The sequence below is a fragment of the Caenimonas soli genome (assembly GCF_013155545.1).
In the GTDB taxonomy this organism is placed as follows: domain Bacteria; phylum Pseudomonadota; class Gammaproteobacteria; order Burkholderiales; family Burkholderiaceae_C; genus Ramlibacter; species Ramlibacter soli.
Map to the genome: position 1 here is coordinate 503,654 of NZ_JABJVV010000001.1, position 54,635 is coordinate 558,288.

General features: G+C 66.3%; 55 protein-coding genes and 2 tRNA genes (2 of these 57 running past the window's edge). 16 read left to right on the forward strand and 41 right to left on the reverse strand.

Going from position 1 to position 54,635, the window contains the following annotated elements:
• The 15 genes from rnhB to rpsB form a co-directional block, all read right to left on the reverse strand.
• A protein-coding gene (gene rnhB / locus HNE04_RS02445; RefSeq protein ID WP_172216400.1) for a ribonuclease HII crosses the window boundary here: on the reverse strand, positions 1-316 show its beginning. It extends 344 nt beyond the left edge of the window; only the first 316 of its 660 coding nucleotides appear in the window; the start codon lies at positions 314-316; the stop codon falls past the left edge of the window.
• On the reverse strand, positions 288-1,427 hold the full coding sequence (lpxB, locus tag HNE04_RS02450; protein WP_235964712.1) for a lipid-A-disaccharide synthase: 1,140 nt from the start codon (positions 1,425-1,427) through the stop codon (positions 288-290). Before lpxB ends, rnhB begins: the two co-directional genes overlap by 29 nt.
• A 3-nt stretch (positions 1,428-1,430) precedes the next feature.
• Positions 1,431-2,225 (reverse strand): acyl-ACP--UDP-N-acetylglucosamine O-acyltransferase, encoded by a 795-nt coding sequence (gene lpxA / locus HNE04_RS02455; protein WP_172216402.1) that lies wholly within the window; start codon positions 2,223-2,225, stop codon positions 1,431-1,433.
• A gap of 12 nt (positions 2,226-2,237) precedes the next feature.
• On the reverse strand, positions 2,238-2,678 hold the full coding sequence (gene fabZ, locus HNE04_RS02460) for a 3-hydroxyacyl-ACP dehydratase FabZ (RefSeq protein ID WP_172216404.1): 441 nt from the start codon (positions 2,676-2,678) through the stop codon (positions 2,238-2,240).
• Positions 2,675-3,652, reverse strand: coding sequence for a UDP-3-O-(3-hydroxymyristoyl)glucosamine N-acyltransferase (gene lpxD / locus HNE04_RS02465; protein ID WP_172216406.1), 978 nt, complete (start codon positions 3,650-3,652; stop codon positions 2,675-2,677). Before lpxD ends, fabZ begins: the two co-directional genes overlap by 4 nt.
• Before the next feature lie 12 nt (positions 3,653-3,664).
• Entirely contained in the window at positions 3,665-4,174 is a 510-nt protein-coding gene (locus tag HNE04_RS02470) for an OmpH family outer membrane protein (RefSeq protein ID WP_172216408.1), read from the reverse strand.
• A complete protein-coding gene (gene bamA / locus HNE04_RS02475) occupies positions 4,174-6,468 on the reverse strand; it encodes an outer membrane protein assembly factor BamA (RefSeq protein ID WP_172216410.1) in 2,295 nt (764 codons plus the stop codon). Before bamA ends, HNE04_RS02470 begins: the two co-directional genes overlap by 1 nt.
• Positions 6,469-6,515: 47 nt before the next feature.
• On the reverse strand, positions 6,516-7,874 hold the full coding sequence (gene rseP, locus HNE04_RS02480; RefSeq protein ID WP_172216412.1) for an RIP metalloprotease RseP: 1,359 nt from the start codon (positions 7,872-7,874) through the stop codon (positions 6,516-6,518).
• A 22-nt stretch (positions 7,875-7,896) separates the two neighbouring features.
• On the reverse strand, positions 7,897-9,087 hold the full coding sequence (locus tag HNE04_RS02485) for a 1-deoxy-D-xylulose-5-phosphate reductoisomerase (RefSeq protein WP_172216414.1): 1,191 nt from the start codon (positions 9,085-9,087) through the stop codon (positions 7,897-7,899).
• Between the two features lie 85 nt (positions 9,088-9,172).
• A complete protein-coding gene (locus HNE04_RS02490; RefSeq protein ID WP_172216416.1) occupies positions 9,173-10,024 on the reverse strand; it encodes a phosphatidate cytidylyltransferase in 852 nt (283 codons plus the stop codon).
• 16 nt (positions 10,025-10,040) lie between these two features.
• Complete coding sequence (uppS, locus tag HNE04_RS02495) at positions 10,041-10,766, reverse strand: polyprenyl diphosphate synthase (RefSeq protein WP_172216418.1); 726 nt, start codon at positions 10,764-10,766, stop codon at positions 10,041-10,043.
• A 16-nt stretch (positions 10,767-10,782) separates the two neighbouring features.
• The gene (frr, locus tag HNE04_RS02500) at positions 10,783-11,346 is read right to left on the reverse strand and encodes a ribosome recycling factor (protein WP_172216420.1); all 564 of its coding nucleotides are present in this window, start codon (positions 11,344-11,346) and stop codon (positions 10,783-10,785) included.
• Positions 11,347-11,357: 11 nt separating this feature from the next.
• On the reverse strand, positions 11,358-12,080 hold the full coding sequence (pyrH, locus tag HNE04_RS02505; protein ID WP_172216422.1) for a UMP kinase: 723 nt from the start codon (positions 12,078-12,080) through the stop codon (positions 11,358-11,360).
• 47 nt (positions 12,081-12,127) lie between these two features.
• Positions 12,128-13,051 carry a translation elongation factor Ts gene (tsf, locus tag HNE04_RS02510; RefSeq protein ID WP_172216424.1) on the reverse strand — a complete coding sequence of 308 codons (924 nt, stop codon included), beginning with the start codon at positions 13,049-13,051 and terminating at the stop codon, positions 12,128-12,130.
• A gap of 80 nt (positions 13,052-13,131) precedes the next feature.
• Entirely contained in the window at positions 13,132-13,884 is a 753-nt protein-coding gene (gene rpsB, locus HNE04_RS02515) for a 30S ribosomal protein S2 (protein ID WP_172216426.1), read from the reverse strand.
• Positions 13,885-14,091: 207 nt separating this feature from the next.
• Between rpsB and HNE04_RS02520 the strand changes: the two genes are divergently transcribed.
• The 3 genes from HNE04_RS02520 to HNE04_RS02530 are packed head-to-tail and all read left to right on the forward strand — an operon-like array spanning position 14,092 to position 18,180.
• Positions 14,092-15,417 carry an amidase gene (locus tag HNE04_RS02520; RefSeq protein ID WP_172216428.1) on the forward strand — a complete coding sequence of 442 codons (1,326 nt, stop codon included), beginning with the start codon at positions 14,092-14,094 and terminating at the stop codon, positions 15,415-15,417.
• A gap of 48 nt (positions 15,418-15,465) precedes the next feature.
• Positions 15,466-16,740 carry a D-amino acid dehydrogenase gene (locus tag HNE04_RS02525; protein ID WP_172216430.1) on the forward strand — a complete coding sequence of 425 codons (1,275 nt, stop codon included), beginning with the start codon at positions 15,466-15,468 and terminating at the stop codon, positions 16,738-16,740.
• Between the two features lie 9 nt (positions 16,741-16,749).
• A complete protein-coding gene (locus HNE04_RS02530) occupies positions 16,750-18,180 on the forward strand; it encodes an NAD(P)H-hydrate dehydratase (RefSeq protein WP_172216432.1) in 1,431 nt (476 codons plus the stop codon).
• A 652-nt stretch (positions 18,181-18,832) separates the two neighbouring features.
• Here the strand turns inward: HNE04_RS02530 and HNE04_RS02535 are convergent.
• Positions 18,833-19,597: an SDR family oxidoreductase gene (locus HNE04_RS02535; protein ID WP_172216434.1), complete on the reverse strand. Its 765-nt coding sequence runs from the start codon at positions 19,595-19,597 to the stop codon at positions 18,833-18,835.
• Positions 19,598-19,612: 15 nt separating this feature from the next.
• The gene (gene rnr, locus HNE04_RS02540) at positions 19,613-21,841 is read right to left on the reverse strand and encodes a ribonuclease R (RefSeq protein WP_407926583.1); all 2,229 of its coding nucleotides are present in this window, start codon (positions 21,839-21,841) and stop codon (positions 19,613-19,615) included.
• 67 nt (positions 21,842-21,908) lie between these two features.
• Between rnr and HNE04_RS02545 the strand changes: the two genes are divergently transcribed.
• A tRNA-Leu gene (locus HNE04_RS02545) sits at positions 21,909-21,993 on the forward strand.
• Between the two features lie 40 nt (positions 21,994-22,033).
• Here HNE04_RS02545 and rimO read toward each other — a convergent pair.
• The 5 genes from rimO to HNE04_RS02570 all read right to left on the reverse strand — a co-directional run bounded on the left by rimO (position 22,034) and on the right by HNE04_RS02570 (position 27,368).
• Positions 22,034-23,416, reverse strand: coding sequence for a 30S ribosomal protein S12 methylthiotransferase RimO (rimO, locus tag HNE04_RS02550; protein WP_172216436.1), 1,383 nt, complete (start codon positions 23,414-23,416; stop codon positions 22,034-22,036).
• A 59-nt stretch (positions 23,417-23,475) separates the two neighbouring features.
• Positions 23,476-24,045: a polyhydroxyalkanoate synthesis repressor PhaR gene (gene phaR, locus HNE04_RS02555; protein WP_172216438.1), complete on the reverse strand. Its 570-nt coding sequence runs from the start codon at positions 24,043-24,045 to the stop codon at positions 23,476-23,478.
• An 85-nt stretch (positions 24,046-24,130) separates the two neighbouring features.
• A tRNA-Val gene (locus tag HNE04_RS02560) sits at positions 24,131-24,207 on the reverse strand.
• A gap of 49 nt (positions 24,208-24,256) precedes the next feature.
• Positions 24,257-26,461: a RelA/SpoT family protein gene (locus tag HNE04_RS02565; RefSeq protein WP_172216440.1), complete on the reverse strand. Its 2,205-nt coding sequence runs from the start codon at positions 26,459-26,461 to the stop codon at positions 24,257-24,259.
• On the reverse strand, positions 26,433-27,368 hold the full coding sequence (locus tag HNE04_RS02570; RefSeq protein WP_172216442.1) for an alpha/beta fold hydrolase: 936 nt from the start codon (positions 27,366-27,368) through the stop codon (positions 26,433-26,435). The genes HNE04_RS02565 and HNE04_RS02570 overlap by 29 nt, the downstream gene beginning before the upstream one ends.
• A 77-nt stretch (positions 27,369-27,445) precedes the next feature.
• Between HNE04_RS02570 and HNE04_RS02575 the strand changes: the two genes are divergently transcribed.
• Positions 27,446-28,216, forward strand: coding sequence for a 3-hydroxybutyrate dehydrogenase (locus HNE04_RS02575; RefSeq protein ID WP_172216444.1), 771 nt, complete (start codon positions 27,446-27,448; stop codon positions 28,214-28,216).
• Between the two features lies 1 nt (position 28,217).
• Here the strand turns inward: HNE04_RS02575 and HNE04_RS02580 are convergent, their stop codons facing one another.
• From HNE04_RS02580 to HNE04_RS02595, 4 genes are all read right to left on the reverse strand, one after another.
• The gene (locus tag HNE04_RS02580) at positions 28,218-29,033 is read right to left on the reverse strand and encodes a metallophosphoesterase family protein (RefSeq protein ID WP_172216446.1); all 816 of its coding nucleotides are present in this window, start codon (positions 29,031-29,033) and stop codon (positions 28,218-28,220) included.
• Complete coding sequence (locus HNE04_RS02585) at positions 29,030-29,983, reverse strand: diacylglycerol/lipid kinase family protein (RefSeq protein WP_328700247.1); 954 nt, start codon at positions 29,981-29,983, stop codon at positions 29,030-29,032. The genes HNE04_RS02580 and HNE04_RS02585 overlap by 4 nt, the downstream gene beginning before the upstream one ends.
• A 77-nt stretch (positions 29,984-30,060) precedes the next feature.
• On the reverse strand, positions 30,061-30,783 hold the full coding sequence (locus HNE04_RS02590; protein ID WP_172216450.1) for an SIMPL domain-containing protein: 723 nt from the start codon (positions 30,781-30,783) through the stop codon (positions 30,061-30,063).
• 8 nt (positions 30,784-30,791) lie between these two features.
• Positions 30,792-31,019 carry a hypothetical protein gene (locus HNE04_RS02595; RefSeq protein ID WP_172216452.1) on the reverse strand — a complete coding sequence of 76 codons (228 nt, stop codon included), beginning with the start codon at positions 31,017-31,019 and terminating at the stop codon, positions 30,792-30,794.
• Positions 31,020-31,187: 168 nt separating this feature from the next.
• Between HNE04_RS02595 and ompR the strand changes: the two genes are divergently transcribed.
• Positions 31,188-31,919 (forward strand): osmolarity response regulator transcription factor OmpR, encoded by a 732-nt coding sequence (gene ompR / locus HNE04_RS02600; protein WP_172216463.1) that lies wholly within the window; start codon positions 31,188-31,190, stop codon positions 31,917-31,919.
• Between the two features lie 140 nt (positions 31,920-32,059).
• Entirely contained in the window at positions 32,060-33,439 is a 1,380-nt protein-coding gene (locus HNE04_RS02605; protein ID WP_235964750.1) for a sensor histidine kinase, read from the forward strand.
• Here the strand turns inward: HNE04_RS02605 and ispF are convergent.
• Both ispF and ispD read right to left on the reverse strand, forming a co-directional pair.
• Entirely contained in the window at positions 33,436-33,927 is a 492-nt protein-coding gene (ispF, locus tag HNE04_RS02610) for a 2-C-methyl-D-erythritol 2,4-cyclodiphosphate synthase (RefSeq protein ID WP_172216465.1), read from the reverse strand. The two genes, HNE04_RS02605 and ispF, sit on opposite strands and share 4 nt — an antisense overlap.
• A complete protein-coding gene (gene ispD, locus HNE04_RS02615) occupies positions 33,924-34,625 on the reverse strand; it encodes a 2-C-methyl-D-erythritol 4-phosphate cytidylyltransferase (RefSeq protein ID WP_172216467.1) in 702 nt (233 codons plus the stop codon). Before ispD ends, ispF begins: the two co-directional genes overlap by 4 nt.
• Before the next feature lie 67 nt (positions 34,626-34,692).
• On the opposite strand from ispD, the gene mfd reads away from it, so the two are divergent.
• Positions 34,693-38,157: a transcription-repair coupling factor gene (gene mfd / locus HNE04_RS02620; RefSeq protein WP_172216469.1), complete on the forward strand. Its 3,465-nt coding sequence runs from the start codon at positions 34,693-34,695 to the stop codon at positions 38,155-38,157.
• Positions 38,158-38,173: 16 nt separating this feature from the next.
• Positions 38,174-38,899 carry a phosphoserine phosphatase SerB gene (serB, locus tag HNE04_RS02625; protein WP_172216471.1) on the forward strand — a complete coding sequence of 242 codons (726 nt, stop codon included), beginning with the start codon at positions 38,174-38,176 and terminating at the stop codon, positions 38,897-38,899.
• Positions 38,900-39,467: 568 nt separating this feature from the next.
• Here serB and HNE04_RS02630 read toward each other — a convergent pair.
• Both HNE04_RS02630 and HNE04_RS02635 read right to left on the reverse strand, forming a co-directional pair.
• The gene (locus HNE04_RS02630; protein ID WP_172216473.1) at positions 39,468-41,048 is read right to left on the reverse strand and encodes an alkaline phosphatase D family protein; all 1,581 of its coding nucleotides are present in this window, start codon (positions 41,046-41,048) and stop codon (positions 39,468-39,470) included.
• Between the two features lie 15 nt (positions 41,049-41,063).
• The gene (locus HNE04_RS02635; protein WP_172216475.1) at positions 41,064-42,008 is read right to left on the reverse strand and encodes a LysR substrate-binding domain-containing protein; all 945 of its coding nucleotides are present in this window, start codon (positions 42,006-42,008) and stop codon (positions 41,064-41,066) included.
• A gap of 83 nt (positions 42,009-42,091) precedes the next feature.
• Between HNE04_RS02635 and HNE04_RS02640 the strand changes: the two genes are divergently transcribed.
• Positions 42,092-42,394 (forward strand): DUF2917 domain-containing protein, encoded by a 303-nt coding sequence (locus HNE04_RS02640; protein ID WP_172216477.1) that lies wholly within the window; start codon positions 42,092-42,094, stop codon positions 42,392-42,394.
• On the opposite strand, the gene HNE04_RS02645 is transcribed toward HNE04_RS02640, so the two are convergent.
• Complete coding sequence (locus tag HNE04_RS02645) at positions 42,283-43,527, reverse strand: MFS transporter (protein WP_172216479.1); 1,245 nt, start codon at positions 43,525-43,527, stop codon at positions 42,283-42,285. The two genes, HNE04_RS02640 and HNE04_RS02645, sit on opposite strands and share 112 nt — an antisense overlap.
• A gap of 122 nt (positions 43,528-43,649) precedes the next feature.
• Between HNE04_RS02645 and HNE04_RS02650 the strand changes: the two genes are divergently transcribed.
• Positions 43,650-44,780, forward strand: coding sequence for an ABC transporter substrate-binding protein (locus tag HNE04_RS02650; protein ID WP_172216481.1), 1,131 nt, complete (start codon positions 43,650-43,652; stop codon positions 44,778-44,780).
• Positions 44,781-44,787: 7 nt separating this feature from the next.
• Here the strand turns inward: HNE04_RS02650 and HNE04_RS02655 are convergent, their stop codons facing one another.
• Positions 44,788-45,117: a hypothetical protein gene (locus HNE04_RS02655; RefSeq protein WP_172216483.1), complete on the reverse strand. Its 330-nt coding sequence runs from the start codon at positions 45,115-45,117 to the stop codon at positions 44,788-44,790.
• A 12-nt stretch (positions 45,118-45,129) separates the two neighbouring features.
• On the reverse strand, positions 45,130-45,561 hold the full coding sequence (locus HNE04_RS02660) for a signal peptide prediction (protein ID WP_172216485.1): 432 nt from the start codon (positions 45,559-45,561) through the stop codon (positions 45,130-45,132).
• A gap of 132 nt (positions 45,562-45,693) precedes the next feature.
• Between HNE04_RS02660 and HNE04_RS02665 the strand changes: the two genes are divergently transcribed.
• The 3 genes from HNE04_RS02665 to thpR are packed head-to-tail and all read left to right on the forward strand — an operon-like array spanning position 45,694 to position 47,670.
• Positions 45,694-46,320: a CDP-alcohol phosphatidyltransferase family protein gene (locus tag HNE04_RS02665; RefSeq protein WP_235964713.1), complete on the forward strand. Its 627-nt coding sequence runs from the start codon at positions 45,694-45,696 to the stop codon at positions 46,318-46,320.
• Between the two features lie 19 nt (positions 46,321-46,339).
• Positions 46,340-47,101 (forward strand): alpha/beta fold hydrolase, encoded by a 762-nt coding sequence (locus tag HNE04_RS02670; protein ID WP_172216487.1) that lies wholly within the window; start codon positions 46,340-46,342, stop codon positions 47,099-47,101.
• 35 nt (positions 47,102-47,136) lie between these two features.
• Positions 47,137-47,670, forward strand: a complete 534-nt coding sequence (gene thpR / locus HNE04_RS02675) for an RNA 2',3'-cyclic phosphodiesterase (RefSeq protein WP_172216488.1) — start codon at positions 47,137-47,139, stop codon at positions 47,668-47,670.
• On the opposite strand, the gene trxC is transcribed toward thpR, so the two are convergent.
• The 5 genes from trxC to HNE04_RS02700 are packed head-to-tail and all read right to left on the reverse strand — an operon-like array spanning position 47,667 to position 50,934.
• On the reverse strand, positions 47,667-48,107 hold the full coding sequence (gene trxC, locus HNE04_RS02680) for a thioredoxin TrxC (protein ID WP_172216489.1): 441 nt from the start codon (positions 48,105-48,107) through the stop codon (positions 47,667-47,669). The genes thpR and trxC overlap by 4 nt on opposite strands.
• Positions 48,108-48,118: 11 nt before the next feature.
• On the reverse strand, positions 48,119-48,679 hold the full coding sequence (locus HNE04_RS02685) for a hypothetical protein (protein WP_172216490.1): 561 nt from the start codon (positions 48,677-48,679) through the stop codon (positions 48,119-48,121).
• A gap of 24 nt (positions 48,680-48,703) precedes the next feature.
• Positions 48,704-49,330, reverse strand: coding sequence for an FHA domain-containing protein (locus HNE04_RS02690; protein WP_172216491.1), 627 nt, complete (start codon positions 49,328-49,330; stop codon positions 48,704-48,706).
• Positions 49,331-49,381: 51 nt separating this feature from the next.
• Complete coding sequence (locus HNE04_RS02695; protein ID WP_235964714.1) at positions 49,382-49,912, reverse strand: M23 family metallopeptidase; 531 nt, start codon at positions 49,910-49,912, stop codon at positions 49,382-49,384.
• 11 nt (positions 49,913-49,923) lie between these two features.
• Positions 49,924-50,934 (reverse strand): L,D-transpeptidase family protein, encoded by a 1,011-nt coding sequence (locus HNE04_RS02700; protein ID WP_172216493.1) that lies wholly within the window; start codon positions 50,932-50,934, stop codon positions 49,924-49,926.
• 125 nt (positions 50,935-51,059) lie between these two features.
• Here HNE04_RS02700 and msrA point away from each other — a divergent pair, with 125 nt between their 5' ends.
• Positions 51,060-51,767, forward strand: a complete 708-nt coding sequence (gene msrA, locus HNE04_RS02705; protein ID WP_172216494.1) for a peptide-methionine (S)-S-oxide reductase MsrA — start codon at positions 51,060-51,062, stop codon at positions 51,765-51,767.
• 6 nt (positions 51,768-51,773) lie between these two features.
• On the opposite strand, the gene HNE04_RS02710 is transcribed toward msrA, so the two are convergent.
• Together HNE04_RS02710 and HNE04_RS02715 are read right to left on the reverse strand one after the other, a co-directional pair.
• Positions 51,774-52,181, reverse strand: coding sequence for a nuclear transport factor 2 family protein (locus HNE04_RS02710; RefSeq protein ID WP_172216495.1), 408 nt, complete (start codon positions 52,179-52,181; stop codon positions 51,774-51,776).
• Positions 52,182-52,228: 47 nt separating this feature from the next.
• Positions 52,229-53,413, reverse strand: a complete 1,185-nt coding sequence (locus HNE04_RS02715) for an MFS transporter (RefSeq protein ID WP_235964715.1) — start codon at positions 53,411-53,413, stop codon at positions 52,229-52,231.
• Between the two features lie 41 nt (positions 53,414-53,454).
• On the opposite strand from HNE04_RS02715, the gene HNE04_RS02720 reads away from it, so the two are divergent.
• A complete protein-coding gene (locus HNE04_RS02720; RefSeq protein WP_172216498.1) occupies positions 53,455-54,444 on the forward strand; it encodes an LLM class flavin-dependent oxidoreductase in 990 nt (329 codons plus the stop codon).
• 33 nt (positions 54,445-54,477) lie between these two features.
• On the opposite strand, the gene HNE04_RS02725 is transcribed toward HNE04_RS02720, so the two are convergent.
• On the reverse strand, positions 54,478-54,635 hold the 3' portion of the coding sequence (locus tag HNE04_RS02725) for a hypothetical protein (RefSeq protein ID WP_172216500.1). Its footprint extends 145 nt past the window's final position; the window shows 158 of its 303 coding nt (coding positions 146-303); the start codon falls outside the window, past its right edge; the stop codon is at positions 54,478-54,480.

Here is a 54,635-nt window from a genome sequence, read left to right on the forward strand (position 1 = left end):
CTACCGCGCGCTTCATCGCCAGCATGGTCGCGTGCAGGATGTTGAGCGTGTCGATCTCCTCCACGCTGGCCTGGGCCACCGAGCAGCACAGCGCTTTCTCGCAGATCAGGTCGTACAGCCGGTCGCGCTGCAAGGGCGTCAGCACCTTGGAATCGGCCAGGCCTCGGATGCGTTTGGTATCGTCCAGGATCACCGCGGCGGCCACCACAGGCCCGGCCAACGGGCCACGGCCGGCCTCGTCCACGCCCGCCATCAGCCCGATCGGGTCCCAGTTCAGGCGACCCTGCTCAGCTTTCAATAACTTTTTCGATGGCATTGGTGGCCAGTGTTGCGGTGTCGCGCTTCAGCTGTATGTGCAGCGCTTTGAATTTCTCTTGTACGGCCGTCATTCTGGCAGGAGCTTGCAGCCATTCCAACACTGCCGCAGCAAGCGACTCGGGATTGGCCTCGTCTTGCACCAGCTCGGGCACCACGAATTCGCCGCAAAGAATGTTGGGCAGGCCTATCCAGGGCTGGAGCTGCTTGCGCCGCATGATCCGGTAGGTGAGCCAGTTCATGTTGTAGGCAATCACCATCGGGCGCTTGAACAATGCCGCTTCCAGGGTGGCAGTGCCGCTGGCAATCAGCGTCAGGTCGCAGGCCGCCAGCACGGTGTGCGACTGGCCGGCGACGATCTTGAGCCCCCTGCCCAGCCCGGCTGCGCGAGCGGCCTCCTCCACCACCGCCAGCAGCGCCGGGATCGCCGGCACGACCAGCTTGATGCCGGGCCTGGCCTTTTGCACGAGCGCCGCGGCCTTGAAGAAAGCCGGGGCCAGGTACTTGACCTCGGAGGCACGGCTGCCCGGCAGGATGGCGAGGACTTCGTCGTTTTCGCGCAGCCCGAGCGCGCGGCGGGCCGCTGCCTTGTCCGCAACCATGGGAATCACGCTCGCCAGTGGATGCCCTACGTAGGTCGATGCGATGCCATGTTGGGCGAGCAGTTCGGGCTCGAAGGGGAAGATGCACAGCACATGGTCGGCGGCGCGCCTGATCTTGTCCACGCGGTCGGCGCGCCAGGCCCAGATGGAGGGGCACACGAAGTGGACGGTCTTGATACCCCGCGCCTTGAGGGCTGTCTCGAGGTCCAGGTTGAAATCGGGCGCGTCCACCCCGATGAAAGCTTGGGGCGGGTTCTCTAGCAGGCGCTTCTTGAGTTGGCTTCGGATGCCGACGATCTCGCGGTAATGCCGCAGGACCTCGACATAGCCGCGAACCGCGAGCTTCTCGTGCGGCCACCAGGCCTGGAAGCCTTGAGCAGCCATTCGCGGGCCGCCGATGCCGTCCGCCGTCAACGCAGGCCAGCGCGACCTCATGCCTTGCAGCAGCAGCCCGGCCAGCAAGTCGCCGGACGCCTCGCCTGCGACCATGGCAAACCGGGGGGAGTCCATGGGTTATCGGACGATGCCGCGTTGCGGCGAGACCCGTTCCAGGAAGGCCAGCATCATCTGGACATCCGGCGCCGCTTCCGGCGTCTTGCCGGGCAGCTCGGCGATGCGGCTCTTCGCCTGCTCGAGCGTGAGCTCGTCGCGGTACAGCGCCTTGTGCATGGCCTTCACGGCCGCGATGCGCTCGGGAGAAAATCCGCGCCGGCGCAGGCCTTCGAAATTCATCGACCGGGCCTGGGCCGGCTGGCCCTGGCTCATCACGTAAGGAGGCTGGTCGGCGAACAGCAGGGAGCACATCGCCGTCATGCCATGGGCGCCGATCCGCACGAACTGGTGCACCACGGTGAAGCCGCCGAGGATCACCCAGTCGCCCACTTCCACGTGGCCCGCCAGCTGGGAGTTGTTGGCGAAGATGGTGTTGTCGCCGACGATGCAGTCATGGGCCAGGTGCACGTAGGCCATCAGCCAGTTGTCGTTGCCCACCCGGGTCACGCCGCCGCCGCCGGGCGAGCCGATGTTGAAGGTGCAGAACTCGCGGATGGTGTTGCGGTCGCCAATCACCAGCTCGCAGGGCTCGCCTGCGTATTTCTTGTCCTGCGGGACCCCGCCGAGCGAGGTGAACTGGAAAATGCGGTTGTCGCGGCCGATCGTCGTGTGGCCCTCGATCACGGAGTGCGGCCCCACGGTCGTGCCGGCGCCGATCTTCACGTTGGGACCGATGACCGTGTACGGGCCCACGGTCACGGAGCCATCGATCTCGGCCTTCGGGTCGACAACCGCCGTTGAATGGATTTGCGCCACCGCCAGCGACCTCTAAGCGACAGTGCGCATGGTGCACATCAGCTCGGCCTCGCAGGCCAGCTCCTCGCCGACGCGGGCAATGCCGTGGAACTTGAAGATCCCCGACTTCATGCGTCCCAGCGTCACGTCCATCACCAGCTGGTCACCGGGTTCCACCGGGCGCTTGAAGCGCGCAGCGTCGATGCCGGCGAAGTAGTACACGGTCTTGTCATCGGGCGTGACGCCCATGGTGGCGAACGACAGCAGCGCTGCGGTCTGGGCCATCGCTTCCAGCATCAGCACGCCCGGCATCACCGGCCGGTGCGGAAAGTGGCCAACGAAAAACGGCTCGTTGATCGTCACGTTCTTGAGCGCCTTGATGCTCTTGCCCTTTTCGAGCTCGAGCACTCGGTCCACCAGCAGGATGGGGTAGCGGTGCGGCAGCTGCTTGAGGATTTGGTGGATGTCCATCATGATTCGGTCTTTTTCTCGAGGGCCTTGAGCCGTTCGCGCAGCTTGTGCAGCTGTTTGAGCGAGGCCGCGTTCTTTTCCCAGACCGCATTGTCGTCGATGGGAAATATGCCGGTGTAATGGCCCGGCTTGAGGATGGATCGCGTCACCAGCGATGTCGCGGAAATATGGACGTGGTCGGCGATGGTCAGGTGCCCCAGGATGCCGGCGCGCCCGCCGATCGTGCAGTAAGCCCCTATCGTGGCGGTGCCGGCGACGGCGGCGCAGCCCGCCATCGCGGTGTGCTTGCCGATGTGGACGTTGTGGCCGATCTGGATCAGGTTATCGAGCTTGACGCCGTCCTCGATCACCGTGTCCTGCAGCGCGCCGCGATCGATGCAGGTGTTGGCACCGATCTCGACGTCGTTGCCGATGCGCACCGCCCCCAGTTGCTCGATCTTTTCCCAGGCGCCATCGGTGTCGGGCGCGAAGCCGAAGCCATCGGCCCCGATGACCACGCCGGGATGGACGATGCAGCGGTCGCCGATCACGCAGTTCTCGCCCACGCTCACGCGCTGCTTGAGCACCGTGCCGGCGCCGATGCGGGCGCCCCGCTCTATCACGCAGAGCGGACCGATGCGGGCGGTGGGATCGATCACCGCGTCCGGGTCGATGACGGCGCTGGGATGAATCGCCGGACCCGAGACCGGCGCCAGCTGCTTCTTCCATAGCTGGGTCGCACGGGCAAAGTACAGGTAGGGCTGGTCGGAGACGATGCAGTCGCCGCGGGCCAGCGCCGCCTGGCGCATGGCAGGCGCGACGATCACGCAGGCGGCTCGGGAGGTGGCCAGCTGCTGCCCGTATTTGGGATTGCTCAGGAAGCTCAGCTGGGACGGCGTGGCCGCTTCCAACGATGCCAGGCCGGTAATGGCCCGCTCGGGATCGCCGCAAAGCTCGCCGCCGAGGGCCTCAACGATCGAGCCTAGGCGCAGTTGCACACCGAAACGCGGCTAGCGCGCTGCGTTAAGCGCCTTGATCACCTTGTCGGTGATGTCGTGCTTGGGGTTGATGTACACGGCTTCTTGCAGCACCACGTCGTACTTCTCGGCTTCGGCAACCTGCTTGACGACGCGGTTGGCACGCTCGAGCACTTGCTGCAGTTCCTCGTTCTTGCGCGCGTTCAGGTCTTCCTGAAATTCGCGGCGCTTGCGCTGGAAGTCGCGGTCCTGGTCCAGCAGCTGCTTCTGGCGCTGCACGCGCTGGCTTTCGGACAAGGTGGGCGCCTCGCGCTCGAACTTGTCGGACAGGCCCTTGAGGGCATTGCCCTGGTCGGTGAGCTCTTTTTCGCGACGGGAGAATTCCTGCTCCAGCTTGGCCTGGGCGGCCTTGGCGGTGTTCGCCTCACGGAAGATGCGGTCGGTGTTGACGAAGCCGACCCGGAACTCCTGCGCCTGCACTTGCAGGGCGAGCGCCAGCGCGCCGAAAACGAACACGAGGCATTGACGGGACAGGTACTTCATCAGAAAGAGGTTCCGATCTGGAATTGCAATCTCTGGATTCTATCGCCAGCGAACTTGCGGATGGGATGGGCAGCGGCCAGCCGGAGCGGGCCCACGGGGGAAATCCAGGAAAGGCCAACGCCGACCGACGCGCGCAGGTCTCCAAATTGCAATCTCTCGTTCTCGCCGAATACGTTGCCCGCGTCGACGAAACCGAACATTCGCAGCGTCCGGTCGTTGCCGGCGCCCGGGAACGGCGCAATGATCTCCGCATTCATCGTGATCTTGCGCGGCCCGCCGATCGTGGCGCCCGTCACGTCCCTGGGGCCCAGCGTACCCTGGTCGAAACCACGGACGGAACCCAGGCCACCCGAGTAGAAATTCTTGAAGACCGGGAACGGCCGGTCGCCCAGGCCCTTGCCCCAACCCAATTCGCCGTTGAACGCGAGCGTGAACTGCTTGTTCAGCGGCACGTATTGCTGGAACTGGTAGTTGCTGCGGACATAGCGGGCATCGCCCGCCACGCCGACTTCGGCGCCCAGGCGCTGCATGCGCCCACTGCTGGGGGCAATGGTGCTGTCGCGATCGTCACGCGACCAGCCGATGGTGAGTGGCAGAGCGGTACTGGTGTAGCCGAAGCGATTGGCATAGGCCAGGTAGGCAGCCGGGATGTTGGTGCCGGGTTTGATCTGGGTGCGTTCGACGCTGCCGCCGAAATAGACCGTATCCAGCTCGCTGAACGGAATGCCGAAGCGCAGGCCCGCACCCGTGGTGGCCAGTTCGTAGTTGCCGCCCTGATCCTCGTACGGCTTCGATGCGCGGTGGTACAGGTCGATCGTGCGGGAGATGCCGTCGGGCGTGAAGTACGGATTGACCGAGTTGAAGACGATGGTGCGGTTGTACTTGCTGGTATTGACGTCGACGCCCAGGTAGTTGCCGGAACCGAAGACGTTTTCCTGCTTGATCGAGAACGACAGGGCCAGCTTTTCGGCGCTGGAAAAGCCGGCGCCCAACTGCAGGCTGCCGGTGGGCTTTTCCACCACGTTGATGTTCAGGTCGACCTGGTCGGGCGCGCCTGCCACGTCGCTGGTCTCGACGGTGACTTCCTTGAAGTAGCCCAGGCGGTCGATCCGGTCGCGCGAGAGCTTGATCTTGTCGCCGTCGTACCAGGACGATTCGAACTGGCGAAACTCGCGGCGCAGCACCTCGTCGCGGGTGCGGTTGTTGCCCGAAATGTTGATGCGGCGGACATAGGCGCGGCGCGAAGGCTCGGCCAGGAGCACGAAGGACACGCGATTGTTGACGCGGTCGATTTCGGGGCGGGCCTCGACGTTGGCGAAGGCGTAGCCGAAATTGCCGAAGTAATCCGTGAAGGCCTTGGTCGTCTGGGCCACGTGGTCGGCGTTGTAGGGCTCGCCCGGGCGAATGGTCACCAGCGACTTGAATTCGTCGTCCTTGCCCAGGTAGTTGCCTTCGAGCTTGACGCTGGAAACCACATACCGCTCGCCTTCCGTCACGTTCACCGTGATGGAGATGTCCTGTTTGTTGGGCGAGATGGCCACCTGGGTGGAGTCGACGCGAAATTCAAGGAAGCCGCGGCTCAAGTAGTAGGAGCGCAGCGCTTCCAGGTCGGCATTGAGCTTGGCGCGCGAGTAGCGGTCGGACTTGGTGTACCAGCTCAGCATGCCGCCGGTATCCAGGTCGAACAGGCCCCTGAGCGTCGATTCGCTGAATGCCTTGTTGCCGACGATCCGGATTTCCTTGATGCGCGCCGGCTCGCCCTCGGTCACGGTGAAGGTCAGGTTGACCCGGTTGCGCTCGATCGGCGTCACCGTGGTCACGACCTCGGCGCCGTACAGGCTCTTGTTGATGTACTGGCGCTTGAGTTCCTGCTCGGCGCGGTCGGCCAGGCCCTGGTCATAAGGGCGGCCTTCGGTCAGGCCGATCTCGCGCAGGGCCTTTTTCAGCGCGTCCTTGTCGAACTCCTTGGCGCCCACGAAATCGACGTCGGCCACGGTCGGGCGTTCCTCGACGATCACGACCAGCACGTCCCCGCTTACCTCGAGCCGGACGTCCTTGAACAGGCCCAGGCCGAACAGCGCGCGGATGGCGGCCGAGCCCTTTTCATCGTTATAGAGGTCGCCGATGCGAAAGGGCAGCGACGCGAATATCGTGCCGGGCTCCACGCGCTGCAGGCCTTCCACCCGGATGTCGCGCACCGTGAAGGGATCCACCGCCCATGCATTGGCCACGAAGGCCATGGCGACCATGGCCGAAACGGTACGCACGCGAAAGCGCTTTATTTGTTTTTTCATGAATCAGGTGGGTCCGCATCGCCATTTCGGCGGCGCGGCAAACAAGGTTAACCAAAGAGACGGGTGACGTCGTTGAACAGCGCGATCGACATCATGACCAGCAGCACCGCTACCCCGCCGCGCTGCAAGCGCTCCATCCAGGCGTCCGAAACGCTCTTGCCCGTGATGGCCTCCCAAAGATAATACATCAGGTGCCCACCGTCCAAGACCGGCAGCGGCAGCAGGTTCAGCACCCCCAGGCTCACGCTGATCAAGGCGAGGAAGACCAGGTACTGCGTCAATCCCAGGCTGGCCGACTTGCCGGCGTAGTCGGCGATCGTCAGCGGGCCACTGAGGTTCCTGAGCGAAGCCTCGCCGATCACCATCCTGCCCATCATGCGCAGGGTGAGCACCGATACCTCCGAGGTACGCACCGCGCCCTTCCACAAACCTTCGAGCGGGCCGTAGCGCACGGTGATGAATTCGGGCGGCGCGCCGACGTAAGCGCCGATACGGCCCACAGCGGTGCTCCCGTCCTGCACGACGTCCGCCTGGACCGGCAGTTCCACCACCTGTCCTTCGCGGCGCACGCGCCAGGTTTCACGCACAGTCTCCCCGGATTTGACGCCTCCGCGGATCAGTTCACGCAACTGCTGGCCATCCACCACCTGCGTCTGCCCCACGGCCACCACCACATCGCCCTTGCGCAGGCCCGCGCGCTCAGCAGCGCCGCCGCCTTTCACCTCGCCGATGACGGGTGGGGTCCAAGGCCCCAGGATGCCGACCTTGCGGAACAGCTGGGCATCGGCGTCCGCCGACTGGATCGTGCTCAGGGGCAGCACGGCTTCCCGTCCGCCCGCGAGCTGCAACCGGACATCGTAGCCATCGAGGGCGCCGCGGGTCAGCAGCCAGCGCAGTTCTTCGAACGAGCGCACCGGCTGCGCCGTGTCGCCCTGGATACCGGCCTTCTCCACCACCTCGCCGCCGCGCAGGCCCGCCCGTTCCGCCACGGAGCCGGGCACCGGGCTGGCGAGAATGGGCTTGGGCTCCTCCACGCCGTACCAGTTCACGGCGGAATACAACAGGACCGCGAGCAGCAGATTGGCGATCGGGCCCGCGGCCACGATGGCGGTACGCGACTTCAGCGGCTGGGTATTGAACGCCAGGTGGCGTTCCTCGGGCGCAACCGGCCCTTCGCGCTCGTCGAGCATCTTCACGTAGCCGCCCAGGGGAAAGGCCCCGATCACGAATTCGGTGGTCTGTCCGTTCTTCTGCTTCCTGGGCTGCCAGCGATAGAGCGTCTTGCCGAAGCCCACCGAAAAACGCAGGACCTTCACCCCGCAAGCCACGGCCACCCGATAGTGGCCGTATTCGTGCACGGCGATCAGCAAACCCAGGGCGACGATGAAAGCAACGATGGTCAACATGGGCGCGCAACTCCGATCGAGGTCAGTTACCCAGCCGGCCTATGACTCGGCCCGCTGCTTCGCGGGAACGGGCGTCCAGGCCCAGCAAATCATCCAGCGATTCGGGCTTGGAGGCTGTAACCGCTTCCAAAGTTGCAACATTCACCTGGTGGATCTGGTCGAAGCGGATGCGCCGGTCCAGAAAGGCGGCAACACCGACCTCGTTGGCGGCATTCAGGATGGCCGTGGTGCCGGGGGGCGCGCGCAGGCAGTCCCACGCCAGCGACAGCCCGGGGAAGCGCTCGCGGTGGCCCCGGCTGTCCAGCGACTCGAAACTCATGTCCGCCAGGGCATGGAAGTCCAGCGCCTGGGCGCCCGAGGCCACACGGTCGGGCCAGGCCAGGCCGTAGGCGATGGGAACGCGCATGTCGGGCGTGCCCAGCTGCGCCACCACCGAGGTGTCGCGGTACTGGACCATGGAATGGATGACGCTTTGGGGATGAATCACCACTTCCAGGCGCTCCGGGGCCAGCCCGAAGAGGTAGCGCGCCTCGATCACCTCGAGCGCCTTGTTCATCATGGTGGCCGAATCCACCGAAATCTTGCGGCCCATCACCCAGTTGGGGTGGGCGCAAGCCTCTTCCGGGGTGACGTGGCGCAAGGTCGCCGGCTCGCGCGTGCGAAACGGCCCGCCCGACGCGGTGAGGATGATCTTTTCGACTCGCGCCTCCCAGGTTGCCGGATCTTCGGGCAAGGACTGGAAAATGGCCGAATGCTCGCTGTCGATGGGCAGCAGCTTGGCGCCACCCTGCCTCATGGCGGCCAGGAACAGGTCGCCGCCGACCACCAGGGCCTCCTTGTTGGCCAACAGCAGCCGCTTGCCCGCGCGAGCCGCCGCCAGGCACGAGGCCAGGCCCGCAGCACCAACGATAGCCGCCATCACGGCATCGACCGACTCGTGGGAGGCCACTTCTTCCAGCGCGCCTTGCCCCCAGAGGACTTTGACCGGGAGGCCGGCGCCCTCGACTTTTCGCGCCAGCTCGCGCCCCGGCCCTTCGCCGGCCATGACGGCGAACCGCGGCCGGAACTGCGCGCACTGCTGCAGCATGAGGTCGACCTGCGTCGCCGCGCTCAGCGCGAACACCTCGAAGCGGTCCGGATGCCGCGCGATCACGTCCAGCGTGTTGGCACCCACCGAGCCGGTAGAGCCCAATACCGCGATACGTTGTTTCATCACTCGAGCGACGCCGGGCCGCCCCAAGGCGCGAGGGCCCCCTCGGGGGGCAGCGCAGTCCACGAAGTGGCAAGCGTGGGGGTCGTCATGTCATCAGCGTGGCCAGCATCATGGCCAGAGGCAAGGTAGGGAGGAGCGCATCCACCCGGTCGAGCACGCCGCCATGGCCCGGCAGCAGGCGGCTGGAATCCTTGACGCCGGCCGCGCGCTTGATCAGCGATTCGACCAGGTCGCCCAGCACGCTCATGCTTGCCAGAAACACCGCGGCGATCACCAGCAGCCACCAGCCGCCCGCGGCCAGGCGCGTGTAGAGGCTGGGGACGCTGGCCTGCAAGGCCCGGTCGGCCAAGGTCCAGGCCACCGCCAGCACCAGCACGCCGGCCATGCCGCCCCAGACCCCTTCCCAGCTCTTGCCGGGGCTGATCGTGGGAGCCAGTTTGCTCTTGGTGAACTTGAGGCCGAAGGCGCGGCCCGCGGCGTAGGCGGCGATGTCCGCCACCCAGACCAGCACCAGCACAGACAACAGGAAGTTGATGCCGAACACCCTCGCCTGGGCCACCGCGAGCCAAGCCAGCCAAAGGGCCAGCACGCCGGCCACCAGCCGCACCGCGCGCGGGATATTCGGCCAGCCCGCCACGCCGACGCGCAGCAACCAGGCGCCGACCAGAACCCACACGGCCCCTGCCACCGACCACAGCAACGGCATGGGCCGCTCCAGCAGGCCCGCCGACCAGGACGCCGCGCACAGGACCAGGCAAGCCAGCGCCGCCGCGACCGAGCCGGCCTGGCCCAAACCGTTCAGGCGGCCCCACTCCCAAGCGCCCGCGGCAAGCAGCAACAGCGTAACCACGGCAAAGGGGACTGGCGACGGCCAGAACAACGCCGGCAGCAGGATGGCCAGCAGGACGACAGCGGTGATGATGCGTTGCTTGAGCATGCTCAGAACGCCGGGATCATGCCACCCGCTTGGCGGCGGGAGGAGTCACTTGCTCGGAGGTCTTGCCGAAACGCCGCTCGCGGGCCGCGTAATCGGCCAGGGCATCGTCTAGCGCGGCGGCGTCGAATTCGGGCCACAGCTTGTCGCTGAAATAGAGCTCGGCATAGGCCGCCTGCCATAGCAGGAAGTTGCTCAGCCGCCGCTCGCCGCCCGTGCGGATCACGAGATCGGGATCGGGCACATGGGCCAGGGCCATGGCGCGGTCCAGGCTTTGTTCGGTGATCGCTTCGCCCCGCGCCGCCAGCTTTGCAGCCGCCTGGGCAATGTCCCAACGCCCGCCGTAGTTGAAGCAGATGTTGAACACGAGGCGCTGGTTGCCGGCGGTGGCCGCCTCGGCCTGCGCCAGGCCGGCGCGCACCTTTTCCGACAACTGTGCGCGGTCGCCGACGAAGTGGATTCGCACGCCCTCGACGTTCAGTTGCGGCACTTCGCGCGCCAGCGCTGCCGCCAGCAGTTCCATCAGGCTGGAAACTTCCTCGGGCGGACGGTTCCAGTTTTCCGAAGAGAAGGCGAACACCGTCAGCACCTTGACGCCGCGCTCACCGCAGTGCTTCACGCAGGCCCGCAGCGCATCCATGCCCTTCTTGTGGCCCGCCACGCGCGGCAGGAAGCGCCGCGTCGCCCAGCGGCCATTACCGTCCATGACGATTGCGACATGATGGGGAATGCGGGCCAGGGTCATGCTGCTCGGATCAGGCCTAGACGGCCATGATCTCGTGCTCCTTGCTCGTGACCAGTTGGTCGATCTCGGCGATGTGGCGGTCGGTCAGCTTCTGGATCTCGGCTTCGGAGCGCTTTTGCTCGTCTTCCGACGCCAGCTTGTCCTTCACCAGCTTCTTGACGTGCTCGTTGGCATCGCGGCGCAGGTTGCGCACAGCGATCTTGGCCGTCTCGCCCTCGTGCCTTACCAGCTTGGTCATTTCCTTGCGGCGCTCTTCGCTCATCGGCGGCATGGGGACGCGGATCAGGTCGCCCATCGAGGCCGGGTTCAGGCCCAGGTCGCTGTCGCGGATGGCTTTCTCGATCTTGGGGCCCATGCCCTTTTCCCAGGGCTGGACGCTGATCGTGCGCGCGTCCAGCAGCGCCACGTTGGCGACCTGGCTGATCGGCAGGATCGAGCCGTAATAGTCCACGTGCACCGTATCGAGCAGCGCCGGGTTGGCACGGCCGGTACGGATCTTGGTCAGGTTGTTCTTGAAGGCGGCGATGGACTGGTCCATCTTGCCTTCCATGGTCTTCTTGATCTCGGCGGTCGTTGTCATCTTTTTTCTCCTCAAGCGTAGACGAGCGTACCTTCGTCCTCTCCCAGAACCACGCGCTTCAGGGCGCCGTGCTTGAAAATGGAGAAGACCTTGATCGGCAGCTTCTGGTCGCGGCACAGGGCAAAGGCCGTGGCATCCATGATGCCCAGATTTTGCGCCATGGCTTCGTCGAACGAGAGCTTGGTGTAACGGGTGGCGGACGGATCCTTTTTCGGGTCCGCCGTATACACGCCGTCCACCTTGGTGGCCTTGAGCACGAGTTCGGCGCCGATTTCGGCGCCCCGCAGCGCCGCGGCAGTGTCGGTAGTGAAGAAAGGGTTGCCGGTGCCCGCGGCGAAGATCACGACCTTGCCCTCCTCGAGGTACTGCAAGGCCTTGGGCCGCACGTAGGGCTCGACCACCTGCTCGATGGCGATGGCCGACATCACCCGCGCGATGAGGCCCTGCTTGTTCATGGCGTCGGCCAAAGCCAGCGCGTTCATCACCGTGGCCAGCATGCCCATGTAGTCGGCGGTGGCGCGGTCCATGCCCACGGACCCGCCGGCCACGCCGCGGAAGATGTTCCCGCCGCCGATGACGATGGCAACTTCCACGCCCATGTGCACCACCTCGGCCACCTCTTCAACCATGCGCACGATGGTGGCGCGGTTGATGCCGAATGCGTCGTCACCCATCAGCGCCTCGCCGGACAGCTTCAGCAAGATGCGCTTGTGGGCTGGACGGGCATCGGACATGGACGGGCTCCTTGGATTTGCGGTGAGTGTAATGACCTTAGGGGTTCTCAGGCGCCGGCTTTCGCCGCTGCGACCTGGGCAGCCACTTCGGCGGCGAAGTCGTCCACCTTCTTCTCGATGCCCTCGCCCACCACGAACAGCGTGAATGACTTGATGCTGGTGTTGGCGGCCTTGACCATCTGCTCGACGGTCTGCTTGTCGTTCTTGACGAACGGCTGGTTGAAGAGGGAGACCTCCTTGAGGTACTTCTGCACGCCGCCCTCGATGCGCTTGGCAACGATTTCGGGCGTCTGCACCGGCTTGCCGGCGGCCTCGGCGACCTTGCGGTCCTCGTCGGCCTTGGCGGTCGCGACCGAGCGCTCCTTCTGGATCAGCTCGGCGGGCACGTCGGCGCTGGTCAGCGCCACGGGCTTCATCGCGGCGACGTGCATCGCCACGTCCTTGGCAGCGGTTTCGTCGCCTTCAAATTCCACGACCACGCCGATGCGGGTGCCGTGCAGGTAGGCGGCCAGCTTGTTGGAGCCCGAGAAGCGCTTGAAGCGGCGGAAGCTCATGTTCTCGCCGATCTTGCCGATCAGGCCCTTGCGCACGTCTTCCAGCGTGGGGCCGAAGTTGTCCTGGCTGTAGGGCAGCGCGCCCAGGGCGGCAACGTCGGCCGGATTGTTCTTGGCGATCAGCTCGGCAGCAGCCTGGGCCAGGGCCAGGAAACTGTCGTTCTTGGTGACGAAGTCGGTTTCGCAGTTGGTTTCCAGCAGGGCGCCGGTCGTGCCGTTGATGAACGCGGTCACCACGCCTTCGGCGGTGATACGGGCCGCGGCCTTGCCTGCCTTGTTGCCCAGCTTGACGCGCAGGATTTCCTCAGCCTTCTCGAAGTTGCCATCGGCCTCGGTCAGGGCCTTCTTGCATTCCATCATGGGCGCGTCGGTCTTGGCGCGCAGTTCGGCGACCATGCTTGCGGTGATTGCAGCCATTTTTATACCTCGTAACGTTCAGTTCAATTCAGTTGCGAAAAGGGGGCCCGAAAGCCCCCTTCTTCGGCTTGCGAAGGGAATCAGGCGCCGGCGCCCTCTTTCACTTCCACGAATTCGTCGCTGCCTTCGGACACGGCCTTCACCACGTCGTTCACGGCGCTGGAGCGGCCTTCGATGATGGCGTCGGCGATGCCGCGGGCGTACAGCACGACGGCCTTGGAGGAGTCGTCATTGCCCGGGATCACGTAGTCGATGCCTTCGGGCGAGTGGTTCGAATCGACCACGCCGACCAGCGGGATGCCCAGCTTCTTGGCTTCGGACACGGCGATCTTGTGGAAGCCCACGTCGATCACGAAGATGGCGTCCGGCAGAGCGTTCATGTCCTGGATGCCGCCGATGTCCTTCTCGAGCTTTTCCATCTCGCGGGCGAACATCAGCTGTTCCTTCTTGCTCATGGCCTCGAGGCCGGCTTCCTGCTGGGCCTTCATGTCCTTCAGGCGCTTGATGGACGTCTTGACGGTCTTGAAGTTGGTCAGCATGCCGCCCAGCCAGCGCTGGTCGACGTAAGGAACGCCGGCGCGCTTGGCTTCCATGGCCACGGTTTCACGGGCCTGGCGCTTGGTGCCCACCATGAGGATGGTGCCGCGGTTGGCGGAGAGTTGCTTGACGAACTTGGTGGCTTCCTGGAACAGCGGGAGCGACTTTTCCAGGTTGATGATGTGGATCTTGTTGCGATGGCCGAAGATGTACGGGGCCATCTTGGGGTTCCAGAAGCGGGTTTGGTGGCCGAAATGGACACCGGCTTCCAGCATTTCGCGCATGGAGACTGTCATGTGATTTCCTGAAGGTTAGGTCTAAAATCCAGCCCGAAATCGCTGCTGCCTCTAGGGCAGCAACGACACCTTGTTGGGTTGGATTCGCGTTTTGTCTTGCTTCAAGGCTCTGGCGCGCATCATTGCATGACGTTCTCGTCATTTGTGATGAACGGCCGATACCCAGCAAAACCCAAAGATTGTAGCACGCCCTCCACCGGAAAGCCCATGCGCACCGACCTCGTCGCCACTCGCGAAAGACTACTGTCCGGCCAGAGCCGGCCCGCAAACGAGCTGGAGGCGTCGATAGCCGCCGCCCAGTCGCCGGCCTGCGAGCGGGCGTTCGTTTCCACTCATTTCGAAGAGGCCCGTCGCGCGGCGGCCGATCCGTCGGCCGGGGCCAAGCCGCTCGCCGGCCTGGCCATCTCGGTCAAGGACCTGTTCGACGTCGCGGGCCAGGTGACCGCGGCCGGATCGCGCGTGCTGGCCGATGCGCCCGCCGCCGCCCAGGACAGCCCGGCCGTCGCCCGGTTGAGGGCCGCCGGCGCCGCCCTGCTGGGCCGCACCAACATGACGGAGTTCGCGTTTTCAGGGGTCGGCACCAACCCCCACCATGGCACGCCGGCCAATCCGGCCGATGCGGCCGTGCCACGCATTCCCGGCGGCTCGTCGTCCGGCGCCGCGGTATCCGTTGCAACCGGAGCGGCTTTCATCGGCCTGGGCTCCGACACCGGCGGTTCCATCCGCATCCCGGCGGCCCTGTGCGGCATCGTCGGCTTCAAGAACACCGCCCGCCTGACGCCCTGCGAGGGCACGGTTCCCCTGTCCACGACGCTGGACACGGTCTGCGCGATGACGCGTTCGGTGCGCGACGCCATCGTGGCGCACGAGCTGCTGGCCGCCCGCAGCGTGACCCGCGGCTGTGTCCCCCTGGCCGGCTACCGGCTGGCCGTGGCCCGCACCAACATGCTCGACGGCCTGGACCCGGCTGTCTCGCTGGCGTTCGAGCGCAGCCTCAAGACCTTGCGCGACGCGGGCGCCCATATCCAGGAGATTGCGCTGGCCGAAATCCAGGAACTCGGCAGCATCCAGGCCACCGGCGGCTTCTCGGCTGCCGAAAGCTTCGCCTGGCACAGGAACCTGCTGGCCCGGAAGGCCGACGGCTACGATCCGCGCGTGCGCGCCCGCATCGAGCGCGGCGCGGGCATGAAGGCCCACGAATACATCGAGCTCATCCATGCCCGGCGCGACTGGATCGCCCGCGTGGAAGCGGCCCTGCGCGGCTTCGACGCCGTGCTGTCGCCCACCGTGCCCATCGTGGCGCCGCCCATCGCCCAGGTCGCACCCGGTGCGGAGCGCGACGAGGAGTTCTTCCGCGTCAATACCCTGCTGCTGCGCAACCCCAGCGTCGTCAACATGCTCGATGGCTGCGCCATCTCCATTCCCTGCCATGCGCCCGGTGAACTCCCATCCGGCCTCATGATCTGGCAAAGTGCGATGCGTGACGACACCGTATTGAACATCGCGCTGCAGGCGGAAGCAGCGCTCGCTTAGAAAAAACAGGGAATTCATGACCGCTGCGATCAGCAGAGAAAGTCGGCGATGAGAGTCGCCGTCATAGGCGCCGGCATCATCGGCGTCACCACGGCCTTCGAACTGGCCGCCGATGGACACGAGGTCACCGTCTTCGAACGCCGGTCTTCCGTGGCCGAGGAAACCAGCTTCGCCAATGCGGGCGTGGTGGCGCCCGGCTACGTGACCCCCTGGGCCGCGCCCGGCATGCCGGGGAAGGTGGCGCGCTTCCTGCTGAGCGAACACGCCCCGGTGCGCGTGACGCTGCCGCTAACGCGCGACGACATCGCGTGGATGTGGAAGTGGTACCAGTCCTGCGACCTCGCCAGCTATGCGGCCAACCGCACGCGCATGCAGCGGCTGGCCTTCTACAGCCGCACGCGGCTGCACGACATCACCGATCACTTCCAGCTCGAATACGACCGCACCAGCGGCTATATGGTGCTGCTGCGCGGCGAGAAAGACCGCAAGCTCGTGCAGCCCGGCCTGCAGCTCCTGCGCGATTCAGGCGTGGCCTTCAAGGAGATCGGCGCCGAAGAGGCCCGCAAGATCGAGCCGGCGATCAATCCCGATGCCGAGTTCTCCGGCGCCATCCACCTGCCCAACGACGAAGCGGGCAACTGCCGCCAGTTCGCCATGCTGCTCAAAAGCGAGGCCCAGGCCCGCGGCGTGAACTTCGAATTCAACACGGCGGTGGAACCGCTGGATCCGGCCGGCCCGGGCTCGTTGCGGGTCTGGACGCTGGGCGAGGAAGCTCCGGCGCTGCGGCACTTCGAGGCCGTGATGGTCTGCGGCGGCGTCGATTCGGCGGCACTGCTGCGCCCGCTGGGCCTGAACATCCCGCTCGCGGCCGTCTACGGCTATTCGATCAGCGCACCCATCCGCGAGCCGCTGAATGCGCCACGCAGTGCGCTCATGGACGAGCGCTACAAGGTGGCGATCACCCGCATGGGCAATCGTGTGCGTGTGGCGGGCAGCGCCGAGATCGGCGGCGCGCCCGAGAAGAAGCGGCCGGAGGCCATCCAGACGCTCTACAAGGTGCTGCAAGACTGGTTCCCGGGTGCGGCGCAACTTGCCAATACCGGCGCCGGCGTGCAGGAATGGAAAGGGGCGCGCCCCATGCTGCCCGACGGCCCGCCGATGATCGGGGCCACCGGCATTCCCGGCATCTGGATCAACCTGGGCCACGGCTCCAGCGGTTGGGCCCTCGCCTGCGGCAGCGCGCGGGTGGTGGCGGACCTCATGGGGGGCCGGGTGCCGGAGGTCGACATCGAGGGGCTGGGTATAGAGCGATTGATGGCGTAGATTCGCGTCATGCAGCGCATCACGCCCGACCGCCCCTGGCCGCTTCTCGACGCCGCGGCGACGCGGGCCGCCGAGCAGGCCGAGACCGCCCGCCTGCCACCGCACACGCTCATGCAGCGAGCCGGCCTGGCGGTCGCACGCCTCACGATGGCGCTGGCGCCGCATGCAAAAACCGTCTGGATCGCCTGCGGTCCCGGCAACAACGGCGGCGACGGCATGGAAGCCGCGATGCACTTGCGGCAATGGGGCAAGCACCCGGTCGTGACCTGTTCAGGCGACGAGACCAAGGCCCCCGCAGACGCGGCTGCCTCGCTGCGCCGGGCGCACGAAGCCGGCGTGACGTTCCTGTCCGAATCGCCGCCTCATTGGGACTTCGGCATAGACGCCCTCCTCGGCCTGGGCAACGCCCGTCCGCTGGAAGGCCGGATGGCGCAGTGGGCCCTGGCATTGGGCAAGGGACCGGCGCTCGCCGTCGATCTGCCGTCGGGGCTGGACGCCGACACGGGATCGGGAGCCGCGCTGCGGGTCGCCCACACATTGAGCTTGCTCAGTCTGAAACCCGGATTGTTCACGGGCGGCGGACGCGACGCCGCGGGCCAAGTCTGGTTCGACGACCTGGACGTTCCCGCCGCCGGATCGCCCACGGCCTGGCTGGCCGGGCCGCCCGAGGAATCGGAGCGCTTGCACGCCACCCACAAAGGCAGCTATGGCGACGTGGCCATCATCGGCGGCGCCGCGGGCATGACGGGCGCCGCCTTGCTGGCGGCCTCGGCCGCGCTGCATGCGGGCGCCGGCCGGGTATTCGCGGCCTTGCTGGACAACGGCTCACTGGCGGTCGACACCGCCCAGCCCGACCTGATGCTCAGGCCCTGGGATTCGCTGGATCTGGCGGCGATGTCGGTGGCCTGCGGTTGCGGCGGCGGCGATGCGGTGCGGGCGGTGCTGCCCAAGGTCTTGTCGACGTCCCAGTCGCTGGTCCTGGATGCGGATGCACTGAACGCCATTGCCGACGATGCGCAACTTCAAGCACTGCTGCAAGCGCGCTCGCGACGAGACCGTCCCACCGTGCTCACGCCCCATCCGCTGGAAGCCGCCCGCATGATTGGTTGCGCTGCGGCGCAGGTCCAAGCCGACCGGCTGGCCGCCGGCCGTGAGCTGGTGAAGCGCTTCGGCTGCGTGGTGGTGCTCAAGGGCTCCGGCAGCGTCATCGCCGCGCCTGAGGCGCCGCCGCTGATCAATTCGACGGGCAACGCGCGACTGGCTATTGCCGGCACAGGCGACGTGTTGGCCGGCATGATCGCGGCCCGGCTGGCCGCCGGCCTTGCCGCGCGCGAGGCCGCCGCGGGCGTCGTGTACGCCCACGGGCTCGCAGCCGACAACTGGCCGCAGGATGTTCCGCTGACGGCGTCAGCGCTAGCGCGATTGTCATGCCGGACTTGAGGAGCCTGCCCCGGACTTGATCCGGGGATGCGACCCGCAATCCAGCTGTTGCGCGCCAACACCTCGCGGCAAGGCTGTGCGCCGGTCGGCTGCGGCGCGCGGACCAGCCGTTCGGCGCTGGGAGCGCCGAAACGATGCGGAGGTCGAGTTTGCGGCCTTCGGACTAATCGTGGCCTGTCCCCGCGCTCCGGAGACGTCCTGCGCGCAGATCGCGCGCAAACGGCCGCAAACTCGACCTCCGCATCTCGCCTGGTCCCGATTGCACGCCGCAGCCGACCGGCGCACAGCCTTGCACAAGCGTAGTTGGAGTGCGGAAGCCCTGGGCGCGCCAACCAAGTCCGAGCGAAGCCGCGTGTGGGCGGGCAGGGGCGCGCAATCAGGGCTGCCCGAGGCGTCGGGGAATGGACTTGCAGGCGTTGCGCGCGATCAGCGCGCGGGCCTCTCCGGAGCGCGAGGACAGTCCACGATTAGTCCGCAGCCCGCAAGTCCGTTCCCCGGCGCCGCTTGCGCGCCTTGAAAAGGCGCGGAACGGGCTGACCGCGCGTCACAGCCCGCCCGCACGCGGCTTCGCCGCCCACACGCAGGCCTGCAACAGCAGCGGACAGCGAACCGCTCGCGACCATGGGTCCCGGGTCAAGCCCACAATGACAAACTAGCCCCGCCCGACGAAGGGCATCTTGGTCGCCATCACTGTGTGGAACAGCACGTTGGCTTCCAGCGGAAGATTGGCCATGTAGAGGATCGACTGGCCCACGATGTTCACGTCCATCAGCGGCTCGATCGCGATCTCGCCGTTGGCCTGGGGCACGCCCTTGGCCATGCGCGCCGCCAGCTCGGTCGCCGCATTGCCGATATCGATCTGCCCGACGGCGATGTCGTACTTGCGCCCATCGAGCGCCGCGGTCTTGGTCATGCCGGTCACCGCATGCTTGGTCGCCGTGTAGGCGATGGAATGCGGCCTGGGCGCATGCGACGAGATCGATCCGTTGTTGATGATGCGCCCGCCCATCGGCGACTGAGACTTCATCACACGGAAGGCCTGCTGGATGCCGTAGAACATGCCGTTCAGGTTGGTATCCACCACGCGCTTCCACTGCTCCAGCGGCAAATCCTCGATAGGCGCCGCGGCGGCGCCCACGCCGGCATTGTTGAACAGCAGATCGACACGGCCCCAGGCCTTGACGGTCGCGGCGAACAAGGCTTCGACCGAAGCCGGGTCCGTCACGTCAGTGGGGACCGGCAAGGCGCGGCCACCCGCGCCCGACTCGGTCACCACCTCGTCCAACGGTTCCTTGCGGCGGCCCGCGATGGCCACGCGCCAGCCGTCGCGCAGCAGCGCCAGCGCCGCGGCCTTGCCGATGCCCGTGCCTCCGCCCGTGACGATGGCGACCTTGCCGCCCGATAAATTGCTAGCCATGGAATCTCCTCTGGATTAACGGCGGGTTTTCCGGCTCTTGCTCTTGCCGGCGACTTTCTTGACGGCGGCCTTCAGGGCCTGGATCGACGATTTGGGCTCCGCCGTCGCCGCCTTCTTGGCAGCCCGCTTGGTCGAAGACTTGGCCGGCACACCCGACGCGCCGCCTCTGCCGCCGCCGCTGGGTACGCCCTTGTCCTTCATGGCCCTGGTGACCAGCTCTTCGCCCTCGCGCACGAGGCGGAAGTCGATCTTGCGGCCATCGAGGTCGACGCGGCTGACCTGGACGCGAACCCGCGAGCCGATGGCATAACGAATACCGGTGCGTTCGCCGCGCAGCTCTTGCCGCGCCTCGTCGAACTTGAAGTATTCACCGCCCAACTCGGTGATATGGACCAGGCCTTCCACGTACATCTGGTCGAGCGTGACGAAGACGCCGAAGGTCGTGGCCGCGGTGACAACGCCGCTGTATTCCTCGCCGAGATGCTCGCGCATGTACTTGCACTTGAGCCAGGCCTCGACGTCGCGGCTGGCCTCGTCGGCGCGCCGCTCGTTGGCGCTGCAATGCAGGCCCGCGGCTTCCCAGGCCTGCATTTCGCGGCTGAGGGGCGGCGGCGGCTTCTTGAGCCGGTTCGCCGGCGCCTTGACGCGGCTTGCCAGGCGGCGCGCCAGCTTCTCATGCGCCTCGCCCGGTGTGGGCAGCACGGGAAGCTCGTAGCGCTCGTTGACCAGGATCGCCTTGATCACGCGGTGCACCAGCAAGTCGGGATAGCGCCGGATCGGACTGGTGAAATGGGTATAGGCGTCGTAGGCCAGGCCGAAGTGGCCGGCGTTGATCGGCGTGTAGATCGCCTGCGACATGGAGCGCAGCAGCATGGTGTGGATCTGCTGGGCGTCGGGCCGCTCCTTGGTGGCCTCGGCGATGCGCTGGAACTCGGCCGGCAGCGGGTCTTCGCTGATGGTCAACGGCACGCCGATGGCCTTGAGGTAGCCGCGCAGGATGTCCTTCTTTTCGGGCGTCGGGCCTTCGTGCACGCGGTACAGGCCCGGGTGCTTGCTCTGCTGGATGTAGTCGGCGCTGCAGACGTTGGCGGCCAGCATGGACTCCTCGATCAGCCGGTGAGCGTCGTTGCGCACGCGCGGCACGATCCGTTCGATGCGGCCGTTCTCGTCGCAGATGATCTGCGTTTCGGTCGTTTCGAAATCCACCGCGCCGCGCTGGTTGCGCGCCTTGAGCAGCGCGCCGTACACATCGTGCAGGTTCAGCAGGTCAGTGACGCGGTCCTTGCGGCGGATGGCCTCGGGCCCGCGGGTGTTAGCGAGGATCGAGGCGACCTCGGTGTAGGTGAAGCGGGCATGGCTCCACATCACGGCCGGATAGAACTGGTAGGCGTAGATTTCGCCGGTCGCGGTGACGAGCATGTCGCACACCATGCACAGCCGCTCGACTTCCGGATTCAGGGAGCACAGGCCGTTGGAGAGTTTCTCCGGCAGCATGGGAATCACGCGCCGCGGGAAGTACACGCTGGTGGCCCGGTCGTACGCATCGATGTCGATCGAGCTGCCGGTTTCCACGTAGCTGCTCACGTCGGCGATCGCCACCAGCAGGCGCCAGCCCTTGCCGCGCCCGACCTTTGCCGGCTCGCAGTACACCGCATCGTCGAAGTCGCGCGCGTCCTCGCCGTCAATGGTGACCAACGGTATGTCGGTCAGGTCGACGCGGTGCCTCTTGTCCTGCGGCCTCACCTTGTCGGGCAGTGCACGCGCCAGGCCGATGCAGGCATCCGAAAACTCGTGCGGCACGCCGTACTTGCGCACGGCGATCTCGATCTCCATGCCCGCGTCGTCTATCTCGCCCAGCACTTCCTTGACGCGTCCCACCGGCTGGCCATAAAGGCTCGGCGGCTCGGTGAGTTCGACCACGACGACCTGCCCGGGTTTCGCGAGTCCGGTGGCGCCCTTGGGTATGAGCACGTCCTGGCCGTAGCGCTTGTCTTCCGGCGCCACGAGCCACACGCCGCTTTCATGCAGCAGTCGGCCGATGATGGGTTGCGGCGGCCGCTCGATGATCTCGACCACGCGGCCTTCGGGGCGGCCCTTGCGGTCGTGCCTCACGATGCGCGCCTTGACGCGGTCCTTGTGCAGCACCGCGCGCATCTCGTTGGGCGGCAGGTAGATATCGCCTTCGCCGTCGTCACGAACCACGTATCCGTGGCCGTCGCGGTGTCCCTGGATCACCCCCTCGATCTCGTCGAGAAGCCCATTGGCGATGTGTCCGATATTTTTGATATAGAATCCTTTTCTTTCCTGAGATGCCCAGGTGGCGGAATTGGTAGACGCACTAGTTTCAGGTACTAGCGAGTAACATCGTGGGGGTTCGAGTCCCTTCCTGGGCACCAATCATAAAGCCGGCTTTGCCGGCTTTGTTTTTTTCTCCGATCAGATCGGAATCCCGACCAGATCGTGGCCCTGCGTGCCCACGATGCGGGCCCGGGTGAACTCGCCCACCGACAGCCGCTTGCTCAGCTTTTCGGGCGGCAGCAGCTTCACGGTGCCGTCGATCTCGGGCGCATCGGCATACGAACGGCCCACGCCGCCCTTACGGCCCAGGGCAGGTGCCGCATCGACCAGCACCTGCATCGTCGCGCCCACCCGCTCGCGCAGCTTCGCCGCCGACACTTCCTCGGCCACGGCCATGAAGCGGGCGCGCCGCTCTTCGCGCAGTTCCTGAGGCAGCATGCCCGGAATGTCGTTGGCCACGGCGCCTTCGACCGGGCTATAAGCAAAGCAGCCGGCGCGATCGATACGAGCCTCGCGCATGAACTGCAGCAGGTGATCGAACTCCTGCTCGGTTTCGCCGGGAAAACCGGCGATGAAGGTGCTGCGGATCACGATCTCGGGGCAGGCTTCGCGCCAGCGCTGGATGCGCTCCAGGTTCTTCTCGCCGCTGGCCGGCCGCTTCATGCGCTTCAGCACGTCGGGATGGCTGTGCTGGAAGGGCACGTCCAGGTACGGCAACACCTTGCCGGTCGCCATCAACGGAATCACTTCATCGACCGAGGGATAGGGGTAGACGTAGTGCAGGCGGACCCAAGCGCCGTACGGCTCGGCCATCTCGCCCAGCGACTGGACCAGTTCGAGCATGCGCGTCTTGATCGGCTTGCCGTCGAAGAAGCCGGTGCGGTATTTCACGTCCACGCCATAAGCCGAGGTGTCCTGGCTGATCACCAGCAGTTCCTTGACGCCGCCCTCGAACAAGGCCCGGGCTTCCTTGAGCACGTCGCCAATGGGCCGGCTCACCAGGTCGCCGCGCATCGAAGGGATGATGCAGAAGGTGCAGCGATGGTTGCAGCCTTCGCTGATCTTCAAATAAGCGTAATGCTTGGGCGTGAGCTTGATGCCCGCCGCCGGAACCAGGTCGATGAAGGGATCGTGCGGCTTGGGCAGGTTGGCATGGACCGCGTCCATCACTTCCTGCGTGGCGTGCGGCCCGGTCACGGCCAGCACCGACGGGTGCATCTGTTTGACCAGGTTGCCGCCGCCCTCGCCCGCCTTGGCGCCCAGGCAGCCGGTGACGATGACCTTGCCGTTCTCGGCCAGTGCCTCGCCGATGGCGTCCAGGCTTTCGCGCACCGCGTCGTCGATGAAGCCGCAGGTGTTGACGATGACCAGGTCCGCGCCTTCAAAGGTCTTGGAGGTGAGGTAGCCCTCGGCGCTCAACTGGGTAAGGATGAGTTCGGAATCGGTCAGGGCCTTGGGGCAGCCCAGGCTGACGAATCCGACTTTGGGGGTTTTGGTGTCCGGGGACGCAACTTCGCTCATCCCCGTATTGTCCCAGAGGATGCCGGCGCCCCTGTATCAGCCCCAGGATGACCTTTCGGTCACCTCTTGATGCCGAAGGCGCCGAGCATCTGCTCGGTCTGCTTGGCCATCTGCTCTTGCATCTTGTCGAAGACGGTCTTGGACTGCTCGACGTAGTTGCCCATCATCCCCTGCACCAGCGGGTTCTGCATGCTCATGAACTGGGCCCACATCTCGGGCGTCAGGGTCTTCGACTGCTCCGTGAGCTTGGCCTGGATGTCGGTGAACGCCTGCACGTTCTTTTCGAGGTAGGTGCCCATGAAAGCCTGCGATGCGTGTCCGTAGATGCGAATCAGGTTGGCCAGCGCGGCCTCGCTGAACATCGGGGCGCCGCCCGCTTCTTCTTCCAGGATGATCTGCAGCAGGATGCTGCGCGTGAGGTCCTCGTTGGTCTTGGCGTCGCGCACGACGAAAGATTCGCTGTCCATCACCAGCTGCTTGACCTCGGTGAGCGTGATGTAGGTGGAGGTGTCGGTGTCGTAGAGCCGTCGGTTGGGATACTTCTTGATGACGCGCTGCGCCGGCTTGACGGCGTTGGCTTTCTTGCTTTGCACGGGGTGGGGCTCCTGGCGCGGCTGAACAGCGCTCATGTATTGCAGTGCAACAGATTCTAGGGAGCCGTCCATAGCAAAAACCCCAAGGTTTACCCCTAGGGTTGTTGCATCTGCGGATGTTTGGTAGGCGCGATTGGACTCGAACCAACGACCCCCACCATGTCAAGGTGGTGCTCTAACCAGCTGAGCTACGCGCCTGAGTTCGTATTCGAGACCGCGATTGTAGCAGGGCCGGAATGGCCGCCGCTCAACGCCGCTTTGCCCACCGCACACCCTGCACGTCACCGACCAGCCCGAGCACCTTGTTCAGGCGGCCCGAGTCCGCGATCTCCACCGTGAAGGTCATCCACGCCGTGCCTTTCAACGACTGAGTCTGCACGCCGATCACGTTCATCTTTTCCTTGGCGAAGACTTCGGAGATGTCACGCAGCAGGCCTTGCCGGTCGGAGGCTTCCACGCCCACATCCACCGGGTACACGGCTGTGCCTTCCGACTTGGACGCGCCCCACTCCACTTCGATGACACGCTCCGCAGTGCGCGCGGCGAGTTCGCGGAAATTGCTGCAATCGGCACGGTGGATGCTCACGCCCTTGCCCCGCGTGACAAAGCCGCCGATGGCGTCGGGCGGCGCGGGCTTGCAGCACTTGGCCAGCTGGGTCATGAGCGAATCGATGCCGACCACCAGCACGCCGCCCTTGGGCGTCTTGTCCGCGTGCCGGGATTTTTTCAGCAGCAGGAAATCGTCTGGCGCCAAGGGAGCTTCGGGCGGGCGCAGCACCGTCTCGATGTTGCGCAGCGAGTACTCGTCCTTGCCCACCACCGCGAACAGATCCTCGGCCGACTTGAAACCCAGTTGCGACGCCAGGTCTTCCAGCTTGACGGCCGTCTTGCCCTCGCGTTGCAGCAGCTTCTCGACCGACTCCCGGCCGCGCGCGACCGTCTCGTGGCGGATCTGCTCGTTGAACCAGGCACGCACTTTGGCCTTGGCCCGGTGGCTGGCCAGGAAACCCAGGTCGGCGTTGAGCCAGTCGCGTGACGGCCCGCCCTCTTTCGCGGTCGTGATCTCCACGGTCTGCCCGTTTTGCAACGGGGTGTTGAGGGGCACCATCACGCCGTCGACTCGAGCGCCGCGGCAGCGGTGGCCCAGGCTGGTGTGGAGGGTGTAGGCGAAATCGACCGGCGTCGCGCCCTGCGGCAATTCGACGATGGAAGCCTGCGGCGTCAGCACGTAGATGCGGTCCTCGAACAATCCCTGGCCCGAGCCCGAGAGGTCTCGCTCCCAGGCCAGCAGTTGCCGCAGCACGGCGATCTTGGCGTCGTATTCGCCGCTGGCCAAGACGCCGGAGTAACCCTTGCTGCCCGCCTCCTTGTAGGCCCAGTGCGCGGCCACGCCGTGCTCGGCGTGGTCGTGCATGGCCTGGGTACGGATCTGGATCTCGATGGCCCGGCCGGCCTGGTCGCGCACGATGGTGTGGAGCGATTGGTAGCCGTTGGCCTTGGGCTTGGCGATGTAGTCGTCGAACTCCTCGACGAGGGGCGCGAGTTGCTGATGCACCCATGACAGCGCGGCATAGCAATCGTTGACCTCGGGCACGATCACGCGCAGTGCCCGGATGTCGAACACCTGGTCGAAATCCAGCGACTTGCCGCGCATCTTCTTGACGATGCTGTAGATGTGCTTGGGCCGGCCATGCACGCTGGCCTGGATACCCTGGGACCGCAGCTCGGACTCGAGCCGCGAGCGCAGCGACTCGACGAATTCCTCGCGCTCCACCCGTTTCTCGTCCAGCAGGCGCGCGACCTTCTTGTAGGTGTCCGGCTCGAGGAAGCGGAAGGCCAGGTCTTCCATCTCCCATTTCAGCTGCCAGATGCCCAGCCGATTCGCGAGCGGCGCGAACACATTGAGGGCTTCGCGCGCCACGCTGGGCGGCGCGACGGTCTTGCAGGCCGCGTGCCAGCGCAGGGTCTGCAGGCGCGATGCCAGGCGCAACATCACCACCCGCAGGTCGCGCGAGAAAGCGAGCAGCATCTTGCGCACGTTCTCGGTCTGGAGCTTGGGATCGTCCACCCATTGCCCCGCATCCTCCGCGTCGCGCGTCTGCTGCTGGACCTTCACCAGCTTGGTCGTTTCCATCGCCAGCGCGGCGTAGTTTTCGCCGAACGCCTTGGAGATCACCTCCTGCGGCTTGTTCAGATGGGTGCAGGCGTACACCAGGTAGCTGGCCGCCTGCATCGCCTCCGAGCCGCCCATGGACTTGAGGATGGAGGCGACCGCGTCGGCATGGGCCAGCGTGTTCTCGCCGGTGTCCAGCGTCTCGCCCGCGATGAAGGGTTCGGCGAACGCGCGGGCTCGCGCCAGCGCGTTCGCCTGGTGCGGCATCGCCTGCTCGGTCGCAGCGATCAACTCGGGTACTTGCGCCGAGTCAGCTTGCTCCGCGGTCAGGCTTTTCATTTTCTTCTCTCAGCAGGAACGAGGCCACGGCCTCGACCTGGTTGTCGGTGACGAACGTGGGCGCATGGCCCACACCCTCGAATTCAACAAGGCGCGCCTTGGGCCCGCGCCGGGTCATGGCCAGCGCGGTGTCCTTCGACAGCAAATCGGAATCGGCGCCGCGCGTGATCAAAGTCTTGGCCTTGATGTTGTCATACAGCTGCCACAGCGCTTCCTGCCCCTGCGCTGCGGACTCCTCGGTCACGGTACGGAAGGGCACGGTGATGGCGGGGTCGTAGTGCAGGGTGAAGCCGCCCTCGGGCAGGGGCTTGACCATCGCTTGCGAGAGGGCCAGCCATTGCTCGGGCGTGTGCGGACCGAAACTCGCGGAAATCGCCCACATCGCATCTGCCGCCCGCTGAACGGAATCGAAACTGCCCGTATTGCCCAGGTAAGTGCCGATGCGCCGCAGCGCTTGCCACTCGATCGCCGGCCCCACGTCGTTGAGCACCAACCTTCGAACCGGGACAGGCAGCGGCAGCTTGGGCGTACCGCACAGTCCCATGCCGGTCAGGCCGCCCATGCTGGTGCCAACCCAATCCAGCGTGCCGATCGGCGCCGCGCGGTGCAGCTGAGCCAGCATCGCCAGCATGTCGCCGACATAGGTAGGGATCTGGTAGCCCATCGGCTCCTTGAGCCAGTCGCTGCGGCCGCGGCCGACCACATCGGGACAGACGACCCTCAGCGGGTGCTGGGCCTGCGCCAGCAGCGCGCCCGCCAGCACGTCGAAGTCGCGGCCCTGGCGCGACAGGCCATGCGCACAGACGATCACGTGGCCCGCCTTCTCGTCGCCCCATTGCCAATAGGCCATGCGGTGGCCACCCGAGGCGTCGGCGCAGGGTACGTAGTTCAGCGTAGGTTGATGCATGACAGTCAAAAAACCGCATACTGTGCGGCTGCATTTTTTCTCTTTGACACCCATCCTAATTCAATACGGAGACCATCATGCTGAAAGGCAAAACCGCCCTCGTCACGGGCTCGACCAGCGGCATCGGGCTGGGCATCGCGAAGGCCTTGGCGCGCCAGGGTGCCAACATCGTCCTCAACGGCTTCGGCGATGTCGATGGCCCGAAGGCGGAAGTGCAGGCGCTGGGCGCTAAGGTTGCGTACCACGGCGCGGACATGAGCAAGCCCGGCGAGATCGAAGACATGATGAAGTACGCCGCCGCGCAGTTCGGGCGCGTCGACGTGCTGGTGAATAACGCCGGCATCCAGCACGTGGCCCCGGTGGAGGATTTCCCGCCGGAGAAGTGGGACGCGATCCTGGCGATCAATCTCTCCAGCGCCTTTCACGCCAGCCGCCTTGCCTTGCCCGCGATGAAGGCCGCCAACTGGGGCCGCATCATCAACGTCGCTTCGGTGCATGGCCTGGTCGCCTCCGCGCAGAAGTCGGCCTATGTCGCGGCCAAGCATGGCCTGGTCGGTTTGACCAAGGTAACGGCCCTGGAGAACGCCACCACCGGCGTCACGTGCAATGCCATCTGCCCCGGCTGGGTGCTGACGCCGCTGGTGCAAAAGCAGGTCGATGCCAAGGCCGCTGCGAACGGCTGGACCAATGAGGAAGCCACCCGCCAATTGCTGGGCGAAAAAGAGCCCTCGCTGCAGTTCACCACGCCCGAAGAACTGGGCGAACTGGCCGTGTTCTTCTGCTCCCCTGCCGCCAACAACGTGCGCGGGGTCGCCTGGAACATGGACGGCGGCTGGGCCGCCCAGTAAGTCAGGCGAGCGCGAGGGTCGTGATCTCGGCCGTCGCGAACCAGCCTTCCGCAGGGCTGTAGTCGCAGCGCTCGATCTGGCACTTGCGCGGCTGGCCCGGCGGCATCGGCAGCCAGTGGATCAGGTTCACCGAATTGCAGGTGCCGTGCCGCACCCTCGATGAAACCGCCGTCCCCGCCTGAACGCACCACATGGGCCGTGGCGTCGGCGACGTTGGCCGCGCCGCCAGGTCCAGCACATAGGGCAGGTGGATGTGCCCGCCCAGCACCAGGTCGGCCCCCGCGCGCGACCAGGCCTGCAGCGCAGCTTCGGCGCCGACCAGCCTGTCATGCTCGTCTTCCGGCCGCGTCACGGCGGCCGGCTGGTGCGTGACCACGATGCGCAGCTGCCGGGGCCGCGCGCCTTGGAGTTCGTGGGCAACGCGTTCCACCTGCTCTGGCGAAACCTCGCCGTTCTTGTGGCGCGCGACGCGCGTGGTGTTGACGCCTATCACCAGGAAGTCGTCGGTATCGAGCAAGGGGTCCAGCCTCGGCCCGAAGGCCTGCAGGTAGTTGCCGTAGGGCCGGGTGGCACGCGCCAGCAGGTCGAACAGCGGAATGTCGTGATTGCCCGGCAGCGCCAGCATCCGCGTGATGCCCATGTCGTCGCACAACCGCCGCGCGGCCGCGAACTGCGCAGCCCTGGCGCGCTGCGTCACGTCGCCGCTGAACACCAGCACGTCGGGGTGGCGCTCGCGCGCCAGCGCCCGCAACGCCGCCACGACGGCCGGCTTCTCGGTGCCGAAGTGCGTGTCCGACATGTGCAGCACGATGCTCATTCGACGGCCACCCGATCCTGCGGCTGCGGCGTCATGAGCAGCAAGGGCTCGGGCGAGACCTCGAAGCGCAGCGGCGGCCGCATCCAGTGCACCTCCCCGTCCGTGGCCACCTTGATCGGACGCACGCTCCAGCGGCGGATGGTGAGCGAGCGAAAAGCGAAGCTGCGCACCTGCCCGGCCTCGCCCAGGCGGCCCAGCGCGCCACGCAGCGCCAGCCCCAACATCGCCCACGTGCCGATCGGCTGCAACACGATGGCCGCCAGCCGGCCCTCGCCCACCCGCCCCACGGTTTGCGCTTCCATGCCGATGCGCTCGAGCTGCAAGCGGTTGTTGCCCACGAACAGCGTGGGCGTACGCACGGCGATGCGCTCGCCCTCCAGTTCGATCTGCAATGCCAACTGCCTGCGCCACTGGAACACGGTGACCAGCGCAGAGAACATTGCCACCCACCGGCGGCGTCCCAATTGCTCCTTGAAGGTTTCGCGGTCCTCCAGCAGCTGCGGGTAGAGCCCGAGACTGGCGTTCACCAGGAACAGGCGATCGTTGAGCCGGCCCACCTGCACGGGCCGCGGCCGCGCGCCGACGAGGGCGCGTGCGGCTTCCTGCGCATCCTGCGGGATGCCGTGGTCGCGCGCGAAGAAATTGAAGGTGCCTTGCGGAATGACGCCCAGCGGGCAGCCCTGGGCCAGCGCTGCCTGCGCCACGGTGTTGATGGTCCCGTCGCCGCCTACCGCCACCAGCACGCCGCCATGTTCCCTGGCCTGAACAGCGGCGCGCGCGCAGGCCGAAGCGAGGGCGTCGGGGCCGGATACCGGCACGAACTCCACGGCGCGGCCCGCCTCCTTGAAGACAGTTTCCAGCAACTCGCGGGTTTCCTGCGCGTCATGCTCCCCCGAGCCGGGGTTGGACAAGACGAAGAAAGTGCCGCCGCGCACAGCGCGATCGGCCACGCCGGCGGAATGCGATGGTTCTACCCACATCGGGCCGAGCCTAGCGGGTGGCCCAACCGGGCCATGTCGGACAGCACCTAGCGCAGTTGTACGGAACCCGAGACCGTGACCATCACGATGCTCTTGCCGGCCTCGACCGGCACCGGCATGTCGGCCTGCGCCGCCTTGGCCTCCATCGCCATCATGCGTGGGCGGGGCACGAAGCCCTGGTCGTTGGCGTTCACCGTCACCTCACGCAAGCTGTAGCCGGAGAATCCGAAGCCCTTGGCCAGTTCACCGGCCTTGGCCTTGAACCGCTCGATCGCAACCGCCTGCGCCTCGCCCTCGACCTTGGCGCGTTGCTCACGGCTGAGGCCGAAGCTCACACCGCCCAAGGTCATGGTCTGGATCTTCGCTGCCGTCTGGGTGATGCGTCCAAAGTCCCGCCCTTCGAGCACTAGCTCGGCGGTGCCGTTCCAGCCGCTGATCTTGCCGTCGCGGCCGTGGCGTGGGTACAGGCTGAAGTTACCGGTCCGTACATCCAGTTGCCCGGGCTGCGCCGCCTTGCGCGCTTCGGCAAGGGCGGCATCGAGCGCGGCTTTCAACTGGCTCTGTACCGCGTTGGGATCGGTGCCTTCGCGCGTGGTGGTCAGGCTCAGGCTCAACAGGTCCTGCTGCACTTCCACCTGGCCGCTGGCCGAGAGCTGCAGCACGTTCTGTGGCGGTGCGAAGGTCGGGGTTTGGGCTATCGCGACAGTGCAGGCGCCTGCCGCAAGAGTCCAGGCAGCGAGCGATCTCGCTGCGCACAATCTGATATTCATGAAGCCTTTCAGGAGCCCTTGGCGGGCAATCGGCTGTGACTGTACTGGTAAAGCTGCCGGCGCAGCTCGGCCCTCTCCTGCTCGGAGAGCTGGCGCGGCGTGTACGGTTTGGCGGACACGGCGGTTGCCGGCGCGACCGGTCGCGCCTCGGCCACGCGCTGCGCGGCGGACGGAGCCTCCTGCGCGCTGCAAACCGCTGCGCTCGCAAAGGCTGCAAGGATGAGGTACTGCTTCATGGTCATCGTTCAACGGCCTCTGCTCGTGAAGGTTCACACCCCCCGAGTGAACCCTTGCGCCGCGCCGCAACATTTGTAACACTGTGTCAAGGTCACAGGGAAATCCCGCACGCAAGGCGACAAGCCCTTCAGAATCGGCTCTGTTACAAATCCATCTTTTGGAGCACCATGTCCCAAGCTGCAGCCCGAACTGACAAAATCCTGGTCGTCGACGATGACGCGCGCATCCGTGACCTGCTGCGCCGCTATTTGACCCAGGAGGGCTTCGAAGTCATCCTGGCCGAGGATGGCAAGGCGCTCAACCGCCTGATGTTGCGGGAAACTGCCGACCTGATCGTGCTCGACCTCATGATGCCGGGCGAAGACGGCTTGTCCATCTGCCGGCGCTTGCGGGCCGCCAATGACCGCACCCCCATCATCATGCTCACCGCCAAGGGCGAGGACGTCGACCGCATTGTCGGGCTCGAGGTGGGCGCCGACGACTATCTGGGCAAGCCCTTCAATCCGCGCGAACTGCTGGCCCGAGTCCATGCCGTGCTGCGCCGCCGCCCGGCCCAGGAAGCCCCGGGCGCCCCGTCCAGCGACAACGAAGTGGTGTCCTTCGGCCCCTTCGCTTTCGACCTGGGCGCGCGGACCCTGCGTAAGAACGGTGAAGAACTGCCGCTGACCACCGGCGAATTCGCCATGCTAAAAGCCCTGGTGCGCCACCCGCGCCAGCCGCTGTCGCGCGAAAAGCTGGCCCAGTTGGCACGCGGCCGCGAATTCGAGCCTTTCGACCGCAGCCTGGACGTGCAGGTTTCCCGCCTTCGCAAGCTCGTCGAAGTCGATCCGGCCGCCCCGCGCTATATCCAGACGGTGTGGGGCGTGGGTTACGTCTTCGTACCGGACGGTGCGGGTTGATCCCGTCGTTGCTGTCAACTTCAACAATAATCAGGGGGTAGTAAAAACAATCAGGGGACTAGCAATTGATTCGCGGCGTCACGACGAGCATCGACGTTACCGGTCCGGCACCGCTTGAAACGGCGCCGGCGCCGCTCGACATGCGGCCCCGGGTTGGCCTTTCCCTGTTTTGGCGGACTTTCTTCCTGCTGTCGCTGCTGCTCATCGGCAGCATCGTGGCTTGGCTGCAGACCTTTCGCGCGCTCGAGTTCGAGCCACGCGCCGTGCAGACAGCCCAGCAGATAGCCTCCCTGGTCAACCTCAGCCGTGCGGCGCTGGTGCACTCCGATTCGATCGCCAGGGTTTCCCTCATCAAGACCCTGGCCGACCAGGAAGGCGTGCGCATCGTGCCGCGCGAACCTGGCGACAAATACGCCGTCTTCAGCGCCGCCGAACTCGACACGCGCGTCATGGATGAGCTGGCGACCCGGTTGGGTCCCGGCACCGTCATGGCGGCCAGCGTCAATGGCGAGGAAGGCCTGTGGGTCGGCTTCAAGATCGACGCCGACCAGTACTGGATGCTTCTCGACCGCTCGCGCCTCACCCGCGTGGGCGGCCGCACCTGGCTGATCTGGCTGATCACCGCGGCGGGCCTGTCGCTGGCCGGCGCGGCGTTGATCGCCCGGCTGATCAACCGTCCGCTCAAGCAGTTGTCGTTTGCCGCCAGCCGAGTGCGCGACGGCGACTTCGACGCCAGCCGCCTCGACGAGAAGGCCGTCACCAGCGAGATCCGCGAGGTCAACATCGGCTTCAACCGCATGGCCCAGCAGCTGGCCAAGATCGAGCAGGATCGCGCCGTCATGCTGGCGGGCATCTCGCACGACTTGCGCACGCCCCTGGCGCGGTTGCGGCTGGAAACCGAAATGAGCGTGGCCGATGCCGATGCGCGCGAGCACATGGCGGCGGACATCGACCAGCTCGACGCCATCATCGACAAGTTCCTCGACTACGCGCGCCCGGACCACGCCGAACTCAAGCCGGTGCTCCTCAACGACGTGATCGAGGCCTGCCTCTACGCCGTGCAGGACCAGGGCGACATGCGCATCAACCTCGATGTTTCCAAAGGGCTGGTGGTGCTGGCCGACGAGGTGGAATTGGCCCGCGTCGTTTCCAACCTGCTGGAGAACGCGCGCCGCTACGGCAAGACGCCGGAAACCGGCATCGCCGTGGTCGACATCGCGGCGAAGTCGCGCAACGAATGGGTGCTGCTGAAGGTGCGCGACCATGGCATGGGCGTGGCGCCCGAAGCCCTGCCCAACCTGATCAAGCCCTTCTTCCGCGGCGACGCCGCGCGCACCGCGGCCACCGGTGCCGGCCTGGGCCTGGCCATCGTCGACAAGACGGTGCAACGCATGGGCGGCATCTTCGCGCTGGCCAACACCACGTCGGGTGGCCTGGCGGCCCACATCAAGCTGCAAAAGCCCAGGGCCAATCCGCCGCAACCCGCGGAGCCCGAGCCGAAGATCGAACCGGCCTACTAGGCCTGCACGGTCAGGAGCACGATAGCCCGCGCTTCAATCGCCAGGCCTTGGCCCACCGGGCCCAGCTTCTCGGCCGTCTTGGCTTTCACATTGACGAAATCCGGCGCCAGGTCCAGGGCCTGGGCGATGCGCTGGCGCATGACGTCGATATGGGCCGCCAGCTTGGGCGCCTGGGCAATCACGGTGCTGTCGACGTTACCGATCTGCATGCCGCGCTCGCGCACACGCCGCGCCGCCTCCGTCAGCAGCACGATCGAATCGGCGCCCTTGAAGCGCTCGTCGGTGTCGGGGAAGTGGCGGCCGATGTCGCCCAGCCCGGCGGCACCCAGCAGCGCGTCGGTGATCGCGTGCAACAGCACATCGGCATCGGAGTGGCCCAGAAGCCCACGCTCGAACGGGATGTCGACCCCGCCGATGATGAGCTTGCGCCCCGGCACCAAGGCGTGCACATCCCATCCCTCTCCAATGCGGAACGGGACGGAACTCACCTCAAGCGGCCCTTGAGCACCGCTTCTGCCAGCGCGAAGTCATCCGGATAGGTTACCTTGAAATTCTGGGCCCCGCCGGGGACCAGCAGCGGGCGATGGCCCAGTGCTTCAATGGCCGCAGCCTCGTCGGTCACCTGGCCGCCCGACCGCTCCAGTGCCTGCATCAGCATGCCGATGCGGAACATCTGGGGCGTTTGCGCCAGCCACTTGTCCTCGCGCTCCAGTGTTTGCACGGAGCGGCCGCCCTCTTCGCGCTTGAGCGTGTCGGGCAGCTTGTGCGCCAGCAGCCCGCCCACTTCGTCGTGCACGCAGGCATCGATCAACGCGTCGATCAGAGCCGGCGTGATCAGGCAGCGCGCGGCGTCATGCACCAGCACCCAGTCGTGCTCGGTTGCGCCCACACGTTTGAGTTCGTACAGGCCGTTGGCAACGCTGGCCGCCCGCGTGGGGCCGCCGCATGGCACGACCAGTGCGGAGGTGTGGTTGCGTTCGAAGAAGCCGTCGCCGGGCGCGACGACCACCACGGTCCTGGCGATGCGGCGCACCGCGCCGAAAGCCGCCAGGGTGTGCCAGACCATGGGATGTCCGGCGATTCGCTCGTACTGCTTCGGCCCGTTCGTGCCGGCCCGGCTGCCGGTGCCGGCGCAAGGGACCAGGGCATAAAAACGGGGATTGGTCTTGCTGTCACTCGTTGGCATACCGTCCATTCTAGAATCGTGGCTCACACCCCACCCTCTTCATGGGCGGGGTGTTTTGTATTTTTTTATGGATTTACCCAAACTTAGCGCAGGCAAGAGATTCACGCTGCCGCGGCCCCCTGGCTCGGCGGACGCGCTGCTGCTGGCCCGCCTGGCAGAGCGCGAGAAGGCCGCCGGCAAGCTCACGGCGATCGTTACGGCCGATGCCACGGATGCGCAGCGGCTGATCGAGGAGATGGCGTTTTTCGCGCCGGATTTGCGCTGCGCGCTCTTTCCCGACTGGGAAACGCTGCCCTACGACAGCTTCTCGCCGCACCAGGACCTGATCAGCGAGCGGCTGGCCACGCTTTGGCGCATCTCGCAGGGCGCGGCCGACGTCGTGGTGGTACCCGCCACGACGGTGCTCTATCGCGTGGCGCCACCGAGCTTCCTGGCGGGCTATACCTTCCATTTTCGGGTCAAGCAGAAGCTCCAGGAGGCCAAGCTCAAGGCCCAACTCACCCTGGCAGGCTACAGCCATGTCACCCAGGTCGTGAGCCCCGGCGAGTACGCGGTGCGCGGTGGCTTGATCGACCTGTTCCCGATGGGCTCCACGGTGCCTTACCGGGTTGACCTCTTCGACGACGAGATCGACTCGATACGAACTTTCGACCCCGACAGCCAGCGCAGCCTCTACCCCGTGCCCGAGGTGCGGTTGCTGCCCGGCCGCGAGTTCCCCATGGATGACGAGGCGCGGGCGAAATTCCGTAGCCGCTGGCGCGAACTGCTGGAGGGCGATCCCACCAAGAGCCGCATCTACAAGGACATCGGCAACGGCGTCGCCACGGCGGGCATCGAGTATTACCTGCCGCTGTTCTTCGACGATACCGCCACGGTCTTCGACTACGTGGGCGAACAGGCCACTGTCGTGCTGCACGGCGATCTGGAACCCGCGTTCCAGCGGTTCTGGCAGGACACGCGTGACCGCTACCGGCTGGTGCGGGGCGATCCCGACCGCCCGGCGTTACCACCAGAGACTTTGTTTCTCACGGCCGAGCAGTTTTATGCTCACGCCAAGCAGCATGGGCAGCTGGCGCTGCGCGCCGTCGATGGGTCGTCTTTCGCGGAGCTGGAAGCGCTCGAGCCCATGGCCGTGGTGCGGGGCGCTGAGGAGCCCCTGGCCAAATTCAAGGAGCACCTTCGCAACAGTGCGCAGCGCGCCCTGGTGCTGGCCGAGAGCGATGGCCGGCGCGAAAGCCTGCTCGACTTCCTGCGGGCCAGCCACCTCTCTCCACCGGCCTTCGACTCGCTTCAGGAGTTCCTCGCCAGTGACGAAAAACTGGGCATCGCCACCGGCCCCCTGAACATCGGATTCAGCTGGCTCGAGGCCGGTATCGACCTCATCACCGAAACCGAGTTGTTCGCCGCCGGCCCCACTACGCGCAGGCGCAAGAAACAGGAGCAGGTCAGCGACGTCGAGGCGTTGATCAAAGACCTGTCCGAGCTCAACGTCGGCGACCCGGTGGTGCACTCCCAGCACGGCATCGGCCGCTACAAGGGCTTGATCAACCTGGACCTGGGCCAGGGCACCAACGAGGACGGCACGCCGGCGGTGCAGGAATTCCTGCACCTGGAATACGCCGACAAGGCGACGCTGTATGTCCCGGTGAGCCAGCTGCACCAGATCAGCCGCTACACCGGTGTCTCGGCCGATGAAGCGCCGCTGCACAAGCTGGGCTCGGGCCAATGGGAAAAAGCCAAGCGCAAGGCCGCGGAACAGGTGCGCGATACCGCCGCCGAGCTGCTCAACATCTATGCGCGTCGCGCGGCGCGCGAGGGCCATGCCTTCCGCTATTCGGCACAGGACTACGAGGCCTTCGCCAACGATTTCGGCTTCGAGGAAACGGCCGATCAGAACGCGGCCATTCATGCGGTGATCCAGGACATGATCTCGCCGCGCCCCATGGACCGGCTGGTCTGCGGCGACGTGGGATTCGGCAAGACCGAGGTGGCGCTGCGCGCGGCCTTCATCGCGATCACCGGCGGCAAGCAGGTCGCGTTCCTGGCGCCCACCACCTTGCTCGCCGAGCAGCATTACCAGACCCTGGTCGATCGCTTCAGCAAATGGCCGGTCAAGGTGGCCGAGGTCTCCCGCTTCCGCTCCGGCAAGGAAGTGACCGCCACGCTCAAGGGCTTGGCCGACGGCAGCGTCGACGTGGTGATCGGAACGCACAAGCTGCTCTCGGAATCCACCAAGTTCAAGAACCTGGGCCTGCTCATCATCGATGAGGAGCATCGCTTTGGGGTGCGTCACAAGGAGGCGATGAAGGCCATGCGCGCCGAGGTCGACGTGCTGACCCTCACCGCGACCCCGATCCCGCGGACTTTGGGCATGGCGCTGGAGGGCCTGCGCGACCTCTCGGTCATCGCCACGGCGCCGCAGCGGCGGTTGGCCATCAAGACCTTCGTGCGCAACGAGGGCAATGGCGTCATCCGCGAAGCCGTGCTGCGCGAACTCAAGCGCGGCGGCCAAGTGTATTTCCTGCACAACGAGGTGGAGACCATCCAGAACCGGCGCGAGCGGCTGGAAGAGCTGCTGCCCGAAGCCCGCATCGCCGTCGCGCACGGCCAGATGCCCGAGCGCGAGCTGGAGCGCGTGATGCGCGACTTCATCGCCCAGCGCCACAACCTGCTGCTGTGCTCGACCATCATCGAAACCGGCATCGACGTGCCCACGGCCAACACCATCGTGATGAGCCGCGCCGACAAGTTCGGCTTGGCGCAGCTGCACCAGCTGCGCGGCCGCGTCGGCCGCAGCCATCACCAGGCCTACGCCTACCTGATGGTGCCCGACACCGAGAGCCTGACCAAGCAGGCGGCGCAGCGCCTCGACGCCATCCAGCAGATGGAAGAACTGGGCTCCGGCTTCTACCTGGCCATGCACGACCTGGAAATTCGCGGCGCGGGCGAGGTGCTGGGCGAAAACCAGAGCGGCAACATGCTGGAGGTCGGCTTCCAGCTCTATAACGAAATGCTGGGCGAGGCCGTGCGCTCCCTGAAGGCCGGCAAGGAGCCGGACCTGCTGGCGCCGCTGTCCGTCACCACCGACATCAACCTGCATGCGCCCGCCCTGCTGCCCAACGACTACTGCGGCGACGTCCACCTGCGCCTGTCGTTCTACAAGCGCCTCGCGACCGCCAAGACCACCGACCAGATCGATGGCCTGCTGGAGGAGATCGTCGACCGCTTCGGCAAGTTGCCGCCGCAGGCCCAGACTCTCATCGACGTGCACCGCCTGCGCGTGCTGGCCCGGCCCTATGGCGTGGTCAAGGTCGATGCGGCACCGGGCGTGATCCACATCACCTTCAAGGCGAACCCGCCTATCGATTTCATGCGCATCATCGAGATGGTGCAGAAGAACAAGCACATCAAGCTGGCCGGCAACGAGAAGCTGCGCATAGAGCGCGAGTTGAAGGATCCCAAGGACCGGGCGCAGATGGTGCGCGACGTGCTGCGCTCGCTGGGCCAGCCCAAGGTGGCGGAGCCGGTGTAGCTGTCAGAATTGAACCATGACCAAAGCAAGCGAAATATCCCCCGGCCTGGTGATCCAGGGCTTCACGCCGCCCCTGGCCTTGAAGGACTTCAAGCTCATTGCCTTCGACATGGATTCCACGCTGATCAACATCGAGTGCGTGGACGAGATCGCCGATGCCGCCGACCGCAAGGCCGAGGTCTCGGCCATCACCGAGGCCGCGATGCGCGGCGAGATCACCGACTTCAAGGAAAGTCTGCGCCGGCGCGTGGCCATGCTGCGCGGGGTCACCGTGGCCGACATGGAGCGGGTTTACGTCGAGCGGCTGCAACTCAATCCCGGCGCGGCCGAACTGGTGGCTGCCTGCAAGGCGGCGGGGCTGAAAGTGCTGCTGGTTTCGGGCGGCTTCACCTTCTTCACCGACCGCATCCGCGATCGCCTGAGTGTGGACTTCACCCGGTCCAATGTGCTCGAGATCGAATCCGGCCCCAATTGCGGCCAGCTCACTGGCCGCATGGTGAACCAGCCTTGGGGCGACATCTGCGATGGCGCGGAAAAGCGCAAGATGCTGCTGGAAACCTGCGCCCAACTGGGCATCTCCCCCAAGCAGGCCATCGCCATGGGAGACGGCGCCAACGACTTGCCCATGATGGGCGAAGCCGGCCTGTCGGTGGCGTATCACGCCAAGCCCAAGGTGCGCGAGCAAGCAATGGTGGCGATCAACCAGGGCGGCCTCGATCGCCTGCTCGAGGTGGTTCGCTAGAGCCTGCTTTCGACAGAAGCTCAGGATTCACGCGGCAAAGTCGTGTCCGGGCAGGCCGCGGCGCATCGACAAGGCGGTCGGTGCTGCGCACCGACTTCCCTGGGTTTGCTCGATTTCGCGGCCCGTCGCAGAACTCGCTGCGCGCGCTTGGGGCGCGCTACGCTCAAACAGCTGCGACAAGTCAGAGCACGAAGCGCTGCGCGCGGCCACGAAATCGAGCAAACCCAGGCGCCTCGCAACGATGCGCCGCGGCCTGCCCGGACACGCCTTTGCAGGGAGGTTGTTGGTATTCGTCGCACCGCACGCCCACCACCTTGGCTCGCGGCAGGCGGTACCCGGCGGGGGCGATTTCTGTGGCGGCTGCGAGGCTCGGCCTGGGGGCGGGCGCGCAGCGCTTCGTAACTGACTCGTCGCGGCTGTTTGAACGCAGCGGCCTTAGGGCGCGAAGTGAGTTCCGCGACGCCGACCCCAGGCCGAGCCTCGCAGCGGAGTCGGCGCAAAAAGCGCCGACCGCCACAGTATGAGCCCCTGCCGGGTACCGCCTGCCGCGACGCGAGGATGCTATCGCTCAGGCGGCCTCTACGACCGGCCGGCCGGCCTGAACCGCGAAACGCGCGAGAGTCCGGACGCCCGTATCCGCGCGCGCCGGGTCGTCGATCACGCGCAAGGTGGTGATCAATTGGCCCGGCGTGAACTCGGCCACTCCATAGCCCCGGCGCTGCGCATCGGCGAACACAAAGTGCGGGTTTTCAGAGAGGCGCTCGGCAGCCCGTCCACCCCGGCCCGAGCGCGAGGTGATGCTGGTGCCGCAGAACTCGACGCCGACGCTGGCGCTCTCTGGCCTGGCGTAGTCGGCCTTGACGTGACCCACCCAGTTCTCGTGCACGTCGCCGCCGAACAGCACCGGGTTGGCGACCTGATGACGCTGCAAGGACTGCGTGAATCGGCCGCGGGCTGCGTTGTAGCCGTCCCAGCCGTCGTTCCAGAACGATTGGCCCGGCCCCGGCCGTGAATCACGCTGACCGAACAAGGTCTGCTGTCCGACGACGGTCCAGCCTTCGCCGGATTTCGCGAATGCGCGGTCCAGCCATTGCTCCTGCGCGGCGCCGAGCAAGGTGCGGCCAGGATCGTTCCACGCGGGGCATTCCGCCGGGTTGACGTAGCCAGACCCGGTCTGCCCTGCCCGCGCGCACACCTGCGGGTCGCGGTACTGGCGGTTGTCCAGCAGCACGAGGTTGGCCAGGCGGCCGAAGCGCTGCTGCGAATGCAAGCGGAACTCGGCACCGGAAGCCAGCCCCGCCACGGCCTGCGTCAGCGCCGAAGCTCGCACCGGCATGTGCTCGTAGTAGGCCTGGTAGGCAGCCGCGCGCCGGCCGGCGAAGCTATCGACGAGCGGACCGTTCTCGCCCGCCGTGAGGCCGGCGTAGTCGTTCTGCACCTCGTGGTCGTCCCAGGTCACCAGCCAGGGACAGGCCGCGTGCATGGCCTGCAGGTCCGCGTCGCTCTTGTGAAGCGCATGGCGCTTGCGGTAGTCGTCCAGCGTGGACGCCCAGCCGCCGCCGTGCACGCGCACGGGATTGCCGGCGATCGGGTATTCGTAGATGTAGTCGCCCAGGAACAGCACCGCGTCGAGGTTCTCTTCGCGCATGTGCCGATAGGCGCCGTAGTAGCCATGCTCCCATCGCTGGCAAGAGGCATAGGCCAGCCGCAGCTTCCGCACCAGTGCATCCGGCGCCGGGAAAGTGCGCGTGCGCCCGGTGGTGCTTGCCCAATCGCCGGTCATGAAGCGATAGAAATACCAGCGGTCCGGCTCCAGGCCGGCCACTTCCACATGCACCGAATGAGCCAGCCCGGCTAGTGCCTGCGACTGGCCCCGTTGAACGATGCGCCGGAATTGCTCGTCGCGCGCCACTTCCCAGCGCACGGTCACCGCCTGGTCGCCCAGACTCTGGAACCATCCATCGGCCAGCAAGCGGGTCCACAACACGACGGAGTCATGCGTCGGCGAACCACTGGCCACTCCCAGGGTGAAGGGGTTGGCCGACAGGCGTGGCTGGCTCCACGCGCTGCGCGGAAGCCACAGCGCGCCTGCGCCCGCCGCGGCCAGCTGCAGCAGGTGGCGACGGTCGATCGGGACGGGGCGGGCCATGTCCGCAGGACTATATCAACTGTCTGCTTCGCTCCTGAGCCAGCGGACGAAGTCCTGGGCATCCGGATTGCGCAGGCCGCGGGCGCTGGGCACCACGTAGTAGCCCCGCTGCGAAACCGCGCGCCCCCCGAACGGCGCGACGAGCTGCTTGTCCCGCAGCAACTGCGCGAGCAGCGGGAACCGCCCGATCGCCACGCCCTGCCCGGCCACGGCCGCCGCGACGGCATCGGCGTACTGCGTGAAGCGCACCGTGTTCTTCATGCGCAACTCGCTCAGTCCCATCACCTGGATCCACGGCTCCCAATCCACGGTCAGCGCCATGCCCTGCGGCATGTCCACCGCCAGGAGCGTGTGATGGACCAGGTCGGCCGGCTTCTTCAGCGGGTGCGGGCGGGCCGTCCCAAGGCGGGGCGCACAAACCGGCAGCACCGATTCCTCGAACAGCGGCGGCCCCAGGTCATCGCGATTGGGGCAAAAGCGCACGGCCAGGTCCACCTGGCTGCGCTCCAGGTCGAGCAGTTCCAGTGTGGCGGAGATCCTGACGTCCACGGCGGGATGGTTCGCGGTGAAACGCGCCAGCCGCGGAATGAGCCACAAGGAGGCGAAGCCGGGGGTGCAAGTCATGGACACCTGGCGAAGGGCGCTGGTCGCTCGCACCCGGGATGTCACGTCGCGCAGGCGCTCGAGGCAATCGGCGACCGTGCGTTGCAGCAGCCGGCCCGCCTCGGTGAGTTCGAGCGCGCGGTGGCGGCGCTCGAACAGGGCGACGCCCAGGCTGGCCTCCACCTGCTGGATCTGGCGGCTCACTGCCGACTGGGTCAGGAACAGCTCCTGCCCCGCCAGCGTGAAGCTGAGATGCCGGGCCGCCGCCTCGAAGCTGCGCAGGAGGTCGAGCGGCGGCAGCTCCGAGCGGGCGATCGCCGGACGCGGGGCGGGGCTTTTCGCATTCTCTGGGCGCATGCTAGCAATTCCAAATCAACGTTTGTACCTAGTGTACGGGCTCACTATATTCATTCCATCAGCGAATGCAAAGGATCCCCATCATGAACACGCACACCCTTCCCTCGAACTTGCGGCTGGAGCACCGGGCCATGTACAGCGTTGCCGATGCCGCCGGCGTCCAGCTCGCGTGCAGCGAAGGCACGGTGTGGCTGACGCTGGACGGCGACCTGCAGGACTACATCCTCGAAGCCGGCGACAGCTTCATCACGCAGGAACACCGGCGCGCGCTGGTCTATGCCATCGCGCCCGCGCGCATCAGCCTGGAGGCGCGGAACATCAGGAAGCCGACGATCGAGACGTTCAGGAGGTTCCAGGCAATCCCGTTGATGAAGGCCGCGCGGTAGGAGCCGGTCAGGTCGAACACGGCGCCCGACATCCACCCGCCTAGGGCCATGCCGAACAGCGTGGCCATGAGCACGGTGCCGACGCGGGCGCCCGCCTCCCTCGGCGAGAAATGTTCGCGCACGATCAGCGCGTAGGCCGGGACGATGCCGCCCTGGAACAGCCCGAACAGTCCCGCCACCACATACAGCGACACCAGCCCCTGGAACGGCAGGAACATCAGCAGCGCCACACCCTGCAGGATCGATCCCAGCAGCAAGGTGCGCAGCCCGCCGATGCGGTCGGATATCCAGCCCGAGGCCAGCCGGCTGACGACCCCCAGGCCGAGCATCAGGGAGAGCATCTCCGCGCCGCGTGCCGCACCGAACCCCAGGTCCCCGCAATACGCCACGATGTGGACTTGCGGCATGGACATGGCGACGCAACACGCAACCCCGGCCACGCACAGCAGCATTTGCACGGTTGCCGGCTTCATGCCCATCGGCCGATCGAGCGCGGCCACGCGGCCGCCGGCCAGAACGGGAGCCGGCGCGTGGACTGGCGGCCGGCGCCGCAACACGAGCGCGAGCGGCAGCATGGAGACAACGCAGAACACGCCCATGCCCACATAGGTATGGCGCCAGCCGACGCTGTCGATGAAGTACTGCATGATGGGCGGCCACACGGCGCCGGCGGTGTAGTTCCCGCTCATGCAGATCGCCAGCGCCACGCCACGGCGCCGGTCGAACCATTGCGACGTATCCGCCACCAGCGGCGCAAAGGTGGCGGAGGTTCCCAGCAAGCCGATCAACAGGCCCTGCGCGGCACAGAACCACCATAAGTTGGGCGCGAGTCCGGCGGCGATGAAGCCCGCACCCAGCCCCAGGGCCCCGACGCCCACCGGCACCAGCACACCGAAACGATCGGCCAGGCGCCCCATCAGGATGCCGCCCAGGCCGAAGCCGATCATGGTGAGCGTGTAGGGCAGCGAGGCGTCCGCCCGCGCCACCCCGAAATCCTCCTGGATGCGCGGCAATACCACGGTGACCGAATACATCCCCGAGCCGCCGACGGTCATGAGCAGCAGCGATACAGCCAGCCGCATCCAGGCATAGGGCGATTCGATGTCTTTGGTAGTCGCTGCGCGGCCGGTCATGGTGTTGTATTGGACATGACAACGCCTGCTTGCCCCCACAAACTAAGCGCTTTCCATACTGCCGAGCCAGGACTCTGTGGCATAACGTCGAGTGTGTTGCTAAACGTATTCGAGGAGGCGCTATGACAAGGTTCAATCTGGCTGCAAGTATCGTCATCGCCGGGGCAGCGCTCGCCGCGACGCACGTGGCCCAGGCCGGGCAGGTCGTGGTCGGGCAAGTGGCGCCCATGTCCGGGCTCGAGGCCAACCAGGGCCGGGCCTACGCCGCCGGCATGCAGCTGCTTTTCACCAGCGTCAACAAGGCGGGGGGTGTCAACGGCCATACCTTCGCGCTGGTTCGCAAGGACGACGGCGGCCGGCCCGAAGAAACCTTGAGCGGCACCAAGCAGATCCTGTCCGAAGACAAGCCGCTGGTGCTGGCCGGCTACTTCGGCAATCGCAACATCAGCGACCTGATGAGTTCGGGCCTGCTCGAAAAAGAAAAGATCGCCCTGGTGGGCTACCGCGCCGCCGAGATCCGGCCCGAAACGCCGCTGCTGTACAACGTCCGCGCGAGCCTGCGCGACGAGATCAACAAGCTCACCGAGCACCTGGCCACCATTGGCATCACGAGGCTGGGCCTGTTCTACGAAGATGGCCCCGGCGCCGCCGCCCTGATCGCCGTAGCCGAGGAAGCCGCCAAGAAAGCCAACGCCACGATCATTACCAAGGCTTCCTATCCCGCCGGCACGGCCCGTGTATCGCCCGCCATCGAGATCTTCACCAAGGTTTCGCCGCAAGCCATCCTCATGGTTTCCAGCGGCGCGGCGGCGGCCGGTTTCATCGAGCAGTACCGTTCCGCCGGCGGCGGCGCACAACTGTTCGCCCACTCCGGCGCCGATATCGAGCAGCTGTCCAAGCGCCTCGCCGAAGAGCAGATGCAGGGCGTCGCCATCGCCCAGGTCACGCCCAGCCCGTACAAGATCTCCAGCAAGCTGGCCAAGGATTTCACCGATGCCGTCGCCAAGAACGACAAGCTCGAAGTGCCGGTCAGCTACGCCATGATGGAAGGCTATATCGCCGCCAAGGTGATCGTGGAAGCGGTGCGCCGCCAGGGGGCCCGCCCCACCCGCGAAGGCACGGTCGCCGCCCTGGACGCGATGGATAGCTACAACCTGGGCGGCTATGTCGTCGGGTTCAAGCCGGGCATGCGTTCGGGCTCGAAGTTCGTCGAGCTCTCCATCATCAGCGGCGCCGGCAAGATCCGGCAGTAGCCAGGCGCTAGGCCTGCCATACGCCGTAGCCGGCCGCGCGCAGCGCAATGCCCAACTCCACCTCCATGTCGCGCGCCGCCTCGTAGGGCATGGGGTTGTACATGGCATACAGGCCCGGTAGCAAACGCAAGCCGTAATCGCGCACGAAACTGTTGGCCTGGATGCCGGCCTTGTGCTTGTCGAACCGCACATCGGGGTCCAGACCCGTCATTCCCACGTACACGAACGGCTTGCCCAGCTGATACTCCGGATTGGCGCGGCGAAACCGGCCGACGTTCCACACCTGGTCGGCAAGCTCGACGACATAGACATGGTAGTGATGGCGGCGGGCAGCCATTTATTCAGTGATTCAGCGCGGCTTGGCGCCGGTCCCCCGGGCGGTCTTGCCATAGGCCTCGCGCTCGAACCAGTTGTCCAGGTACGGGCGGCGGCCGCGCAAGAGTTCCACAAGGCTGGACAATAGATAGGCCGGCACGAACAGCGGGCCCCAGCGCTCGTACTGGCGCACGTGCACCTGCTCGTGGGCTCGCACAGCCCCCAGGACGGCATGGTCGAGCCCGAGGACCACGTGGCCGAGGGTGATCGCCGAAAACGCGAACGGCGGGCGCAGGCGCGACAGGTACTCCCCCACCTTGCCGCCGCCGAACTCCAGCGCTCCCTGCCGCAGGCGCGCGCCACCACCGAAGAGGATCACCAGCAGCCCGAGCACCAGGCCGACAACCGTGTATGGAGAGGCCCACGCGTACGCAGCGCCGCGCACGGCCCATCTCAAAGCAATCATTTCGCAAGGGTAACGCCCCCGGCCGCTCCTGTCCCGCGCGTCGGACGAAGCCGACACGGCGCTGGGCCGGGGTCCGACGCGGCGGCATTGCAGCGGCACTTAAGGTGAACTAAACACTTCCGGGGGATCCCCATGCAACGAGCCGCAGCGCGCCACTTCTCCATGTTGCGCGGATTTCATCTGGCCGATTTCTTCACGCTGGGCAACGCCGCCTGCGGCGTGGGTGCGGTCTTCTTCGCCATGCTCTACATGTCGACGCAGCTGGCCTTCCATTTCTACGCCGCCGCGGCGTTGGCGCCGGCCGCCTTCATCTTCGACGTGCTGGACGGACGCATCGCCCGCGCTCGGCACCAGCATTCCGCGCTGGGCCGCGAACTCGACTCGCTGTCGGACGTGATTTCCTTCGGCGTCGCGCCTGCGGCTCTGGCGTTCGCCGCCGGCATGCAGGGCGGCTGGGACGTGGCGGCGCTGATCTTCTTCGTGTGCTGCGGCGTGAGCAGGCTCGCCCGCTACAACGTGACGGCCGAAACGCTGGCGGCCGGCAGTGACAAGGTTGCCTATTTCGAAGGCACACCGATTCCCACCAGCGTGCTGCTCACCGGCGTGCTGGCCTTCGCAGGCTGGCAAGGCCGTGTGGGCGAAACCCTTTACGGCGGCGTTTACACCATTGGTCCTTGGGACTTGCACCTCATGTCCCTGCTGTTCGTGGTCTCGGGCAGCCTTATGGTCAGCAAGACGCTCCACATTCCAAAGCTTTAGCCCTGAAAGGAAAAGCAAAATGGCAAGGACCATAGACGGCCCCGCCGGGCAGTTGCACGTGGAAGACGGTGGTGGCGGACCCGGCGTGCCCGTTCTGTTCGTTCACTCCTATGCGGGTAGCGCCGCGCATTGGCGCCCCCAGCTGACGCACTTGCGGCCCCACCGCCGCTGCGTGGCGATCGACTTGCGAGGCCATGGCCAGTCCGATGCGCCGGCCGATTCGGACTACAGCATGCCGGCCCTGGCAAAAGACATCGCCGCCGTTGCCGACGGGCTGAGCTTGAGCCGTTTCGTGCTGGTCGGCCACAGCATGGGCGGCGCAGCTGCGGCGGCTTACGTGGGCGAGCAGCCTGGCCGCGTCGCGGGGCTGGTGCTCGCGGGCTCGCCGGGCAAGTCGGACCCGGCGCAGGCGAAGCAGATCATGGCCGCATTGCGCGCCGACTACGACAAAACCACGGCCGGCTACTGGAATTCGCTGTTCGAGGGTGCGGAGCCGGCGGTGCGGGACAAGCTGGAAGGTGACATGCACCGCGTCCAGCGCGAGCCTTCGCTGGCGATGATTGAAGCCACTTTCGCCTTCGATCCGCTGCCGGCGCTGCGCGCCTATCCCGGGCCCAAGCTAATCATAGACACCACGCACGGCGACAGCGACACCGCCTTGTACAAGCAGATGCCCGACATCACGCGCAAGGTTGTCACGGGCACGAGCCACTGGGCTCACATGGACAAGCCGCAGGAGTTCAACCGGCTGCTCGACGACTTCCTGGCCTGGATGGCTTGAGCCGGGCCTAGGCGCAGCCGGAGCAAAATCCGGCCATGCCTGCGACTGCTCCGGAGCCCGCCACTTCGCTGCGCCTGTTCGTCGCGCTATGGCCCGATCCGGCCACGCGCGCCGCCATCGCGCAGTGGCAGCGCACATGGGACTGGCCGTCGCGCGCCGCACCGGTCAAGGCCGAGCGTTTGCATGCCACGCTTCATTTCCTGGGCGACGTGCCCGCGCAACGCCTCGGGGAGATTGCGGCGGGCCTGCGCGGACCCTTCGAACCCTTTGAACTGGAGCTTGGCCACGGCGACGTGTGGCCCAACGGCGTTGCGGTGCTCGAGCCCGCGGACACGCCGCAACAACTGGAACGGCTGCACGCCGCGCTACGCGATGCAGTAGTTGCCCTGGGCCTGCCGGTGGATGCGCGCCCGTTTCGCCCGCATGTCACGCTTGCGCGGCGGGCACGAGGCGCCAAACCGCCCGCCCCGCTTGCGCGTTGGTGCTGGCGCGTCGATGAAGGGTATGTGCTGGTGCGCTCGCTTCCCGGCGGCGCGGGCTACCAGGTGGTCGAGCGTTTTGGCGTCTAGGGCAACTGTGAGCGCGCCCAGCGAACGATATCGGCCGCGCCCATGGCTCCCGGCTGGCGCGCGACCTCGCGGCCGTTCATGAAGAGCGCCAGGGTGGGAATGCTGCGGATCTGGTAGCGGGCTCCCAGCGTCGTCGCTTCATCGGTATTCACTTTCGCGAGGCGCACATGGGGTTCGAGCTGGGCGGCGGCCTGCTCGAATGCTGGTGCCATCTGGAGGCAGGGACCGCACCACGGCGCCCAGAAATCGACCAGCACGGGAATCTGGTTGCGGGTGATGTGGCGATCGAAGGCAGCTTCATCCAGCGCAGTGGAGTGCCCGTTGAAGAGCGCCTCGTGGCAGCTACCGCAGCCAGGCGCGTTGGCCATGTCGCTCTGGCGCACCCGGTTGGTGGTGTGGCAGCGCGGGCAGACGATGTGAAGAGTGGCGGCATCCATACGCGCTGGTATCAGGGCCGGCGCGAGATCGCCGCGTCGCGGATCGCGTAGAGTGCCTGCAGGTCCGATGCCAGGTCTTCCGCGTCCTCGTATTGGGGCTGGGTGTCGCCGGCGTCCGAAGACTTGTCGGCTGCTTCCTCGGCCCAGGCACCCGCACTGGGCATGGGCGCGAAGCCTCGCACGGCCTTGCCGTAAAACTGCCAGGCCACGCTGAACAGCCATTCGCGGGCCTGCGGCTCGAACTTGAGGATCTCTTCCCAGAAGCTTTCCTGGAAGGCATGGACGTAATCGAGCAGCTGTGCGTCGCCCTGGCGCACCAGGAACTGCACGTGCATGCCCGCCTTGTGCTGGCGGGTCTTCACGGAGAGGATGCGGCAATCGACCCAGTCGGATGGAACGCCGTGCTTGCGCATGGTGTCGCGCAGCACCACCTGCACCAGCTCACGGCGCGTGTCGCGCGCCGCCTTGGCCTGATCGACAGCGGCCTTCTCGCGGTGGTCGGACTGCGACGTCTCGTCTGCGGCGCTTGTGCCGTTTGCACCGCCCCCAAAGATTTTGTTCAACAGTCCCATGCGGCCATTATGACCGGCAGCGGCCTACTCCTTCAACAGGAACAGCATCCGCGTAGAGGCCAGTTCCAGCACGTCGTGATTGGACAACAGCACCGGGTTATCGCCAATGGCCTCGCCATTGAGGGTGGGCGGGCTGCTGCCGTCCAGGTAGGCGACGTAATAGCCGTCCCTGCGGTGCGACACCGCCACCACGCAGACGCCCGGCTTGCCGAACGTGGTCACGGCCTTGACGACCGGCATCTCCAGCCCCGCCGACGACCCATTCAGCACCTGGAAAATGGCGTGGACCATCTTGGGGGTGCTTTCCCCCTCGAACTTCATCGCCATCGTTTCAGCCGAAAAGCCGCTGGGGCGTTCGGTGGCTTCGAGGAACTGGATGCGGAAGTTGCCGATGGCGATCACGTCACCGTCGTTCAGCTTCTGGCGCTTTTTGACCATCTTGCCATCGACATAGGTGCCGTTGGTGCTGCGCAGGTCTTCGATGTACACCTCGGCAAGGCCGCGCAGCTCGAACACGCAGTGATGGCCGCTCACCACCATGTTCTCGAGGACGATGTCGTTGTCGGGGCTGCGCCCCAGCGTAGTACGGTCCTTCTGCAGGTACACGTGCTTGATTTCGACACCCTCGACCGATGCGATGAGTTGCGGCATGGAGAACATAGTAGTGCGCGGCGGTGCGCGCCGCAAGGTGTGGCGTTGCGTTCAGTTCACGGGTTGGGCGCTGCGCAGCGCCGGATAGGGGTTCACCGGCTCGCCCTTCCACCACTGCCGCAAGGGACCGAGCCGGAATACGGCGAAGTGAAGATGCGGGGCGTCCGGTGCGGCATTGCCGGTGCTGCCCACGTAGCCAATCAAGTCTCCGCGCCGCAGCATCATGCCCTCGCGCAGGCCCTCGGCGTAGCGGTCCAGGTGGGCGTAGTAATAGGCCAGGTTCTCCTGCGGGTCGAACTGGTAGACGGTCAGCCCGCCCGGCACACTGGTGAAAAGCTTGACCACGCTGCCGTCGTCCACCGCCACCACCCGGCTCCCGCGCGGCGCGGCGATGTCGATCGCCTCGTGCCGGTGACCGGGACGCCCCTGCTCGAAGGTGTCCACCAGTGCGGCCGGTGCAACGCCCTCCACCGGAATGACCAGCGCACGCGCCGCCAGCAACGCTGCCCCGTCTTGGGTTGAAGCGGCAAGGGCCAGTGTCGCGCACAAGGCCAGGCCGCAGAAGCGCCACAAGAACTTCATGGGCATCGCAATCAGTCCTGCACCTGCACCGCCATGCCCGGGTTGACGAGCGACGCCAGCCGCAGCACATCCCAGTTGGTCATGCGCACGCAGCCATTGGTCTCCACGCGCGCCATCTTCGACGGCTCGTCCGTCCCATGGATGCCCCAGTGCGGCTTGCTCAGCCCGAGCCACATCAGGCCCGTGGGGCTGTTGGGGCCCGGCGGCAGCTTGGTCTTCACTTCGTGCGGCTTGGCCGTGCGCAGCAGGCTCGGGTCGTAGGTGAATTGCGGATTCTTGACTTCACTGGTGATTTTCATCTGGCCGATCGGCAAGGGATCGCGATTGCCGCCGAAACTGACGGGGAAGCCCGCCAACACGCGATTGCCCTCCCCGATCACATAGAGCATCTTGTCGGACTTGTCGATGCGTATCAGCGTCGCCTTGTAGCGCAGGACGTTGGGCATGCCCACGTCCGCTACGACCAGCTGGCTGCCCGCAGCGGGCGCGCGATCGCGGTTCATGTCGGTCAACAACTTGGGGCTCATATGGAAGCGCTCGGCAAGGGCCTCCTGCAGCGACTGGAAGCCCAGATCGGGCAGCTTGGCCTGCTCCATCGGATCCACCGGAATCTTGCGGTAAGGGCCGGCCACATCCTGCTCGGTCAAGGCGTAGGTGGTGAACACCGGGCCTTGCCCGTCCTGCAGCGCGGTCCAGGTGGCGCCATCGATCTTGCCCGTGGTCGGCAGGCCGCGCGACAACTGGAACGCCGACACGGCCCGCGCCATGTTGCTGCTGAAGATACCGTCGATCTCGCCCGGCGAGAACCAGCAACGGTCCAGCAGGATCTGGGCGCGGATGACGGCGGCGCCGCGCGCGCCCACTGCGAGCAGCGGCGTCGCGCTGTCCTCGTTCAGCCGGCCCACCTGCTCGGCCGGATCGAGAGGCACGTGCGGTGCCCCAGCGGCCTGTGCGGCCCAGGCGGGCGGGGTGGACAGAGCCAACAGCAGGGCGACCACCTGCAGGGTTTGCGAAAAAAACATGGCAGAGCCCCTCTGAGCAAGCAATACGCCACCGTAGCGCTGCGCAAGCGGCCCGCTTGTCGGCGCCCGCCGACGGCCGGGGTCAGGTACATGCCTGAAACCCGGCTCAGGTTCACAATGGGGCAATGAAAGGTGCGTTCCTCAGCGACAAGGTGCCGGGCATCATCGCGATCATTGCCGTGGCGCTGGGCGCCTATTGGGCGAGTAATTCCGCGGCCGAGAAAGCCGTCAGCCTGCCCGCGCCCGCGTACGATGCCGCGGTGGCGACCACGCAAGAGACGGCCGTCTTTGCAGGCGGCTGCTTCTGGGGCGTGCAGGCTGTGTTCCAGCATACCGCCGGCGTCTTGAACGCCGTGTCGGGCTACGCCGGTGGCGCCCGCGAAACGGCCAACTACGAGCGAGTCACCAGCGGCCAGACCGGCCATGCCGAAGCCGTGCAGGTCACCTACGACCCGCGGCAGATTTCCTACGGCAAGCTGCTGCAGATCTTCTTTGCGGTGGCACACGATCCGACCCAGCTCAACCGGCAGGGGCCCGACCACGGCACGCAGTACCGATCGGCGTTGTTCTGGCGCAATGCCGGCCAGAAAGAGGTGGCGGAGCGTTACATCGCCCAGATCGAGGCGGCGCGTGCATTTCCCGGCAAGATCGTGACGCAGCTCGCTCCACTCAGCACCTTCTACCCGGCCGAGGACTATCACCAGGACTACGCCACCTTGCACCCGCGTTCAGCCTACATCGTGGCTTTCGACGCGCCCAAGATCGCCAACCTCAAGCAGCTGATGCCCGAGGTGTACCGGGAAAAGCCTGCGCTGGTGGCCGCGCAGAAGTGAACCGCCTCATGGCTTGAACCAGACAGCCTGGACCAGCAGCGTGTCCAGGTATTCACGCACGGCGGTGATCTTGCCGTCTCGAAGCGTAATGCGGAAATGATATTCCTGGTCATAGACGCGGCCGTTCTTCAGATGGCCGAGGGACTCGACCTCCATGGCCACCTCATCGCCTTCGGCTATGGCGCTTTTCACCGTCATCTTCAGCGGCCCCTCCAGCTGGCCCGCCATGCCCTGGAAGAGCTTGCCGATCTGGGCCTTGTTGCGGCTGCCCACCACGGGCAGCTGGCCCGGCTTGCCGGGCAGCCACCAGGTGGCGTCGTCGGCCAGCAGGCCCAGCACGCCAGGGATGTCCCCGGCGGAGAAGCGCTCGAACAGCTGGGTGGCGATGGCCTTGTTGGCCTGGGCATCGGTCATGGCTGTCTCCTGTTGAAGAAAGACGATTGGACGGCTTTGAGTGCACTCTATGTCAAGCCCCGCGCGGGCAGCAAGGGCCTGAGCATCCACAAGCCGAATAGCGGCCCGAGCGCCAGCCACGGCAACACCAGCGCCGGCGGCCACGCCTGGGTGGCCCGCACGAAAAGCTCGATGCTCACCACCGAAATCGCGAAGCCTATGCAGTTGGTGAAGGTGAGCACGCTGCCCACCACTTGCGGCGGCGCATTCTGGGCCGTCAGCGTCGAAAATTGCGGGGAATCGCCGACCACCGTCGCTCCCCACAGCAGCAGCCAGGCGAGGAACAGCACTATTGGCGCGGCCAGCATCAAAGGCGCGGCCAGGCAGCAAGCCCCACTGCACGCGAGTTGCATCTGTGCCACGCGGGCGCTGCCGAAGCGCCGCGCCAGCAGCCCGCCGCCGGCGCAGCCGACGAAACCGGCGGCGATCGCCCAGAACGCGCCGGCGCTCACGGCGATCCCCTCCAGCCGGGTTGCCGCCACGAACGGCACCAGCACGTAAAAAGCGTACAGCTCCCACATGTGGCCGAAGTAGCCGAACACCGAGGCCCGCAGCCGCCGGTCGGACCATATCAGCCCCAGCGCGCGCGGCGTGATGCGGCCACCCCTCGCCGCATGTGGATTGGCGGGCACCAGCAAGGCCGTGGCAAGCCCTCCCAGCGCCGCGAGCAGGGAGACGCCCAGCACGACGGCTTGCCAGGGCGCCGCAGCACTGGCGGGCCCCGCGAACGCCCGCAGGCCGTGGGGCAAGGCAGTGCCCAGCACCAGCGCGCCTATCAGCACGCCCATCGCCGCGCCCAGACCCTCGCGGTACCAGCTGGCCGCGATCTTCATCCCGACCGGGTAGATGCCGGCAAGAAGGAATCCCACCGCGAAGCGCAGCAAGACCAGCACGGCCAACTGCCCATTCGCGAGCAGCGTGGCGGCGTTGACGGCCGCTCCCAGCAGCGAGCAGGCGAGGAATACGCGCGAGGGCGGGAAGCGGTCGGCCAGCATCAGCAGGGCGAATACCAGCGTACCGGTGACAAAACCCAATTGCACCGCCGACGTGAGCATGCCCACCGATTCCGGCGGCAGGCCCCAGGCCTGCTGCAGATCAGGCATCACGGCATTGACGGCAAACCACAGGGAGGTACCGGCGAACTGCGATAGCACGATCACCGGAAGGACTCTGCGCGGTACGGCCATACTCATGCTCCGCAGCATACAAGGGCACAACGCAGTACGCTGTGCCAATGATTCCCTTTTCCGTCCTCGACCTCTCCCCCATCACCGAAGGCAGCGACGCCGCCCAGTCGTTTCGCAACTCGCTCGACCTGGCGCAACACGCCGAGCGCTGGGGCTACAACCGGTATTGGCTGGCCGAACACCACGGCATGCCCGGCATCGCAAGCGCCGCCACGGCCATACTGATCGGCCATGTGGCCGGCGGCACCAAGACCATTCGGGTGGGCGCCGGCGGCATCATGCTGCCCAATCACTCGCCGCTGGTGATCGCCGAGCAATTCGGCACGCTGGAGGCGCTGTATCCGGGCCGCATCGACCTGGGCCTGGGCCGCGCTCCCGGTTCCGACCAGGCCACAGCGCACGCCTTGCGGCGCAACCTGACTTCGGATGCCGATGAGTTCCCACGCGACGTGGTCGAACTCATGGATTTCATGTCCGACCAGCCACGCCAGCACATCCGCGCCGTTCCCGGTACCGGCGCTAAGGTGCCGGTCTGGATCCTCGGCTCCAGCCTGTTCGGCTCTCAGCTCGCGGCCATGCTGGGCCTGCCCTATGCCTTTGCATCCCACTTCGCGCCGGCGCAGATGATGCAGGCCATAGAGCTCTACCGCGAGAACTTCAAGCCCTCGGCGCAGCTGGCCAAGCCGTATGTCATGCTGGGCTTCAACGTTTTCGCCGCCGACACCGACGAGGAAGCCCAGGTTCGCGCCACTTCCATGCAGCAGGCTTTCGTCAACCTGCGCAGCGGGCGCCCTACCCGGCTGCCGCCGCCGCTGCCCGGCTACCGCGAAAGGGTGGGGCCGGCGGAGAAGGCCTTGCTCGACAGCGTGCTGTCGTGTGCCACGATCGGTTCACCCGACACCGTGCGCGAAGGCCTGAAGGCTTTCATAGCGCGCACCGGCGCGGATGAACTGATGATCACCTCACAGATGTTCGATCACGCCGCCCGCTTGCGCTCCTACGAAATCGCGTCCCAGGTGCGCCTGCAACTGGCGTAACGCCTTCTTCAAGGCGAACCTCGGATCGCCCGGCTAGACGCGAATTTCGTACATGGCGTCGCCCATGTAGCGATGGGTCCCGAAAGCCGCCGCCACCGCGGCGGTTTCCGCGGCCTGCCACTGCTCGAAGATCGCCCGCTCGGCGTCGGTGAGCGCGTCAAGGTCGGGGGTTTCACCGTAGCTTGCCACGA

Coding starts and splice junctions, on each gene's coding strand:
- lpxB (WP_235964712.1), bottom strand. CDS start 1,427: ATGGACTCCCCCCGGTTTGCCATGGTCGCAGGCGAGGCGTCCGGCGAC.
- fabZ (WP_172216404.1), bottom strand. CDS start 2,678: ATGATGGACATCCACCAAATCCTCAAGCAGCTGCCGCACCGCTACCCC.
- HNE04_RS02470 (WP_172216408.1), bottom strand. CDS start 4,174: ATGAAGTACCTGTCCCGTCAATGCCTCGTGTTCGTTTTCGGCGCGCTG.
- bamA (WP_172216410.1), bottom strand. CDS start 6,468: ATGAAAAAACAAATAAAGCGCTTTCGCGTGCGTACCGTTTCGGCCATG.
- rseP (WP_172216412.1), bottom strand. CDS start 7,874: ATGTTGACCATCGTTGCTTTCATCGTCGCCCTGGGTTTGCTGATCGCC.
- HNE04_RS02485 (WP_172216414.1), bottom strand. CDS start 9,087: ATGAAACAACGTATCGCGGTATTGGGCTCTACCGGCTCGGTGGGTGCC.
- HNE04_RS02490 (WP_172216416.1), bottom strand. CDS start 10,024: ATGCTCAAGCAACGCATCATCACCGCTGTCGTCCTGCTGGCCATCCTG.
- uppS (WP_172216418.1), bottom strand. CDS start 10,766: ATGACCCTGGCCCGCATTCCCCATCATGTCGCAATCGTCATGGACGGT.
- frr (WP_172216420.1), bottom strand. CDS start 11,346: ATGACAACGACCGCCGAGATCAAGAAGACCATGGAAGGCAAGATGGAC.
- pyrH (WP_172216422.1), bottom strand. CDS start 12,080: ATGTCCGATGCCCGTCCAGCCCACAAGCGCATCTTGCTGAAGCTGTCC.
- tsf (WP_172216424.1), bottom strand. CDS start 13,051: ATGGCTGCAATCACCGCAAGCATGGTCGCCGAACTGCGCGCCAAGACC.
- rpsB (WP_172216426.1), bottom strand. CDS start 13,884: ATGACAGTCTCCATGCGCGAAATGCTGGAAGCCGGTGTCCATTTCGGC.
- HNE04_RS02520 (WP_172216428.1), top strand. CDS start 14,092: ATGCGCACCGACCTCGTCGCCACTCGCGAAAGACTACTGTCCGGCCAG.
- HNE04_RS02525 (WP_172216430.1), top strand. CDS start 15,466: ATGAGAGTCGCCGTCATAGGCGCCGGCATCATCGGCGTCACCACGGCC.
- HNE04_RS02530 (WP_172216432.1), top strand. CDS start 16,750: ATGCAGCGCATCACGCCCGACCGCCCCTGGCCGCTTCTCGACGCCGCG.
- HNE04_RS02535 (WP_172216434.1), bottom strand. CDS start 19,597: ATGGCTAGCAATTTATCGGGCGGCAAGGTCGCCATCGTCACGGGCGGA.
- rimO (WP_172216436.1), bottom strand. CDS start 23,416: ATGAGCGAAGTTGCGTCCCCGGACACCAAAACCCCCAAAGTCGGATTC.
- phaR (WP_172216438.1), bottom strand. CDS start 24,045: ATGAGCGCTGTTCAGCCGCGCCAGGAGCCCCACCCCGTGCAAAGCAAG.
- HNE04_RS02565 (WP_172216440.1), bottom strand. CDS start 26,461: ATGAAAAGCCTGACCGCGGAGCAAGCTGACTCGGCGCAAGTACCCGAG.
- HNE04_RS02570 (WP_172216442.1), bottom strand. CDS start 27,368: ATGCATCAACCTACGCTGAACTACGTACCCTGCGCCGACGCCTCGGGT.
- HNE04_RS02575 (WP_172216444.1), top strand. CDS start 27,446: ATGCTGAAAGGCAAAACCGCCCTCGTCACGGGCTCGACCAGCGGCATC.
- HNE04_RS02580 (WP_172216446.1), bottom strand. CDS start 29,033: ATGAGCATCGTGCTGCACATGTCGGACACGCACTTCGGCACCGAGAAG.
- HNE04_RS02590 (WP_172216450.1), bottom strand. CDS start 30,783: ATGAATATCAGATTGTGCGCAGCGAGATCGCTCGCTGCCTGGACTCTT.
- HNE04_RS02595 (WP_172216452.1), bottom strand. CDS start 31,019: ATGAAGCAGTACCTCATCCTTGCAGCCTTTGCGAGCGCAGCGGTTTGC.
- ompR (WP_172216463.1), top strand. CDS start 31,188: ATGTCCCAAGCTGCAGCCCGAACTGACAAAATCCTGGTCGTCGACGAT.
- HNE04_RS02605 (WP_235964750.1), top strand. CDS start 32,060: ATGCGGCCCCGGGTTGGCCTTTCCCTGTTTTGGCGGACTTTCTTCCTG.
- ispD (WP_172216467.1), bottom strand. CDS start 34,625: ATGCCAACGAGTGACAGCAAGACCAATCCCCGTTTTTATGCCCTGGTC.
- mfd (WP_172216469.1), top strand. CDS start 34,693: ATGGATTTACCCAAACTTAGCGCAGGCAAGAGATTCACGCTGCCGCGG.
- serB (WP_172216471.1), top strand. CDS start 38,174: ATGACCAAAGCAAGCGAAATATCCCCCGGCCTGGTGATCCAGGGCTTC.
- HNE04_RS02630 (WP_172216473.1), bottom strand. CDS start 41,048: ATGGCCCGCCCCGTCCCGATCGACCGTCGCCACCTGCTGCAGCTGGCC.
- HNE04_RS02635 (WP_172216475.1), bottom strand. CDS start 42,008: ATGCGCCCAGAGAATGCGAAAAGCCCCGCCCCGCGTCCGGCGATCGCC.
- HNE04_RS02640 (WP_172216477.1), top strand. CDS start 42,092: ATGAACACGCACACCCTTCCCTCGAACTTGCGGCTGGAGCACCGGGCC.
- HNE04_RS02645 (WP_172216479.1), bottom strand. CDS start 43,527: ATGACCGGCCGCGCAGCGACTACCAAAGACATCGAATCGCCCTATGCC.
- HNE04_RS02650 (WP_172216481.1), top strand. CDS start 43,650: ATGACAAGGTTCAATCTGGCTGCAAGTATCGTCATCGCCGGGGCAGCG.
- HNE04_RS02655 (WP_172216483.1), bottom strand. CDS start 45,117: ATGGCTGCCCGCCGCCATCACTACCATGTCTATGTCGTCGAGCTTGCC.
- HNE04_RS02660 (WP_172216485.1), bottom strand. CDS start 45,561: ATGATTGCTTTGAGATGGGCCGTGCGCGGCGCTGCGTACGCGTGGGCC.
- HNE04_RS02665 (WP_235964713.1), top strand. CDS start 45,694: ATGCAACGAGCCGCAGCGCGCCACTTCTCCATGTTGCGCGGATTTCAT.
- HNE04_RS02670 (WP_172216487.1), top strand. CDS start 46,340: ATGGCAAGGACCATAGACGGCCCCGCCGGGCAGTTGCACGTGGAAGAC.
- thpR (WP_172216488.1), top strand. CDS start 47,137: ATGCCTGCGACTGCTCCGGAGCCCGCCACTTCGCTGCGCCTGTTCGTC.
- trxC (WP_172216489.1), bottom strand. CDS start 48,107: ATGGATGCCGCCACTCTTCACATCGTCTGCCCGCGCTGCCACACCACC.
- HNE04_RS02685 (WP_172216490.1), bottom strand. CDS start 48,679: ATGGGACTGTTGAACAAAATCTTTGGGGGCGGTGCAAACGGCACAAGC.
- HNE04_RS02690 (WP_172216491.1), bottom strand. CDS start 49,330: ATGCCGCAACTCATCGCATCGGTCGAGGGTGTCGAAATCAAGCACGTG.
- HNE04_RS02695 (WP_235964714.1), bottom strand. CDS start 49,912: ATGAAGTTCTTGTGGCGCTTCTGCGGCCTGGCCTTGTGCGCGACACTG.
- HNE04_RS02700 (WP_172216493.1), bottom strand. CDS start 50,934: ATGTTTTTTTCGCAAACCCTGCAGGTGGTCGCCCTGCTGTTGGCTCTG.
- msrA (WP_172216494.1), top strand. CDS start 51,060: ATGAAAGGTGCGTTCCTCAGCGACAAGGTGCCGGGCATCATCGCGATC.
- HNE04_RS02710 (WP_172216495.1), bottom strand. CDS start 52,181: ATGACCGATGCCCAGGCCAACAAGGCCATCGCCACCCAGCTGTTCGAG.
- HNE04_RS02715 (WP_235964715.1), bottom strand. CDS start 53,413: ATGAGTATGGCCGTACCGCGCAGAGTCCTTCCGGTGATCGTGCTATCG.
- HNE04_RS02720 (WP_172216498.1), top strand. CDS start 53,455: ATGATTCCCTTTTCCGTCCTCGACCTCTCCCCCATCACCGAAGGCAGC.